Here is a 54,142-nt window from a genome sequence, read left to right as displayed (position 1 = left end):
CTGCGCGAGTCCGACCCGTTCGGGCTGCGCAACCGCGTCACGGCTCGCGACGACGGGACCCTGGACGAGCGCGGGCTGCGCGACAAGATCCTCGACGCGCTCGCCGCCGTCGAGGTGCCCGGCACGGCCGCGTGGGCGGCCATGGACACCCCGGCCCGCACGCGCTGGTGGGTGCGCCGGGTGGGCCGGTTCACCACCGTGGTCGCCGCGGTGCCCGGGCTCGGCGGGGCGCTCGCCAAACGGCTGCCCGTCTCGAGCGCGGTCGGGGCCGCAGCGCAGGGGCTGCTGCTGGTGGCCATCGCCGGTGAGCACGGCGTGCGGGACGAGGACGAGCTCGTCAACCTGCTCGGGGCGGTGCTGTTCCGCCGGGAGCTCGCCGTCGCGGCGGCGACCCGCGCCGAGGACGCCGAGGCCGACGCCCGGGCGGCCGAGATCACCGGCGGCCTGGGCGAGCCCTCGACCACGCCAACCCTCAGGCGGGTGGCGGGCGTCGTGTGGCGGCTGGGCCGGGCGCTGCTGGCGGTGGAGGACGAGCTCGACAAGCGCCCGCACGGCAACATCCTGCACGAGGGTCTCAGCATGCTCCCGGTCGTCGGGGCGGCGGGGAAGTACCTCGGCGAGTGGTCGGGGCTCAAGAAGGCCGCCCGCTCGGCCGAGAAGAGGCTCGCGGAGCGGGCCGGGTGACCGGGGCGCCTCAGGCGGGCGGCACCAGGTAGCGGTAGCGGTGGTGCTCGACGTAGCCGAGGCGGTCGTAGAGCGCCCTCGCGCCGTCGTTCTTCAGCGCCACCTGCAGCACCGCCCACCGGGCGCCGCGCTCGCGGCCCCACGCCCCGGCCGTGGTGAGCAGGGCGGTGGCGTGGCCGCGCCGCCGCGCGGCCGGCACGACCTCGAGCACGGAGATGTGCACGTGGTCGTCGACGACGGTGGCGCGCACCTGCCCGAGCAGCGCGCCGTCGCGGTCGCGCAGGGCGCCGAAGGCGGTGTTCGCCGCGCCCGCGAGCACCCGCTCCTGCGCCGGCGTGGGCGGGCCGCCGACGGCGAGCCGCCACCAGTCGGCGGCCGGGCGGTCCGGCAGCTCGATGCGCGCGCCGTCCGGCGGCTCGGGCGCGGCCTCGGGGACCGGTGCCACCAGCACCGACACCTCGGCGCCGCGGGCGTGCCCGACGTCGAGCCCCCAGCCCTCGGTGGCCACCGCCCGGTCCCACGGCGAGTCGACGGGCACGTGCACCCGCGGCGGCACCCCGTGCTCGCGGGCGAAGCGGCGCACCTCCTCGAGGGCCGCGGGGATGGGCAGGCCGGGGTCGCCGATCGCGAGGGCGGCGTTGGCCCGCCCGGTGTAGCCGCCCGCAGCGCGCAGCCGCCACTCGCCCAGCCGCCGCTCGACCAGCGCGGGCCACGCGTCCGCGCACAGCCCCTCCAGCCGGACCACCGCCGCGAGCGGGGCCCGACGCGGCCGCGGCGGCGGCACGGCACGGACGGCGACCACCGCCGAGCGCTCGACCCGGACCGGGCCGCGGCGGGTGCGCACGACCACGGCGTCGGCGCCCTCCGCGGCCAGCTCGCCGACCGCGTCGGTGTAGAGCGGCCGCCCCTCCCGCTCCCCGACGCGGTGGCGCACCACCACCCGCGCGCCGACCAGCTCGTCCGGGATCTCCACGCCCCCATCGTGCGCCGCATCGACGATGCGGCTCACACCTGCCCCGCCTCCCACGCGCCTCGCGGCGCGATACATACTGGGGGAAGTTCCCGTTCGCCCGCGTGGAGGACCACCCGTGACGTATGTGATCGCCGAGCCCTGCGTCGACCTGCTCGACAAGGCGTGCATCGAAGAGTGCCCGGTGGACTGCATCTACGAGGGCGGCCGGATGCTCTACATCCACCCCGACGAGTGCGTCGACTGCGGTGCCTGCGAGCCGGTCTGCCCCGTCGAGGCGATCTACTACGAGGACGACGTCCCGGAGCAGTGGGCCGCGTACACGAAGGCGAACGCCGACTTCTTCGAGGAGCTGGGGTCGCCGGGCGGCGCCTCCAAGGTGGGCAAGATCAACCGTGACGTCGGGCCGGCGCTGACCCTGCCGCCCCAGCAGCACGACGAGTGAGGTTCTCGCTCCCGGACTTCCCCTGGGACAGCCTCGCCGAGGACAAGGCGCTGGCTGCGGCGCACCCGGGCGGGATCGTCGACCTCTCGGTGGGCACGCCGGTGGACCCGGTGCCCGCCGTCGTTCGCGCGGCGCTCGCCGGTCCGGCCGCCGACGTGCCGGGTTACCCCACCACGCACGGGCCCGCCTCCCTGCGGGAGGCGATCGCGGGCTCCTTGGCGCGGCGCTACGGCGTCACCGTCGACCCGGTCGCGGTGCTGCCGACCATCGGGTCCAAGGAGCTGGTGGCCTGGCTGCCGACCCTGCTCGGGCTCGGGCCCGAGCACACGGTCGTGCTCCCCGAGCTGGCCTATCCCACCTACGAGGTGGGCGCCCGGCTCGCCGGAGCCCAGTACGTCCGCTCCGACTCCACCACCGCGCTGGGCCCGCGCCGGGTGGCGCTCGTGTGGCTGAACTCGCCGTCCAACCCGACGGGGCGGGTGCTGCCCGTCGAGCACCTGCGCAAGGTGGTCGACTGGGCGCGCGAGCGGGGGGCGGTGGTGGCCTCCGACGAGTGCTACCTGTCGCTGTCGGACTCCGCGGACGCGGTGTCCGTGCTGCACCCGGACGTGTGCGGCGGCTCCCACGAGGGCCTGCTCGCCGTGCACTCGATGTCGAAGACGTCCAACCTCGCCGGCTACCGGGCCGGGTTCATCACCGGTGACCCGCGGCTCGTGGCCGAGCTGCTCGAGGTGCGCAAGCACGCCGGGATGATCGTGCCCCGGCCGGTGCAGGCGGCGATGGAGGCGGCCGCGGCCGACGACGCCCACGTCGCCGAGCAGGTGCAGCGCTACGCGCGGCGCCGGGCCCGGCTGCGCGCGGCGCTGGAGGCCGCCGGGTACCGGATCGACCACTCCGAGGCGGGCCTGTACCTCTGGGCCACGGCGGACGAGCCGTGCCGCGTGACGGTGCGCCGCCTCGCCGAGGCCGGCATCCTCGTGGCGCCCGGCGACTTCTACGGGCCGAAGGGCGACCGGCACGTGCGCGTGGGCCTCACCGCCCCGGACGAGCGGATCGAGGCCGCCGCGGAGCGCCTGAAGTCCTGACCCACCCGGGGGCCTCCCTCCACCCGCAGCACGGCCACCTCCACGTGGCGTGGAGGTGGCCGTGCTGCAGCGGGGCCTCAGTTCTTGTGCAGCGCCTCGTTCAGCGCGATGCCCTCGCCGGTGCGCGGCAGCGCCTCGACCGCGCCCGTGACCGAATTGCGGCGCAGCAGCATCCCGCTGCGGCCGGACAGCGTGCGCGCGGCCACCGTGCTGCCGTCGGGCAGCGAGACCTTGGTGCCCGCGGTGACGTACAGGCCGGCCTCGACGACGCAGTCGTCGCCGAGGGAGATGCCGATCCCGGCGTTGGCGCCGATCAGGCACCGCTCGCCCACCGAGATCACCTCCTTGCCGCCGCCGGAGAGCGTGCCCATGATCGAGGCGCCGCCGCCGAGGTCGGACCCGTCGCCCACCACGACGCCCGCGGAGATGCGGCCCTCGACCATCGACGCGCCGAGCGTGCCCGCGTTGTAGTTCACGAAGCCCTCGTGCATCACCGTGGTGCCGGCGGCGAGGTGCGCCCCGAGCCGGACCCGGTCGGCGTCGGCGATGCGCACGCCCTCGGGCACCACGTAGTCGACCATCCGGGGGAACTTGTCGACGCCGTACACGGTGAGGGGGCCGCGGGCGCGCAGCCGGGCGCGGGTGAGCTCGAAGCCGGGAACGGGGCAGGGGCCTTGGCTCGTCCACACGACGTTGGCGAGCACGCCGAACACCCCGTCCAGGTTCGCCTCCCGAGGTGCGACCAGCCGGTGGCTCAGCAGGTGCAGCCGCAGGTAGGCGTCGCGGGAGTCGGTGGGCGGGTCGGCAAGCGAGGCGATCTCGGTGCGGACGACCTCGGTGCGCACGCCGCGGACGTCGTCGGTGCCCGCGAGCGGCTCCAGGTCCGCCGCGACGTCCGGTGCGTCCGGCCCGAGGGCGGGGGCGGGGTACCAGGTGTCCAGGACGGTGCCGTCGGCGGCGAGGGTGGCAAGGCCGGTGCCGGAGGCGCCTTCGGTGCGATGTGCGCTGCTCACGGCCCCACGCTAACCGCCGCCGAACCCGGCGCCGGACGGGGGCGGACCCGCGCAGTAGCGTCGGGGCGTGCGTTCGCTCGACCTCGCCGGTGACCCCGTCGACCTCTGCGCCGCCCTGGTCGACGTCCCCAGCGTCTCGGGGGAGGAGGGCACGCTCGCCACCGCGCTCGAGACCGCGCTGCGCGAGCAGGCCCCGCACCTGCGCGTCGTGCGGTCCGGCGACGCCGTGCTCGCGCGCACCGAGTTGGGCCGGGACAAGCGGGTGCTGCTCGCCGGGCACATCGACACCGTGCCGATCGCGGACAACGTCCCGAGCAGGCGCGACGGCGGCCTGCTCTACGGATGCGGCACGTCGGACATGAAGGCGGGCGACGCGGTCTTCGCCCACCTCGCCGCCGCGCTGCCCGATCCGCGCCACGACCTCACCTTCGTCTTCTACGACTGCGAGGAGGTCGAGGCGGACCGCAACGGCCTCGGGCGGATCGAGCGCGAGCACCGCGACTGGCTCTCCGCCGACCTCGCGATCCTCGGCGAGCCGACGAACGGGGCCGTGGAGGCGGGCTGCCAGGGCACGCTGCGGGTCGAGGTCGTGGTCCGCGGGAGGCGGGCCCACTCGGCGCGCTCGTGGCTCGGGGACAACGCCGTGCACAAGGCGGAGGCCGTGCTGCACCGGCTCGCGACGTACCGGGCGCGGGAGGTCGTGATCGACGGCTGCCGCTACCGCGAGGGCCTGCAGGCGGTGCGGATCGCGGGCGGGGTGGCGGGCAACGTCGTGCCCGACGAGTGCGTGGTCACGGTGAACTTCCGGTTCGCGCCCGACCGGGACGCGGCCGCGGCCGAGGCGCACGTCCGCGAGGTGTTCGACGGCTTCGAGGTCACCCTCACCGACCTCGCGCCCGGCGCGCTGCCCGGCCTCGGCGAGCCCGCGGCGCAGGAGTTCCTCGCCGCGACGGGCGTCGAGCCCACCGCCAAGCTCGGCTGGACGGACGTGGCGCGGTTCGCCGCGCTGGGCATCCCGGCGCTCAACTACGGCCCCGGCGACCCGAACCTCGCCCACACCCGCGACGAGCACGTGGACCCGCGCCGGATCGTCGAGGCGGTGGACGTCCTCCGCCGTTTCCTTTCCTGAAACCGGCTCTCATTACCCTTGCGCTCATGAGCGAGGACGGGGCCCGGCTCCCCGAGGACAGGCAACCCCCCGAGAAGCTGCGGGGCCCGGTCGTGCTGCGCCGGGAACGGCGCATCGAGGCCACGACCACCGACCAGCGGTTGCTCGACTCGCGCGGGCCGAGCGACTGGGTGCACACCGACCCGTGGCGGGTCATGCGCATCCAGGCCGAGTTCGTCGAGGGCTTCGGCATGCTCGCGGAGCTGCCGCGCGCGGTCGCGGTGTTCGGTTCGGCGCGCACGCCGCGCGACCACGCCGAGTACGAGCTGGGCCGGGCGCTCGGCGCGGCGCTGGCGGAGGCGGGGTTCGCGGTGGTCACCGGCGGTGGACCCGGCACGATGGAGGCGGCCAACCGGGGCTGCAACGAGGCGGGTGGGCTGTCGGTCGGCCTCGGCATCGAGCTGCCGTTCGAGCAGGGCCTCAACCGGTGGGTCGACCTGGGCATCAACTTCCGCTACTTCTTCGCCCGCAAGACCATGTTCGTGAAGTACTCGCAGGCCTTCGTGTGCCTGCCGGGCGGCTTCGGCACGCTGGACGAGCTGTTCGAGGCGCTCACGCTCGTGCAGACGAAGAAGGTCACCAAGTTCCCGGTGGTGCTGCTGGGCAGCGAGTACTGGGGCGGGCTCTACGACTGGATCGCGAACACCGTCCTGTCCGCCGGCAAGATCGGCGAGAAGGACCTCGCGCTGCTCCACCTCACCGACGACGTCGACGACGCGGTGAAGATCGTGCAGGAGGCCTGGCGGGCCTGGGAGGAGGCGCATTGAAGCCGCTGTCGGTCTGCGTGTACTGCGGGTCGATCGAGGGGCTCCCCGAGTCCTACCTGCGCCTCGCGGCCGACGTCGGCGGCCAGATCGCCGCCCGCGGCTGGCAGCTCGTGTCCGGCGGGGGCAGGGCGGCGATGATGGGCGCGCTCGGCGCGGCGGCCCGCGCGGGCGGTGCCCGCACCGTCGGCGTCATCCCGCAGGCCCTCGTCGAGCGGGAGTGGGCCGACCACGAATCCGACGAGCTGCTGGTCGTCGACACGATGCGCGAGCGCAAGGCGCTCATGGAGGCGCACGCCGACGCGTTCCTCGCCCTGCCCGGCGGCGTCGGGACCTGCGAGGAGCTGTTCGAGGTGTGGACGGCGGGCTACCTGGGCATGCACCGCAAGCCCGTGGTGGTGCTCGACCCCGACGGGCACTACGCCGGCCTGCTGGAGTGGGTGCGCGGGCTCGCCGAGCGCGGGTTCGTGCGCCCCGAGGCCATCGAGCGGCTCGTGGTGGCCACCGACGTGGCCGAGGCCCTCGACGCCTGCGCCAAGCCCGTGGACTCCTGACGTGCGCCGTCGCGCCCGCACGAGTCCGGGAAGGCGCGACCTCGACGACAAGACCGACAACCCCGAAGCGGGCGCGCGCGTGCCCGCGCGGGTACCCGTGACCCGGAACGCGACGGTGCCGCCGGCCTTCCCGAGCCGACATGCCGTATCCGCCCGCCCGCACGTGGTGCGTGCGCCCTCCCGCGAAGGAGTGATGCAGTGGACCCGGTCATCGAGGAGTGGTTCGCCCGGCGGACGTGGCAGGAACCGTCCTGGACCGTCGAGGAGCTGGTCGCCGCGAAGCGCGGGCGGCGCGTGTCGGTCGTGCTGCCCGCGCTCGACGAGGAGGCGACCGTCGGGGCGATCGTGGCCGCGATCGCCCCCCTGACCCGCGGCCCCGCCCCGCTCGTCGACGAGCTGGTCGTCGTCGACTCGGGGTCGACCGACCGCACGGTGGAGGTCGCCGCGGCCGCCGGGGCGCGGGTGGTGCTGCGCACCGACGTGCTGCCGGAGCTGCCGCCCGTGCCCGGCAAGGGCGAGGTGCTGTGGCGCTCGCTCGCGGCCACCAGCGGCGACCTGATCTGCTACCTCGACTCCGACCTGGTCGACTTCGACCCCGGCTTCGTGCCCGCGCTGCTCGGCCCGCTGCTCACCGAGCGCGGCGTGGCGCTGGTGAAGGGCTTCTACCGCCGCCCGCTGCGCCTGGAGACCACCGAGGCCGACACCGGCGGCGGGCGCGTCACGGAGCTGCTCGTGCGCCCGCTGCTCGCCGCGCTGCGCCCCGAGCTCGCGGGGATCGTGCAGCCGCTCGGCGGTGAGTACGCCGGCACGCGGGAGCTCTTCGAGTCGGTGCCGTTCGCGCCCGGGTACGGCGTGGAGATCGGGCTGCTGCTCGACACCTACGCCCGGCTCGGCCTGGAGGGGCTGGCCCAGGTCAACCTCGGGGTGCGCAAGCACCGCAACCGGTCGCTGCTGCAGCTCGGCGTGATGGCCCGCCAGATCCTCGCCGCCGCGCTCGCCCGCTGCGACGTGCCGGACGCCGGCGGCGACCTCACCCAGTTCGTGCAGGTCGAGGGGGAGTGGCTGCCGTCGTCCCACCCGGTGGGCGTGGCCGACCGCCCGCCGATCCGACAGGTGCTCGTGCGTTGATCTCGTTCCCGTGATGGGATCGGCGGGGTGGGGACCGCGCTGATCTACCTACTCGTCGTTGCGGCGGTCGGGGCCGCGCTGTTCGGGCTGGCCGCGATCCTCTTCGGGCGCGGTGAGGAACTGGCGCCCCTGCCGCCCGGTGCCACGCCCACCCGGCTGCCCGCCGGCGAGATCGACGGCGACGACGTGCGGGAGCTGCGCTTCCAGCAGACCCTGCGCGGCTACCGCATGGACGAGGTGGACTGGGTGCTCGACCGGCTCGCCGAGCAGCTCGACCGGGCGGGTGCGCAGCGGGACGGCCTGCTGGCGAGGGTGGCCGAGCTGGAGTCGGCCCTCGCGTCCGCCGCGCCGGGGGCCCGGTCGGACGGCGACTGATGGCCCGCGCCGAGTTCAGCGTGCCCGTCGAGGTGGCCGCGCCCGCCGAGCACGTGTGGCGCACCGTCACCGACTGGGGGCACCAGGGCGAGTGGATGCTCGCCACCCGCGTCCGGGTGATCGGCGGGGGCGACGGCAGGCGGCTCGGCGCGACGCTGGAGGCGGTCACCGGGGCGGGCCCGCTCGGCGTGACCGACCGGATGGAGATCGTCGAGTGGACCCCGCCGCGCCGCTGTGTGGTTCGTCACCTGGGGCGGGTGGTGCGCGGGGAGGGTGTGTTCGAGGTGCTCCCGCTGGGGGCGGAGCGGGCGCGGTTCGTGTGGACCGAGCTGCTCGACCTCCCGCTCGGCCGGCTGGGCGCGCTGGGCTGGCCGCTCGTGCGGCCCGCGTTCCGCGCGGGCGTGGAGCTGTCGCTGCGCCGCTTCAAGCGTCGGTGCGAGGCGGTATACCCCTCACCGTGACCGAACCCGCCCCCGACGGCCGTCCCCGCTGCGGCTGGGCCGGCTCCGCGCCGGAGTACATCGCCTACCACGACGAGGAGTGGGGGCGCCCGTTGCGCGGCGTCACCGCGATGTTCGAGCGGCTGGCCCTGGAGGGCTTCCAGTCCGGGCTGTCGTGGCTCGTCATCCTCCGCAAGCGGCCGGCGTTCCGCGCCGCCTTCTGCGGCTTCGACCCGGCGGCGGTCGCCGCGTTCGACGACTCCGACGTGCAGCGGCTGCTCGCCGATCCCGGGATCGTGCGCAACCGGGCGAAGATCGAGGCGACGATCCACAACGCGCGGTGCGTGCTGGAGCTGGACCAGCCGCTCGACGAGCTGCTCTGGTCGTTCGCCCCCGACCCCGCCGCGCGCACGCGGCCCGCCACGCTCGCCGACGTGCCGGCCACGAGCCCGGAGTCGGTGGCGATGGCGCGCGCCCTCAAACGGCGGGGCATGCGCTTCGTGGGGCCAACCACGTGTTATGCCTTGATGCAGGCGGCCGGGCTGGTCGACGACCACGTCGCCGACTGCTGGCGCGCGGCGACGAGTTGACTGCGGAGGGTGAACGACTCGGCCGGTTGATCGCTCCGGTTGCACCACCGTCGGCCGGATGAGGAAAGATGTTCCCAGCATCCTCGCCGCGCGCTACGCCCGCGCCGCGGCAACGAGATCCGCGATGCCAACGGCTCTGGCCACTAACGACGACGGAGGAGGCAGGAGATGGCGGCGATGAAGCCCCGGACCGGTGATGGTCCCCTGGAGGTGACCAAGGAGGGTCGGGGCATCGTGATGCGCGTCCCCCTTGAGGGTGGCGGCCGCCTGGTCGTCGAGATGTCGGCGGAGGAAGCCAGCGACCTCGGCGACGCTCTCAAGGCCGCCTCTGGCTGAGCGCGCACACGACCGGTTCCGATCCACGCGGCACCGGCGGGCGGTGGGTGCCGCCCGCCGGTGCCGTTCGTCTCTTCGTGTGCCGGGCCCCGGATCAGCGGGTGCTCTCCGCGGGCTCGCGCACGCTCTCGGCCCGCGTGCCGTCCGCCGGGCCGAGCGTCACGAGCTCGATCGAGACGTCCCCGCAGATGCACCGGCGATAGCGCACCCACCCCTCCGAGGTGCGGTGCGTCGACAGCACCGCCGCCTCGTCGCTGGGCCAACCGCACCGCGTGCACCGCATGCCCGCGTCTCCCCTCGGTAATAGGCGTAGATGTTTGGGAGCTTACCGGGCGGGGCTGTGGTAGTAATAGGCCAATGGACTTCATCGGTTACCGCAGCGACGCGCTCGGGGCCGCCGTCGACCTGGTGAACGCGGTCATCGAAGACCCCGACGGCCGGGCGCCCGACCAGCTGCGGGGCGTGCTGGTCGCGCACTCCTACCAGGCGATCGGCGCACCGGACAGCGTCGAGCCGGCGCTGCGGGCGTGGAGCCGACGGCTGCGCACCGTGTTCGACGCCACGACCGACGACGAGGCGGCGGCCGCGGTCAACGCCCTGCTCGCCGACGTCCGGATCGAGCCGCACCTCACCAACCACGACGGGCGCGGCTGGCACCTGCACTACACGCCGCCGGAGGCGGGCCTCGTCGACCGGATCCGCGCCACCACCGCGTTCGCGCTCGCGATGCTCGTGTCCGAGTACGGCGTGACCCGCCACGGGCGCTGTGCCGCCGAGGGCTGCGCGAAGGTGTTCGCCGACACCTCCCGCAACGCGGCGCGCCGCTACTGCTCGTCCGCGTGCGCCAACCGCTCCGCGGTGGCCGCGCACCGCGCCCGGATCAGGGCGCGCGCTCAGGCCGGGACGAGCGCCCGGTAGATCTCCACGGTCCGCGCGGCGGCCTGCTGCCAGCTGAACTCCCGCTCGGCCCTGGCCCGGCCCGCCTCACCCATCGCCGCGGCCCGGGCGGGGTCGGCGAGCAGCGTGTTGACCGCCTCGGCGAGCGCCGCCCGGAACCCGTCCACGTCGTGCTCGTCGTAGTGGGCGAGCAGCCCCGTCTCGCCGTCGGCGACGACCTCCGGGATGCCGCCGACGTCGGAGGCCACCACCGCGGTGCCGCAGGCCATCGCCTCGAGGTTGACGATGCCGAGCGGCTCGTAGACCGACGGGCAGACGAACACGGTGGCGGCGGAGAGGATCTGGCGCACGGCGGTGGTGGGCAGCATGCCGCGGATCCACACCACGCCGGAGCGGGCCGCGCTGAGCTCGGCGACCGCGGACTCGGTCTCCGCCGCGATCTGCGGGGTGTCGGGCGCGCCCGCGCACAGGACGATCTGCGCGTCGGGGTCGATGTGGTGGGCCGCCGCGATCAGGTGCGCGAGCCCTTTCTGCCGGGTGATCCGCCCGACGAACACCACGCTCGGCCGGTCCGGGTCGATGCCCGCGTCGCGCACGGCGTCCCGCGCCGGGTCCGGGTGGTAGAAGGCGGTGTCGATGCCGTTGTGCACGACGTGGACGCGGGCCGGGTCCAGCGCCGGGTAGCAGTCCAGCACGTCGCGGCGCATGCCCTCGCTGACCGCGATCACGGCGTCGGCCGCCTCGTACGCGGTGCGCTCCACCCACGACGACAGCCGGTACCCGCCGCCGAGCTGCTCGGCCTTCCACGGCCTGCGCGGCTCCAGCGAGTGCGCGGTGACCACGTGCGGCACCCCGTGCAGCACCTTGGCCAGGTGCCCGGCCATGTTCGCGTACCAGGTGTGGGAGTGGACGAGATCGACCCCGCCGAGCGCGGCCACCATCGACAGGTCCGTGCCGAGCGTCTGCAGCGCCGGGTTCGCGTCGGCCAGCGACTCCGGCGGCCGGTGGGCGTAGGTGTTCGGGGCGTCGCGCGGTGCGCCGAAGCAGTGCACGTCGACGTCCACCAGCTCGCGCAGCGCGGGCGCCAGGTGCTCGACGTGGACGCCGGCCCCGCCGTAGACGTCCGGGGGGTACTCGCGGGTGAGCAGGCCGATGCGCACGGGCGAACGGTAGGGCATATCCGCGTGTCACGGGGCGTGCATCGGGTGTCACCCGGCGTTCCGCTGGCCCGGTGCGGTTTCGTGGCACTAGGGTCGGCCACGTGACGACGCTGCCGGTAGGGCCGGCCCGGATCGGGGCGACGCCATGACGGGGGCTCGGATCTCCCCGGCCTCGCCCCGCGCGCTGGGGGCCAACGTCCTCGGGATGGTGCTCGCGGGCGGTGAGGGCAAGCGGCTGTGGCCGCTGACCGCCGACCGCGCGAAGCCGGCCGTGCCGTTCGGCGGCAACTACCGCCTCATCGACTTCGTGCTGTCCAACCTGGTCAACGCCGGCCTGGACCGCATCTGCGTGCTCACCCAGTACAAGTCGCACTCGCTGGACCGCCACATCTCGACGACCTGGCGGCTGTCCAGCGTGCTGGGGCAGTACATCACCACGGTCCCGGCGCAGCAGCGGCTCGGCCGGCGCTGGTACACCGGCAGCGCCGATGCGATCTACCAGAGCCTCAACCTGGTCTACGACGAGCAGCCCGACTACATCGCGGTGTTCGGCGCCGACCACGTCTACCGGATGGACCCGGGCCAGATGATCGCCCGGCACATCGAGAGCGGCGCCGGGGTCACCGTCGCGGGCATCCGGGTGCCGCGGGCCGAGGCGAAGGCCTTCGGCGTGATCAACTCCGACCCGAACGGCCGGATCATCGAGTTCCTGGAGAAGCCGTCCGACCCGCCGTCGGTGCCCGGCGACCCGGACGTCACCTTCGCCTCGATGGGCAACTACATCTTCACCACCGAGGTCCTGCTCGAGGCTCTGCGGGCCGACGCCGAGGACGGCGACTCCGACCACGACATGGGCGGCGACATCATCCCCCGGCTGGTCGCGCAGGGCGACGCGGCCGTCTACGACTTCGCCGACAACGTGGTGCCCGGCGCCACCGACCGCGACGCCGGCTACTGGCGCGACGTCGGCACGATCGACGCCTACTACGAGGCCCACACCGACCTCGTCTCGGTGCACCCGATCTTCAACCTGTACAACCAGCGCTGGCCGATCCGCACCGGCACGCCCCCGCTGCCGCCCGCGAAGTTCGTGGAGGGCGGCATCGCGCAGGACTCGATCGTCGGCGCGGGCACGATCATCTCCGGCGCCATCGTGCGCCGCTCGGTGATCAGCCACAACGTGCGCGTCGAGGCCGGGGCGGAGGTGTCCGACTCGGTGGTGCTGCCCGGCACCGCGATCGGCCGCGGCGCCATCGTCCGCGGGGCGATCCTCGACAAGAACGTGGTGGTGCCCGACGGCGCGCTGGTCGGCGTCGACCTCGGGCTCGACCGCGCGCGCTACACGGTCAGCCAGGGCGGCGTCGTCGTGCTGGGCAAGGGCACCACCGCGCTCTGATCAGGGCTTGCGCGCCCGCACGATCGCCGCGGCGGCGTGGGTGTGCACCCGGTGCGTCGCGACGATCGCGACGTCGGAGAACCCGGCGTCGGCGAGCGCGCGCTCGTACTCCTGCCCGGTCAGCGACCCGGCCACGCAGCCGGTCCACTGCTGCACGTCGGCGCGGGTGGCGGCGTCCACGTCCGGGTCGGCCACCACGTCCGACACCGCGAACCGCCCGCCCGGGCGGAGCACGCGTGCCGCCTCGCGCAGCACGACCGACTTGTCGGCGGCGAGGTTGATCACGCAGTTGGAGATGATCACGTCGACGCTCGCGTCGGGCAGCGGGACGTCCTCGAGGTAGCCGTGCAGGAACTCGACGTTGTCCACGCCCGCCTTCGCGGCGTTGCGGCGGGCCAGCTCGAGCATCTCGTCGGTCATGTCCAGCCCGATCGCCCGGCCGCCGGGGGCGACCCGGCGCGCGGAGATCAGCACGTCGGCGCCCGCGCCCGAGCCGAGGTCGAGGACGACCTCGCCGGCGCGCAGGTCGGCCACCGCGGTGGGGACGCCGCAGCCCAGCGACGCCGCCACCGCCTCGGGGGGTGCTCCCACCGCCTCGGCGCCGTCGTAGAGCCCGCCGCCGAACACCGGCTGCGCGGCGCCGCCGGGTCCGCAGCAGCCCGCCGCCTCGCCGGCCGGGCGGGTGGCCGCGGCGGCGTAGCGGGCGCGCACCGCCTCGCGGATCCGGTCGGGGCGCTCCGGTGTGGTCGCCGCGTCGCTCACGGGGACCCCCTTGTCTCGATGGATGTCGAAACAGCAGCTTGCTCACCATTTCGATGGCCGTCAAGGTAGAGGGATGTCGAATCAGGGGTGGTCGACCGAGGGGTGCTGCGAGCCCCTGGTACGCGAGCCGCTGACGGCGGACCGGGCGGCCGGCCTCGCGCGGGTGTTCAAGGCGCTGGGCGACCCGGCCCGCCTGCGGCTGCTGTCGCTGATCGCCTCGCACGAGGGCGGAGAGGCGTGCGTGTGCGAGCTGTCCGGGGTGTTCGACCTGTCCGGGCCGACGATCTCCCACCACCTGAAGGTCCTGCGCGAGGCGGGCCTGATCGCGGGCGAACGGCGCGGCACCTGGATCTACTACCGGGTGCTGCCCGACGCGCTCGCCGGACTCGCGGGCGTCCTCGACACCGGTCGGGCGTCCGTGCCCGCCGGGCGCTGAGCGCCGGTCAGAGGGCGGGCTTCAGGGCCGCGAGCAGCCCGTCGCCCAGGGGGAGGAGCACCGGCACCAGGCGTTCGTCCTCGCGGACCAGGCGGCCGACCTCGCGCAGCGCCGCCGTGCTCGCGTCGGTCGCGTCCGGGTCCACCACCCCGGCCCCGAGCGCCCCGGCGAACACCACGATCCCGCCGTCGCGCAGCAGGCGCACGGCCTCCTCGAGGTAGCGGGGGTAGTCGACCGGCCCGGCGTCGACGAACACGAGGTCGTAGCCGCCGTCGGTGAGCCGGGGCAGCACCTCGAGCGCCAGCCCGTTGATGAGCCTCAGGTTCGCAGGGCCGTAGCCCGCGGCGAGGAACACGCTACGCGCGGCGCGCTGGTGCTCCGGATCGATGTCGATCGAGGTGAGGGTGCCGCCCGCGGCCATGCCGCGCAGCAGCCACAGCCCGCTCACACCGGTGCCGGTGCCGATCTCCACCACCGCCCGCGCGCCGATCGTGGCCGCGAGGAACCGCAGGCAGGCGCCCGCGTCGGGCCCGACGGGGACGCATCCGGAGTCGGCGGCGTAGGCACGCGCTTGCGCGAGCACGTCGTCCTCGGCGAGGTAGGATTCGACGTGGTCGCGCAGCGCCCACAGATCGGTGGCGGCGTCCGGCACCCACATGAAGCGGAAGGCTACTTGGCTCGTTCTATCAGGCTCCTCTCAGCCGGTTCTCACCCCCGTTTCACCGCGATCGGGCACCGTATGAGCAACGGTCGGGGCGTCGGCCGTGGGGTTCCGGGAACAGAACGGCCCCGGAGTTCGTTGACCACAGGGGCACGACCCGCCGCAGGAGGTGCGACCCGACGATGAGCGAAGGCTCCGCCACCCTGCCGAGCAGCGCGCTGCTGCCCGGTGAGGAGGCCGCCGGCTGGACCCCGCCCAGCTGGGACGACGTGGTGCGCGAGCACGCGGACCGGGTGTACCGCCTCGCCTACCGGCTCACCGGCAACCCGCACGACGCCGAGGACCTCACCCAGGAGACGTTCGTCCGGGTGTTCCGCTCGCTGGCGTCCTACAAGCCCGGCACGTTCGAGGGCTGGCTGCACCGCATCACCACGAACCTGTTCCTGGACATGGTGCGGCGCCGGTCCCGCATCCGCATGGAGGCGCTGCCCGAGGACACCGACCGGCTCCCCGGTAGCGGGCCCCAGCCGGAACAGGTGTTCTCCGACACCCACCTCGACCCGCAGCTGCAGGAAGCGCTCGACGAGCTGCCGCCGGAGTTCCGCGCGGCGGTCGTGCTCTGCGATGTCGAGGGCCTCTCCTACGAAGAGATCGGTGCCACACTCGGGGTGAAGCTGGGTACCGTGAGGAGCAGGATCCATCGCGGCCGCGCCGCCCTGCGCAACGCCCTGGAGCGCCGCAGGGGCGCGGCGGCGGACGGAGCGCAGCTGGAGGAGGTACGCGGGTGAGTTCTGGGCGTTGGCGCATCTCGGTGACCACCCCGGACTGGGGATCCGATCACCTGTCGTCAGACGCCATCGTCGCCTACGTCGACGACGAGCTCGCCCCCGGCCCGCACATGCGGGCCACCCGACATCTCGCCCAGTGCCCGGAGTGCGCCGCCCAGGTCGTGGCGCAGGGACAGGCCCGCGCCGCGCTGCGCACCGCGGACTGTCCGAGCATGCCGTCCTCCCTGCTGTCGAGCCTCCGCTCGATCCCGCAGGACACCGACCTCCCCGCCCCTCCGGCCGGCCTCTCGGTCACCCCGGAGGGGCAGTTCGTGTCGCTGCTGCGCCCCGAGGCTGCTCCCGGCCACACCGAGGCCCCGCAGGGGGACCGCCACCACCGCAGGATGTGGCTGGGCACCGGCGTGGCCGTCACCGGCCTCGCCGCGGGCGCCATCGCGTTCGCCGTGCCCGCTGCCGTGAGCGGCTCCGCGGCGCCCGCGCCCGGCGAGCCCGACACCGTCCAGCGCCCGGTCCTCGGCGGCACCACCCCGATCGACGCCCGCGTGCAGCTCGCGCCCGCGCAGCAGCCCGCGGCCGCCACCAGCGCGCCGCCGTCCGTGGCGCCCACGACGCCCCCACCGCCGCCCGTGGCAGGCGGAGAGCCCCGCTGAGCTACAGGGACTTCACCGCCGCTGAGGCACGCTGACGGGGTCCGGTCCGTACCGCAGTCCAGGAGTCCGCCGAGGGATGAGCGATCCCAACACCCCTGTCGAGCCGAGCTCGCAGGAGCGAGGAGACGGCGCCGAGGCCCCTGGCGAGGCCCCCACGGGCGAGGCCGCTTGGCAGCCCACCGCCGAGGCACCCACCGCGTCGCCCCCGCGCCTCGCGCCGCGCCCGCTGGAGCGCCCCGAGGTCGATCCCGAGGCCGCGGCGGTGTTCGGCCGCCCCGAGGGAATCGAGGGCGGGTTCGCCGCCCGCCGCAACGGCTCCGGCAGCACCGCGCAGCGCACCACGCTCGTCGCGCCGCCGCCCGCGGCGCTCGCGAGCGCTTTCGGCCGACCGGACCCGTCCGCGCCGTCGCTGCAGCGCCCGTCCGAGAACGGGTCCTCGGGCGGCTCGGGACCGGAGAAGTTCTGGACCGACGGCGCCGAACGCGACCCGTGGCGCGATCCGGAGAGCGTCGTCGCGCTGGGCCCCCCGCCGGGCTCGGACACCCCGGCGAGCCCGCCCGCGCTGGGCGAAGGCGCCCGGCTCAGCGTCCGCGAGGTCCTGTTCGGCCGCCGGGTCGAGCCGCGGGCCCTCGCGGCGCTCGCGGCGATCGCGCTGCTCATCGGCGCCGCGGGCGGCGTGGTCGGCCGTTACACGGCGGAGGGGGCAGCGGGCCTCACCGACCCGGACCCCACGATCACCCAGACCGTCCCCGGCCGGGAGCGCCCGCCCGGCTCGGTGGCCGACATCGCCGCCCGCACGGTGCCCGCCGTGGTCTCGTTCGAGATCCGCGTGGGCGACGAGGGCGGCACGGGTTCCGGCGTGGTCATCGACCCGTCCGGCTACGTCCTCACGAACAACCACGTGGTGGCGCCCGCCGCCGAGGTCACCGGCGCCCAGATCGAGGCGGTCTTCCACGACGGCACGCGCACGTCCGCCCAGATCGTGGGGCGGGACCCGAAGACCGACCTCGCCGTCGTGAAGGTGGAGGTCGCCAACCCGGTGGTGGCGACGTTCGGCTCGTCGGCCGGCCTCGTCGTCGGCGACGGGGTGATCGCGATCGGGTCCCCGCTCGGCCTGGTCGGCACGGTCACCGAGGGCATCGTCAGCGCGATCGACCGCCCGGTCCGGCTCGACGGGGCGGGCACCGACACCAACGCCGTGATCGACGCCATCCAGACCGACGCCGCGATCAACCCGGGCAACTCGGGCGGTCCGCTCGTCGACTCCACCGGCGCCGTGGTCGGCATCAACACGGCCATCCGCAGCATCGGCATGGGCGAGGGCGGCTCGATCGGCCTCGGCTTCGCCATCCCGATCGACGACGCCCGCCGCATCGCCGAGGAGCTCATCCGCACCGGGCGGGTCACCCACGCCGAGCTCGGCGTCAACGCCCGTTCCGTCACCGACGGCACCACCGACGGCGCCCAGGTGCAGAACGTGCAGCAGGGCGGGGCGGCCGAGGCCGCGGGCATCATCGAGGGCGACGTGATCGTCCGGGTGGGCGACCGCGCCATCGCGGGCGCCGACGAGCTGGTCGTGGCCGTGCGGGAGCGCAACCCCGGCGAGGTGGTGGAGGTCGAGCTGGTCCGCGAGGGCCGCCCGCTCACGGTGTCCGTGGTCCTGGCGTCGGATTAGGCTTGCACCATGTTCGACAGCGTCGGCTGGGGCGAGATCCTCGTGTTGATCGTGGCCGGCCTGTTCATCCTCGGGCCGGAGCGGCTCCCGGCCGCGGCGGCGTGGACGGGTCGGGCCATCCGGCAGGTCCGCGAGTACGCCACCGGCGCCCGCGAGCAGCTGCGCGGGGAGCTGGGCCCCGAGTTCGACGAGCTGCGCAAGCCGCTCGAGGAGCTGCGCGGGCTGCGCAACTTCAACCCGCGCACCGCCGTGGCGCGCACCCTCTTCGAGGACGACCCCAAGCCGAACGGCTACACCCCGCCCAAGCCGACGCCGCCGAAGCCGGTCACGCCGGCGCCGCAGCCCGAGCGGCTGGCCAAGAACGAGGTTCCGCCGGTCGACCCGGACGCCACCTGATCGGGGCTCAGGGGCGGCGGGTGTGCCAGTCCGTCGCCTGTTGGAACGCGTGCGCCGCGGCCAGCACCAGGTTGTCCGCGTGGCGCGGCCCGACGATCTGCAGGCCCACCGGGAGCCCCTCGGCGAACCCGCACGGCACGCTCGCAGCGGGCTGCTGGGTCATGTTGAACGGGTAGGTGAACGGCGTCCACGTCGTCCACCGCTCGTGCGGCCAGCCCGGGGGCACCTCGCGCCCCGCCTCGAACGCCGGGATCGGCAGCGTGGGCGTGAGCAGCAGGTCGAAGCGGCGGTGGAACTCGCCCATGAGCGTGCCGAGGTCGTTGCGCACGGCCATCGCGCTCAGGTAGTCCAGCGCCGAGTACCGGGCGCCCTGCTCGCAGATCGCGACGAGGCCGGGGTCCATCAGCGCGCGCTGCTGCGGCCCGAGGTGCTCGGTGGACTTCGCCGCGCCGCTGAACCACAGCGTCTCGAACGCCTCGATCGGGTCGGTGAAGCCCGGGTCGGCCTCCTCGACGTGCGCGCCGAGGTCGGCGAACACCCGCGCCGCCGCCTGGAACGCCGCGGCGACCTCCGGGTGCACGTCGACGTAGCCGAGCGTGGTGCTCACGGCGATGCGCAGCCCGGCCACCCCGCGGTCGAGCTCGGCCGCCGCCGGGCTCGCGGGTGCGAGCGCCCACGGGTCGCGCGGGTCGGCGCCGGAGATGACGTCGAGCAGCAGGGCCGCGTCGGCGGCGGTGCGCGTCATCGGGCCGACGTGGGCGAGGGTGCCGAACGGGCTCGGCGGGTAGTGCGGCACCCGGCCGTAGGTGGGCTTGAGCGCGGTGGTGCCGGTGAACCCGGCCGGGATGCGCACGGAGCCGCCGCCGTCGGTGCCGAGGGAGAGCGGGCCCATGCCGCACAGGACGGCCGCCGCGCTACCGCCCGACGAGCCGCCCGGGGTGCGCGTCGGGTCCCACGGGTTGCGGGTGACGCCGGTGAGCGGGTTGTCCGTCACACCCTTCCAGCCCAGCTCCGGCGTGGTGGTCTTGCCCAGCAGCACGGCGCCGTGCTCGCGCACCCGCGCGACGTGCGGCCCGTCGACCTCCCACGGCCCCGCCGGGTCCACGGTGCGCGAGCCGCGCAGCGTGGGCCAGCCCTTCGTGAGCAGGATGTCCTTGATCGAGATCGGCACGCCGTCGAGCGACCCGGCCGGCTCGCCCCGCCGCCAGCGCTCCTCCGACTCCTTGGCCGAGCTCAGCGCGGCATCGGCGTCGACGAGGCAGAACGCGTTGACCTGGGGGTCGTGTCGGCGGATCCGCTGCAGCGCCGCCTCGGTGGCCTCGATCGGCGACAGCTCGCCGGCGCGATAGGCCGCGATCAGCTCGGTGGCCGTCAGTTCGGCGGCAGCCAGGTCGGCGGTCACGTCCCACCTCCGGTCGTCACGTAGCCCAGGGTCTTGTCCACGACGTTGCGCAGGGGCTCGCCCGCCACGTACCGGGCGAGGTTGTCGCGGAACACCTCCACCAGCTGCTCGCGCCAGCCGATCAGGTCGCCCGACATGTGCGGCGAGACGATCACGCCCGGCAGCGTCCACAGCGGCGAGTCGGCGGGGAGCGGCTCGGTGGCGAAGACGTCGAGCGCCGCACCGGCGAGCCTGCCCTCCTGCAGCGCCGCGACGAGGTCGGGCTCGACGACGAGCGCCCCGCGGCCGACGTTGATCACCCGCGCCGTCGGCGGCAGCAGGGCGATCGTCTCCGCGTCGAGCATGCCCCTCGTCGCGTCGGTGAGCGGCGCGGCGAGCACGAGCCACTCCGCGCTGGGCAGGAGGCGGGGCAGGTCGCCGAACTCGCGGCGGCCGACCAGCGTGACGTCCATCCCCACGGCGCCCAGCAGTTCCGCGATCGCGCGGCCGATCGGGCCGCCGCCGACGACCACGACCCGCCGGCCGGTGACCGGCTCGGTCTCGCGGTGGCGCCACTCGCGGCGCGCCTGCGCGGCGAGCGTGCCGGGCAGGTCCTTGGCCATCGCGATCACCAGCCCGAGCACGTACTCGGCCATGGGGCGGTCGAACACGCCGCGGGAGTTGGTCAGCGTGACGTCCGACTCGAGCAGGCCGGGGAAGGTCAGCCGGTCGACGCCTGCGCTCGCCGTGTGCACCCACTTCAGCGAGTCGTCGACCGCGTGCCACGCCTCGCGCACGGCGTCGGAGAGGAAGTCCCACACGAGCAGGACCTCCGTGCCGGGGAGCGCCTCGGCCAGGGAGGGGGCGTCGCGCGCGAAGCGCATGCCGTCGAGCTCGAGGCCCGGCGGCCGATCGTCACCGTGCAGCACCGTGATCGTCGGAACGGCGCGCTGACCAGCGGAAACGGGCAATTCGGTGGGACCTTCCCGAGCGGGGGGAGAGGATTGACACGCTAGGAACCGCTCGTACTATTGTCAACAATCCGCGGCGCCGCGGAAATCTCCCCCTCTGACGCCGGGAGCGGTCCTATGTCGAAGTTCCTCCGCATCAGCCTCGCCCGCCGTGGCGTCTCCTGCGTGGCTGAGCTCCTGGAGAAGGAGGCACCGCGCACCGCCGCAGCGGTGTGGCGAGCCCTCGAGGCCGGCCCGCTGGCCGGCGACGCCCAGCACGCCAAGTACGCGCGCAACGAGGTCTACACGATGGTGCCCCGGTTCGCGCAGATCGGACAGGAGAACCCGACCGTCACGCCGATCCCCGGCGACGTCGTGCTGTTCGACTTCCCGGGCGGCGTGCTCGACACGGCCTTCAAGGCCGACCAGGGGATCGACCAGGAAGAGGGCGCCATCGACCTCGCGATCTTCTACGGTCGCAACAACCTGCTGATCAACGGGGACGTCGGCTGGGTGCCGGGCAACGTCTACGCCAAGATCACCGAGGGGCTGGACGCGATGGCCGAGGCGTGCCACGACGTCTGGCGCTCGGGCAGCGTGGGCGAACGCCTGGTGTACGAGCGGCTCGGGTAGCCCGCGATGCCGACCGAGCTCTCCGTCGGGCTCGCCGAGCCGGACCGCCAGCAGGGGATCGGGGTGGTCGCCCCGTTCGACTTCGCGCTGGACCGCGAGCTGTGGCGGTGGGTGCCCGAGGACGTGTCGCTCTACCTCACCCGTCTGCCGTTCTTCACCACGCCGGTCACCGTCGAGATGGCGGTGGCCTGCGGTGACCGCCGCGCCGTGCGGCGGGCCACCCGCGACGTGCTCACCCCGGAACCCGACGTCGTGATCTACGCGTGCACGTCCGGCAGCTTCGTGTCGGGTGCGGCGGGCGAGGAGGTGCTGCGCCGCACGATGGAGGACGCGGGCGCCCCGGTCGCGCGCACCACGTCGGGGGCCCTGATCGACGCGCTGAAGGTGCTCGGCGTGACGCGGTTGGCCATCGCCACCCCGTACGTCGAGCCGGTCACCCGCCGCCTGGTGGCCTTCCTCGCCGAGCACGGGATCACCACCGTGTCCAGCGAGGGCCTCGGCCTGCTCGGCAACATCTGGCGGGTCTCGTACTCGCAGGTGATCGAGGTCGTGCGCGCGGCCGACAACCCGGCGGCCGAGGCGCTGTTCATCAGCTGCACCAACGTGCCCACCTACGACCTCATCGAGCCGCTGGAGCAGGCGCTCGGCAAGCCGGTGCTCACCGCCAACCAGGTCACGATGTGGGCGGCGCTGCGGGCCATGGGCCGCGACGCCGTGGGCAGGGGCAGCCTGCTCGCCACCCAGAACAACCACCTCACCCCAGGAGCCGCATGACCTCGCCGACCGTCGGGATCCTCTACCCGGGCTACTCCGCCGAGGACGATTACCCCCTCGCGGAGTCGCTGCTGGGCGGCCCGCGGCTGCCGCTGGTGCACACCCTCATGCGCGAGGACGCCCACCGGGTGGACGCGCTGCTCGACATCGGCGGCGACGACGTGCTGGCCGAGGGGGTGCGCTCGTTCGACCGCCCGCTGGACGCCGTGATCTGGGCCTGCACGAGCGGCAGCTTCGTGTTCGGCTGGGACGGCGCGAAGGCGCAGGTGGAGTCGCTCGCCGCGGTGGCGGGGGTCCCGGCGTCGAGCACGTCGTTCGCGTTCGTCGACGCGTGCGCGCGGCTGGGCGTGAAGCGGGTGGCGGTGGGTGCCACCTACCCCGACGACGTCGCCGAACGGTTCGTCGAGTTCCTCGGGGTCGCCGGCATCGAGGTGCTCTCGCTCTCGGCCAAGGGGATCATCACCGCGGCCGAGGTCGGTACGCTGCCGCGGGAGACCGTGCTGGAGTTCGCGGCCGCCGTCGACCAGCCTGACGCGCAGGCCGTGCTCCTGCCCGACACGGCGCTGCACACCATCGGGTTGCTCGACGCGCTGGAGGAGCGCGTCGGCAAGCCGGTGCTGACGGCCAACCAGGTGAGCATCTGGCAGGGGCTGCGCCTGGCGGGCGCCGACGCCCCACGGCCCGGCCTCGGGGCGCTCTTCGCCGGCTGAGGAGGAGCGAGGACGAGTGACCGAGCACCGCAGGAGCAAGGGAGCAGGCCGACGGGCCCGCCCGTCGCCCGACGCGGAGCCCAGGCACGTGCACGCCGACCTCAGCGAGCTGGAGCCGGTCGAGCGGCGGTCGACGGCCGCCATCGTCGCGGACCGGATCCGCACCGCGATCATGCGCGGCACCTTCCCCCCGGGAGCACAGCTCGGCGAGGTCGAGCTCGCGGCCGCCCTCGGCGTGAGCCGCGGGCCGCTGCGGGAGGCGATGCAGCGGCTCGTGGCCGAGGGGCTGCTGCGCAGCGAACGGCACCGCGGCCTGTTCGTCCGCGACCTGGACGCGGCCGACGTGCGCGACGTCTACACCGCGCGCGCCGCGATCGAGCGGGCTGCGGGCCTGCTGCTCATCGCGGGCGACCGGGCGGCGGCGGCCGAGCGGCTCACCGCTGCGCTGGACCGGATGGAGGCCGCGGCCGACGACCCGGTCGCGCTCGCCGACGCCGACCACGCCTTCCACGCCGAGTTCGTGGCGGCGTCGGGCAGCCCGCGCCTGCGCCGGATGGCCGACACGCTGCTCGTGGAGACCCGGATGTGCCTCGCCGCGCTGCAGGAGACCCTGCCGCCGGCCGCGGCGCTGATCAGCGAGCACCGCGAGCTGCGCGACGCCGTGCGCGCCGGGGATCCCGAGCGGATGACGGCGGTGCTGGAGGCGCACATGGCCGACGCGGTGGACCGCATCCTCGCCCCGGAGCCGACGGCCCCGCCGGTGCCCGCCTGAGGTCACGCGGCGTCCCTCCCTCCCGCCCGCCGCAGCAGCTGCTGCGACCGACGGACGCGCTCCCGCCCTCGGGGAGTGGGGGACGCGCCGGAGGGGTACATCGAGGCCGCGCGTGAGCCGCACGACGCCGTGACCCGCGCCCGACCCCTTGCCGGACCGGGCCGTGCGTGCTTCCATCGACACGCGCGGATTGTCGACAATTAGACAAACTCGAGGAGTTGGAATGGCCCGTTTGTCCCCGGCGCTCAAGCAGGCGACCCCGGTGCAGGTCGCCCGAGGCGAGGGCGTCTACGTCTACGACCTCGACGGCCGCCGCTACCTCGACTTCACGGCCGGGATCGGGGTCACGAGCACCGGGCACTGCCACCCGCGGGTCGTCGCGGCGGCCCAGGAGCAGGTGGCCACGCTCATCCACGGCCAGTACACGACCGTGATGCACCAGCCGCTGCTGCGGCTGGCCGAGCGGCTGGGCGACGTGCTGCCCGCCGAGCTGAACAGCGTGTTCTTCATGAACTCCGGCAGCGAGGCCGTCGAGGCGTCCGTGCGGCTCGCTCGCCACGCCACCGGTCGCCCGCTGGTCGTCGCGTTCGACGGCGGCTTCCACGGCCGCACGATGGGCGCCGCCGCGCTCACCACGTCCGGGGCGAAGATCCGCGCCGGCATCGGCCCGCTGATGGGCGGGGTCGCGTTCGCGCCGTTCCCGTACGCGTTCCGGTACGGCTGGAGCGAGGACGAGGCGGTCGCCTTCTGCCTGCGCGAGCTGGACCGGCTGCTCATCACCGCCGCCCCCGCCGCCGACGTCGCCGCGTTCATCATCGAGCCGGTGCTGGGCGAGGGCGGCTACGTCCCCACCCCGCCCGCGTTCCTCACCGGCCTGCGCGAGCGGGCCGACGCGCACGGCATCCTGCTGATCGTCGACGAGGTCCAGACCGGCTTCGGGCGCACCGGGAAGTTCTGGGGCCACCAGCACACCGAGGGCGTCACCCCCGACATCCTCATCACGGCGAAGGGGCTCGCCAGCGGCTTCCCGCTCTCGGGCATCGCGGCCCGGGAGGAGCTCATGGCCAAGGCATGGCCGGGCTCGCAGGGCGGCACCTACGGCGGCAACGCGGTGGCCTGCGCGGCCGCGCTCGCCACGCTCGACGTCATCGAGTCGGAGGGGCTCGTCGCCAACGCCGCCGAGCAGGGCCTGCGCCTGCGCGACGCCCTGCAGAAGGTGGCGGCCGACAACCCGGGCATCGCCGACGTGCGCGGGCTCGGCCTCATGGTCGGCAGCGAGTTCTGCACCCCCGACGGCGCCCCGGACCCCGCGGCCGCCACGCGGGCCCACGCCGCCGCGGCGGAGAAGGGCCTGCTGCTTCTGACCTGCGGCGCGCACGGCAACGTCGTGCGGATGATCCCGCCGCTGATCGTCACCGCCGAGCAGATCGACGAGGCCGCGGCCATCTGGGCGGAGGCGGTCCGCGCCTGACCCCACCAGCGTGGCCGCCATGTGTGCTGGCGGCCACGCCACCGGGGTGCGGGCCCGACGCCGGCCTGCGCGCGGAGCACGGCTTCGCCGCGCTCGTCGCGGTTGGTCCGCCGGGGCGAGACCACGACCACGCTCCTGCTCGACACCGGCCTCTCGCCCGACGGGGTGGTGGACTCCGACCGGCTGGGCGTCGACCTGGCCGAGGCGCAGGGGGATCGTGCTCGAGCCACGGCCACGTCGACCACGCAGGCGGCCTCGCCGGGCTGTCCGCGCGGCTGCGGCGCGGCATGCCGATGGTGCTGCACCCCGCCGCGTGGACGCGCGAGGCGGCCGGCCCCGCCGAACGGTGAGGTCTTCGACCTGCCCACGCTCCAGCAGGCGCGCCCTTCGGGTGAAGGCTTCGAGGTGGTCGAACGGCGCGCGCCGTCGTTCCTGGTCGACGGGTGCGTGCTGATCACCGGAGAGGTCGACCGCACCACCGAGTTCGGGCGCGGGACGCCGCCCCCGCGCACCAGGCGTGGATCGGCTCGGGCTGGGAGCACGACCCGCTGGTCGTCGACGACCAGGCGCTCGTCGGGCACGTCCGCGACCGCAGGCTCGTGGTGCTCACCGGCTGCGGGCACGCGGGCGCGGTCGACACCGTCCGGCACGCAAGGCGGCGCACCGGCGTCGACCGGCTGCACGCGCTGCTGCGGCCTCGCGTTCGAGCCCGTGGTCTCCGCCGACGATCGCCGCGCTCACCGAGCTCGCCCCGGCGATGGTGGTGCCCGCGCACCGCACCGGCCGGCGGGCGCAGCACGCGCTCTCCACCGCGCTGCAAGACGCGTGGCTGCCCGGCAGCAGCGGCAGCACCTACCGCAGCGCCGCCTGAGACCGCCGCCCGGCTACCGGCGCACGGGGGAGATGTTCAGGCTCATCCCGGCGAGGCCGCGGGAGCGCACCGTGAGCTTCTCCGCCACCTCGCGCAGGGCCTTCGCCGAGGCGCTCTCCGGCTCCGCGAGGACGATCGGGGTGCCCGCGTCGCCGCACTCGCGCAGCCGCGGCTCCAGCGGCACCTGGCCGAGCAGCGGCACCGGGGCGCCGACGGCGCGGGACAGGGAGTCGGACACCGTCTGGCCGCCGCCCGAGCCGAACACCTCCATGCGGGTGCCGTCCGGCAGCTCCATCCACGACATGTTCTCCACCACGCCCGCGAGGCGCTGACGCGTCTGCAGCGCGATCGAGCCCGCCCGCTCGGCCACCTCGGCGGCCGCGGTCTGCGGGGTGGTGACCACCAGCAGCTCCGCGTTCGGCACCAGCTGCGCGGTGGAGATCGCGATGTCGCCGGTGCCCGGGGGCAGGTCGAGCAGCAGCACGTCCAGGTCGCCCCAGAAGACGTCGGCGAGGAACTGCTGCAGCGCCCGGTGCAGCATCGGGCCGCGCCACACGACCGCGTCGTTGCCCGGGGTGAACATCCCGATCGAGATGACCTTCACCCCGTGCGCCTGCGGCGGCATGATCATGTCGTCGACCTTGGTGGGCCGATCGGCCGTGCCGAGCATCCGCGGCACCGAGTGGCCGTAGATGTCGGCGTCCACCACGCCCACCTTCAGGCCCTTCGCCGCCATCGCCGCGGCCAGGTTGACCGTGACCGACGACTTGCCGACGCCGCCCTTGCCCGAGGCGACGCAGTAGACGCGGGTGAGCGAGCCCGGCTGCGCGAACGGGATCACCGGGTCGGCCGCGTCCCCGCGCAGGCTGCGCCGCAGCTCGTGGCGCTGCTCGTCGCTCATCACGTCGAGCTCGACGTCGACGCCCGTGACGCCCTCGACCTTGGAGACGGCTTCGGTGACCCGCGCGGTGATCGTCGACCGCATGGGACAGCCGGCGACCGTGAGGTAGACGCCGATGCGCGCGTGCCCGTCCGGCGAGACCTCGACCCCCTTGACCATCCCCAGGTCGGTGATCGGCTTGTGGATCTCGGGGTCGTCGACGGTGGCGAGCGCGGCGCGCACGGCCTGCTCGAGGGCGGTGGGGCTCTCGGTGGTGGACATCAGAGGTTCCGCTGGACCTTCCATCGACGGCGCGACGCTGCTGGACGCGGCTTGCGCGCCCTTCGGGGTCCACTGTACGTCCGGCCCCGGAACGGCCGTGCTCTTGTCGGTCCGGCTCCGTACCATCGTCGACCGTGACGGACACCGCGGCCACCACCGCCCCCAACGGGGGACGACCGCGGTCGGCCCCGACCCGCGACCAGCTCGCCGCGTGGCGGGCGTTCCTGCGGGCCCACGCCTCGATCACCCGGGCCCTGGAGGCCGAGTTGGTGGCGGAGCAGGACCTCCCGCTGGCCTCCTACGACGTGCTCGTGCAGCTGGCCGAGGCCCCGGGCGGGCAGCTGCGGATGACCGAGCTCGCCGACGCCGTGCTGCTGTCCCGCTCGGGCCTCACCCGCCTCGTCGACCGCCTGGAGCGGAGCGGCCTCGTGGCCCGCGGCCCGGTGGAGCACGACGGGCGCGGCGTCGTCGCCCGGCTCACCGAGGCCGGGCTCGCCCGGCTGCGCACCGCCTCCCGCACGCACCTGCGCGGCATCGCCCACCACTTCGTCAGCCGGCTCGACGAGGCCGACCTCGGCCAGCTGGAGCGGATCAGCAACCGCCTCGTGCGCTGAGCAGGGTCACCGGGCCCCCTTGACCCGGCCGCGGGACCGGGTCCGCTCGACCGCCGGGTCCGGCGCGGCACCGAGCCGGTCGTAGAGCTTCTCGAGCTCCCCGCGCAGGTAGTCGCGGGTGACGACCTCGCCGAGCGCGATGCGCAGGGCGGCGAGCTCCCGGGCCAGGTACTCGGTGTCGGCCTTGGTCCGCTCGGCCCGGGCGCGGTCCTCCTCGAGGGAGATGCGGTCCCGGTCGTCCTGGCGGTTCTGGGCGAGCAGGATGAGCGGGGCCGCGTAGGCGGCCTGGGTGGAGAAGGCCAGGTTCAGCAGGATGAACGGGTAGGGGTCCCACGTGCCGAACCACGCGGTCAGGTTCAACGCGATCCACGCGACGACCACGACGGTCTGGATCGCGAGGTACCGGCCGGTGCCGAGGAACCGGGCGACCTTCTCCGACATCCGGGCGAACCAGTCCGGGTCGACGGCTAACCGGGTGCGCCCGGCCACCGGCTGGTCGAGGCGGCGCTGGGTGGTGATCTCAGGCATGGCTCACGTGCCTCCGCGTCACGTCGGCGGGCTCGCGGGCCCGGTGGCGGTCACTGCGCGCCCCGGTCGGACTGTGCGGGCTGGATGCCGTCGGAGTCCTCCGACAGGTGGTCGCGCCAGTCGGGCGGGAGCAGGTGGTCGAGCACGTCGTCCACGGTGACGGCGCCGAGCAGGTGGTCCGCGGCGTCCACCACGGGCCCCGCGACGAGGTTGTACGCCGCGAAGTAGCGGGTGACCTCACCCAGCGTCGCGTCCGGCGACAGCCGGGCGAGCTCGGTGTCGGCGACCCCGGCCACCAGCTCGAACGGCGCCGCCCGCAGCAGCGCCTGGGCGTGCGCGCAGCCCAGGTAGCGGCCCGTCGGGGTCTCGGTGGGCGGGCGGCACACGAACACCATGCTCGCGAGCGCGGGCGGGATGTCCGGGTTGCGGATGCGGGCGAGCGCCTCGGCGACGGTGGCGTCCGGGCGCAGGATGATCGGCTCGGGGGTCATGAGGCCACCCGCGGTGTCCGACGAGTAGCTCATGAGCCGCCGGACCGGCTCGGACTCCTCGGGTTGCATGAGGGCGAGCAGGGCGTCGGACTCGGCCTCGGGCAGCCCGTGCAGCAGGTCGGCCGCGTCGTCGGGCGACATGGCCTCGAGCACGTCGGCCGCCCGCTGCCGCGACAGGTGCGCGAGCAGCGTGCGCTGGTCGCTCTCGGACAGCTCCTCGAACACGTCGGCGAGCCGCTCGTCGTCGAGGCCGTCGATCACCTCGTGCTGCCGCTTCTCCGGCAGCTCCGACAGCGCGGCCGCGACGTCGGCGGGACGCATCGACTCGAACACCGCGAGCAACCCTTCGGTGCCCTGCCGGTCGGTGAGCGAGAGCCCGCTGACGGCCCGCCACGGCACCACCTGCACCGGTTCGCGCCGCCCGATGCGGTGCCTGCGCACCCGCACGGCGAGCCGCGCGACCACCCAGTCCCGGGTGCGGGTCGGCTCGATCGCGGCGTCGACGACCACGGCCTCCTCGCCGGTCTCGACGAGCCGCACCCGCGCGTCCAGCATCTGCCCGACGAGCAGGGCCTCGTTGGGCCGCTGGGAGAACCCGCGCAGGCTGACCGACCCCGTCGCGAGCGTGACGGCACCGGGGTCGATCGCGGTGACCCGCAGCATCGGCACGAAGATGCGCCGCCGCGTCGCGAGCTCCACGACGATGCCGAGCACCCGCGGCGGGTTCGTGTCGACCCGAAGTGCGGCCACGAGGTCGCGCACCTTGCCGATGCGCTCCCCGTCCGGTCCGAGCACGGGCAGACCGACCAGGCGCGCGACGAAGACCCGGTCGATACCCATGCGCGCAGCCTATTGCCCGAGGGCCGTTCGGCCCTCGCCGCGACGTCGGGCAGGCGTCACCCTGTCGCCGGAACGGGGCTGAGAGACCAGTCACCTCAGCGGTTGCGGACCGCGCACCGCGTGTCAGCATCCTGAGTCCGAGCCGCACTCGACGCCCGCACTCAACGAGGAGCCGCCGAAAGTGACCACCTCCCAGATCCGACCGCGCCGGTCCTGCCTCGCCGTTCCCGGGTCGAGCCAGAAGTTCATCGACAAGGCCCGCACCCTGAACGCCGACCAGGTCTTCCTCGACCTCGAGGACGCCTGCGCACCGCTGGCCAAGCCCGGCGCGCGCAAGACGATCGTGCAGGCGCTGAACGAGGGCGGCTGGGGCGACAAGATCCGCGTGGTCCGGGTCAACGACTGGACCACCGAGTGGACCTACCGCGATGTCACCGAGGTCGTCGAGGGGGCGGGCGCCAACCTCGACGCGATCATGCTGCCGAAGGTGCAGACGCCCGAGCAGATCGTCGCGCTCGACCTGCTGATCACGCAGATCGAGAAGGCCATGGGCTACGAGGTCGGGCGGATCGGCATCGAGGCGCAGATCGAGAACGCGCGCGGGCTCATCAACGTCAACGCGATCGCGACGGCGTCGCCGCGGGTCGAGACGATCATCTTCGGCCCGGCCGACTTCATGGCGTCGATCAACATGAAGTCGCTGGTGGTCGGAGAGCAGCCGCCCGGCTACGACGTGGGCGACGCCTACCACCACATCCTCATGAGCATCCTCATGGCGGCGCGGGCGCACGACAAGCAGGCCATCGACGGGCCGTACCTGCAGATCCGCGACGTCGAGGGCTTCAAGCGGGTGGCGGCCCGGTCGGCCGCGCTCGGCTTCGACGGCAAGTGGGTGCTGCACCCCGGCCAGATCGACGCCGCCAACGAGACGTTCTCCCCGCGCCAGGAGGACTACGACCACGCCGAGAACATCCTCGACGCCTACGAGTGGTACACGTCCGAGGCGGGCGGCAAGCGCGGCGCGGCCATGATCGGCGACGAGATGATCGACGAGGCCAGCCGCAAGATGGCCCTGGTCATCGCGGGCAAGGGGCGGGCCGCCGGCATGAAGCGCACCAGCCGCTGGACCCCGCCGGAGGAGTGACGCGCATCGCCCGCCCGCGTGTGCGTGCGTTCACAGCGGGCAACCACCGGACCGGGTAATACTGCCCGGTAACTCGCCCAGCGTCGGGAGGTTCCCATGGCCAAGCTCGCCCAGACCGCAGGCCTCACCGAGATCCAGCAGGAGATCCTGGCCACGGTCCGCACGTTCGTGGACAAGGAGATCCTCCCGCACGCGAACGCCCTCGAGCACGACGACGTCTACCCGCAGGACATCGTCGACGGGATGAAGGAGATGGGCCTGTTCGGGCTCACCATCCCGGAGGAGTACGGGGGCCTCGGCGAATCGCTGCTCACCTACGCCCTGGTCGTGGAGCAGATCGCCCGCGGCTGGATGAGCGTGTCCGGCGTGATCAACACCCACTTCATCGTGGCGTACATGATCAACAAGCACGGCACGCCGGAGCAGAAGCAGCGCTACCTGCCGCGGATGGCCACCGGCGAGGTCCGCGGGTCGTTCTCGATGTCCGAGCCCGACCTCGGCTCCGACGTCGCGGCCATCAAGACCAAGGCCGTGCAGGACGGCGACGAGTACGTCATCGACGGGGCCAAGATGTGGCTCACCAACGGCGGCACGTCCAACCTCACCGCCGTGCTGGTGCGCACCGACGAGGGCGCCCCGAAGCCGCACCAGAACCTCACGACGTTCCTCGTCGAGAAGCCCACGGGCTACGGCGAGGTCGCGCCCGGCCTGGTCGTCCCCGGCAAGATCGACAAGATGGGCTACAAGGGCGTGGACACCACCGAGTTGGTGTTCTCCGGCTTCCGCGTGCCCGGGGAGCAGATCCTCGGGGGCAAGCGCGGCGCCGGCTTCGCCCAGATGATGGACGGCGTCGAGGTCGGCCGGGTCAACGTCGCGGCGCGCGGCTGCGGCATCGCGCTGCGCGCGTTCGAGCTCGCGATCGAGTACGCGCAGCAGCGCACCACCTTCGGCAAGCCGATCGCCGAGCACCAGGCGATCGCGTTCAAGCTCGCGGAGATGGCCACCAAGGTGGAGGCCGCCCACCTGATGATGGTCAACGCGGCGCGGCTGAAGGACGCGGGCACGCGCAACGACGTCGAGGCCGGCATGGCCAAGCTGATGGCGAGCGAGTTCGCCGCCGAGGTCACCCAGGAGGCGTTCCGCATCCACGGCGGCTACGGCTACTCCAAGGAGTACGAGATCGAGCGCCTCATGCGCGAGGCGCCGTTCCTGCTCATCGGCGAAGGCACCTCGGAGATCCAGAAGACCATCATCAGCCGCGGCCTGCTCAAGGAGTACAAGCTCCGCTGAGCCGCCGCGGTCCCGCGGCCGGACTTCGCCACCCCACCCGCGCCGGGGCGCGGCGTTCCGTCCTTCATGTGATGATCGTCGGAATGGGCACTTCGGTGCTGGTCCTCGCGTTGACATGATGTGAGCTCCAGAGCACCAGGAGCCCTGTGACCGAGGAATGAGGAGGCCCCGTGACCACTCCGTTCGGTGGCCCCGCGCGCACCGCGCCCGGACTGCCCAACCTGCCGACGCCCCCCACCGGGTGGCCGGTCGGCTCCTACGCCACCTACGCGGAGGCGCAGCGCGCCGTCGACCACCTCGCCGATGCGGACTTCCCCGTCCGCGACGTGACCATCGTCGGTGTCGACCTCATGCTGGTCGAGCGCGTGATCGGGCGGCTCACCTGGGGCCGGGTCCTCGTCTCCGGCGCGGCGTCGGGGGCGTGGTTCGGCCTCTTCGTCGGCCTGCTCCTGAGCCTCGTGAGCCAGGGGGGTAACTCGTTCGGGCCTATCCTGCTCGGCCTCGGATTCGGTGTCGTTTTCGGCCTGATCTTCGCCGCCGTCACGTACGGCCTGTCGCGCGGCCGCCGCGACTTCCAGTCGGTGAGCCAGCTCGTGGCGGGCCGGTACGACGTGCTCTGCCAGCCGCGCAACGCCGAGAAGGCCCGGGAGATGCTGGCGAAGCTGGCCATGAGCGGGGGACCGGCTTAAGGGACGCTGAATCCACCTTCTCTTCTCCCCTAACCCTCGCTCCAGCGATTGCGGCCCCTTCCCGACGCGCATAGGTTCTGATCACCGGCCACAGGCCGTGATTGGGATCACACTCGCGGGCGACGGTGCCTCGTGCCGTCCCCCGCTTGTTCGGGACGGAGAGACGCATGGGGGAGCCGGTCCATTCGACGCTCCGGCGGCGACGGGCACGCCCGCTCGCCGCGGTGGCCTCCGGGCTCCTGGCCGCCGCCATGGTGGCCGGATGCAGCTCGGGCCCGGCCGGGCCGCCGGTGCTCAACTTCTACACACCCGCCGACAACGCCAGCGGCTACGCGGCGGGGGCCGAGGCCTGCACCCAGGCGGCCAACGGCCGCTACGTCATCCGGCAGCAGACGCTGCCGAAGGCCGCCGACGACCAGCGGCTGCAGCTCGCGCGGCGGCTGGTCGCGGGTGACCCCGAGGTCGACCTCATGGCCTTGGACGTGACCTGGACGGCGGAGTTCGCCGAGGCCGGCTGGATCGAGCCGTGGCCGGAGGAGGCCGCGGCGCAGGTGGAGGCCGGCACGCTCGAGGGGCCGCTCGAGACGGCCCGCTACCAGGGTCGCCTGTGGGCGGCGCCGCTGAACACCAACACCCAGCTGCTCTGGTACCGCAAGGACCTCGCCCCGCAGCCGCCGCAGACGTGGGACGAGATGATCGAGATGTCCGAGGCGCTGCACGAGCAGGGCCTGCCGTCCTACATCGAGGTGCAGGCGGCGCAGTACGAGGGCATCTCCGTCTGGTTCAACACCCTGCTCACGAGCGCCGGCGGGCAGCTCGTCTCCGAGGACGGTGAGGTGCTCGTCGACGACGGGGACGCCGCCCGCAAGGCCGCGTCGATCATGCAGCGGGTCGCCGCCTCGCCGGCGAGCGACCCGTCGCTGTCGGTCGCCCAGGAGAACGACGGCCGCCTGCAGATGGAGGCCGGCCTGGCCGCGTTCCAGGTCAACTACCCCTTCGTCAACGCCTCGATCAACACCCCGCCGCCGGACGGCGGGGGCGGCGGCACGTTCATCGACGAGCAGGGCCGCCCGACCAGCGAGGACACCGGCCGTCGCGTGGTCGACGTGTTCGCGTGGGCGCCCTACCCGCGGGTCGACCCGGACAAGCCCGCGACGGTCACCATCGGTGGCCTCAACATCGGCGTGAGCACCACCGGCGGCAACACCGACCTGGCGTTCGAGGCCGCCATCTGCCTGCGCAACCGCGAGAACCAGCTCGTCAACGCCACCCAGGGCGGCGTGCCGCCGACGCTGGCCGAGCTGTACGACGACCCGTCGTTCCAGGCCGAGTACCCGGCGTGGGAGGCGATCCGCACCTCGCTGGAGAACGCGAGCGTCCGGCCGGCGACGCCCGCCTACACGAGCATCTCCATCGTGCTCGCCGACCTGCTCAACCCGCCCGCGCAGATCGATCCCGACACGATCGTCGCGCGGATGGCGACCGAGGTCGAGCGGGCCGTGAACTCGGAAGGACTGGTGCCCTGATGACCGCCTCGAGCACGGCCCCCGCCGAGGTCGAGCCCTCGGCCCGGACACCCAAGCACCGCGGCAAGCCGCCGCTGTCCGAGGGGGCGCGCGCGGAACGCAAGCTCGCGTTCCTGCTGTGCGCCCCGGCCGTGATCATCATGGTCGCGGTCACGGCCTACCCGATCCTCTACGCGCTGTGGCTGTCCCTGCAGCGCTACGACCTGCGGTTCCCGGCCGACCGGGCATTCGCGGGCCTGTCGAACTACGTGGCCGTGCTGACGTCGAGCTACTGGTGGTCGGCGTTCGGCATCACGCTGCTGATCACCGTCATCTCGGTGGCGATCGAGTTCGTGCTCGGCCTCACGCTCGCGCTCGTCATGCACCGCACGATCGTCGGCCGCGGCCTCACCCGCACGGTGGTGCTGATCCCGTACGGGATCGTCACGGTGGTCGCGGCGTTCAGCTGGCAGTTCGCCTGGACGCCGGACACCGGCTACCTGGCCAACATGCTGCCGGAGGGCTCGGCACCGCTCACCGGGCAGGCGTCGGCGATCGTGCTGATCATCATCGCCGAGGTCTGGAAGACCACGCCCTTCATGGCGCTCCTGCTGCTGGCCGGCCTCGCGCTGGTGCCCGACGACCTGCTCAAGGCGGCCCAGGTCGACGGGGCAGGGGCGTGGCAGCGGCTCACGCAGATCATCCTGCCGATGATGAAGCCCGCGATCCTCGTGGCGCTGCTGTTCCGGACGCTCGACGCGTTCCGCATCTTCGACAACATCTACATCCTGACCGGCGGCTCGAACGGCACCGGCTCGGTCTCGATGCTCGGTTACAACAACCTGTTCCGGGCGTTCAACCTCGGCATCGGGTCGGCGATCAGCGTGCTGATCTTCATTTCGGTCGCGTTGATCGCGTTCATCTTCATCAAGCTGTTCGGCGCGGCCGCGCCGGGCTCGGAAGTCGAGGGGAGGCGCTGACATGGCCGTCGCCACCACGACGGGCGCCAAGAGCAAGTGGGCCATCGCCAACACGCTGGTGCTGCTCTACGCGCTCATCCCGGTGCTGTGGATCCTCAGCCTGTCGTTCAAGCCGGCGAGCTCCATCACCGACGGGAACTTCATCCCGCGGGAATGGACGCTCGAGAACTACGCCCAGGTGTTCGGCGTCTCGCTGTTCACCAGCGCGCTGATCAACTCGATCGGCATCGCGGTCATCGCCACCGTGCTGTCGGTCGTGATCGGCACGATGGCGGCGTACGCGATCGCCCGGCTGCGGTTCCCCGGCAAGGGTCTGCTGGTCGGCGTCTCGCTGCTCATCGCGATGTTCCCGCCGATCTCGCTGGTGAGCCCGCTGTTCGACATCGAGCGCGCGCTCGGGCTGTTCGACACCTGGCCGGGCCTGATCCTGCCCTACATCACGTTCTCGCTGCCGCTGGCGATCTACACCCTCTCGGCGTTCTTCCGCGAGATCCCGTGGGAGCTGGAGAAGGCCGCGAAGATGGACGGCGCCACGCCGCTGCAGGCGTTCCGATCGGTGATCGTGCCGCTGGCCGCCCCGGGCGTGTTCACCACGGCGATCCTGGTGTTCATCTTCTGCTGGAACGACTTCCTGTTCGCGATCTCGCTGACCTCCACCGAGCGTTCGCAGACGGCCACCGTGGCCATCGCGAACTTCACGGGCGCCAGCGAGTTCGCCGAGCCGACCGGTTCGATCGCGGCAGCCGCGGTGCTGCTCACGATTCCCATCATCATCTTCGTCCTGTTCTTCCAGCGGCGCATCGTCGCCGGCCTGACCTCCGGCGCAGTGAAGGGCTGAAAAAGTGGCTGACATCGTCCTGGACCACATCACCAAGCGGTACCCCGACGGTACGGTCGGCGTCGACGACGCGAACTTCGAGATCGCCGACGGCGAGTTCATCATCCTGGTCGGCCCGTCCGGCTGCGGGAAGTCGACGACGCTCAACATGATCGCCGGCCTGGAGGACATCACCGAGGGCGAGCTGCGCATCGGCGGCGAGCGGGTCAACGAGAAGGCGCCCAAGGACCGCGACATCGCGATGGTGTTCCAGTCCTACGCGCTCTACCCGCACATGACCGTGCGGGAGAACATGGCCTTCCCGCTCAAGCTCGCCAAGGTCGACAAGGCGGAGATCAACCGGAAGGTCGAGGAGGCCGCGAGGATCCTCGACCTCACGCAGCACCTCGACCGCAAGCCCGCCAACATGTCCGGCGGCCAGCGGCAGCGGGTGGCGATGGGGCGCGCGATCGTGCGCAACCCGAAGGCGTTCCTCATGGACGAGCCGCTGTCGAACCTCGACGCCAAGCTGCGCGTCCAGATGCGCACGATGGTCTCGAAGCTGCAGCAGCGGCTGCAGACCACCACGGTCTACGTCACCCACGACCAGACCGAGGCGATGACGCTCGGGGACCGCATCGTCGTGATGCGCGGCGGCAAGATCCAGCAGATCGGCTCGCCCCAGCACCTCTACGACGAGCCGGCCAACCTGTTCGTCGCCGGGTTCATCGGCTCGCCCGCGATGAACTTCCTGCCCGCGGCGCTGGAGGAGGGCGCGTTCCGCACCGGCCTCGGCGACCTCCCGCTCACCGACGAGCTGCGGCGCACCCTCGAGGCGGCCGACGCGCCGCGCAACCTGATCGTCGGCATCCGCCCCGAGCACTTCGAGGACGCCGCGCTGCTGGAGGAGCACCAGCGGTCGCGGGGCGCGGTCTTCAGCGCCGAGGTCGACGTGCTCGAGTCGATGGGCTCGGACAAGTTCGCCTACTTCTCGGTGGAGGGCGAGCAGGCGATGTCGGACGACCTCGCCGACCTCGCCGCCGACGCGGGCACCGCGGACGTGCCGGGCGGTGACGCGAGCACGCTGGTCACCCGCCTGTCGGCGACCTCGAGCGCCAGCGAGGGCCAGCGGCTCGAGGTCTGGGTGGACACCACCAAGATCCAGGTGTTCGACCCGGCGAGCGGCCGGAACCTGCGGACGGCCGCCCCGTCCCCGGTGGCGGCCGGGTAGCCGGGCGTCTTCAGGAAAGCCACATTCACGAAGCAGCGCTTCATGAATGTGGCTTTCCTGAAGGTGGGGCCGGGGGCGGTCAGCGGCGGCGCTTGTCGGAGCGCAGCCGCTCGATCACCTCGTCGTCCCAGCGGTGGGTGCGCATCAGCTGGTAGCGCTGGCCGGCGAGCTGCAGGTAGGCCTCGGCCTCGGTGCGGTCCCCGATCAGGTCGGCCTGGGCGAGCATCCGCACCACCGGCCGGTACTCCTCGGCGTACCAGCGGCGGGCCACCGTCTCCCGGTCGAGGAAGCGGCGCTCCTGCTGCATGAGCCGGAACCCCCACGCCTCCACGGTCTCGCTGAGCTCGGCGTACGACCACGGCGAGGTGACGAGGATCGTCGCGAGCGCGGGCCCCGGCAGCGGCACCCGGTCGAGGAACACCCGGCGCAGGTCCTTGCTGATGAGGTCGCCGCGCCGGGAGATGCCCGTGGCGTCGATCTTCGTGGTGACCTCGGTGACGTAGGCATCGATCGTGCGCAGGCCGAGCGCGTGCGCCACCGAGACCCGGTGGTGGCCGTCCCGGACGAAGTGCAGCTCGCCCACCCGGTAGACGCCGATCGGCGGGATGGACTCGCCGCGCCGGTGCGCGGTCGCCAGCCGCTCCCACCGCTCCCGGCTCCGGCCGGACCGCGGGCGGAACCAGCGGTCGAAGTCGCGGGTGCGGTCGACGCTGCCCACGATCGAGTCGAGCGGGATGACCTGCAGCCCGAGCCGCCGCTCGCCGGTGCGGCCGAGCGCGGCCACGACCTCGTCGAACGGCAGGATCTCCGACACGTCGTCCGGCTCGCGGCGCAGCCGCGCGGCGAGCCGTGCGAGGGTCGCCTTGCGGCGGGCGCGCAGGAAGTCGTGCTCCGCGTCGGTCCTCGGGAACCCGGTGTCGGCCATCGACTCAGATCTCCAGGACCTTGTGGCCCACGACGTTGACGACGCGGGTGTCGCCGATCCTGCGGTCCGGCACGGGCTCGCCGTAGGGGTGGATGTGGCCGTGCACGAGCAGGCGCGGGCGCAACGCCGTGACCACGTCGTGCAGGCACTCGAAGCCGTGGTGCGGCGGGTCGGAGCGGTCGCCGCAGTGGCGCGGCGGGGCGTGGGTGAGCAGGACGTCGACGGCCTTGCCGTCGGCCCGGACCCGCCGCCGCGCGGCCCGCACGAGCTTGCGCCCCCTGCGGGCCTGCTGCGCCTGCGTCCACTGGTTCGGACCGGGCCGGTAACGCACGCACCCACCCAGCCCGGCCACGCGCACCCCCGCGACGTCGACCACCTTGCCGTCGGCGTCGACGTACCCGGCGGGGCCCGGCCAGCGCGCGGGCAGCCCAGCGCGCAGCCACATCCCCGCCCGCTGCGAGTAGCCCGAGAGATCGGGGTCGTGGTTGCCGGGCACGAGCACGCCGGGGCGGTCGATCTGGTCGGACAGCTGCTCGAGGTAGTCGAAGGGCAGGTCACCGGCGGAGATGACGAGGTCGACGGCCAGCCGTTCGGCGCCGCCCGCGCAGAGCGCGGCGTCGACCTCGTCGCTCACGGCAAGCGCGCGGACCACGAGGTCAGCCTACGGGTTGCGCGACGTGACGCCGCGAATTTGCCAGGATGCGGGGTGTGACTCCGAGGCCAGGACCGATCGAGCGGAGCGGGGTGGCGCGCTCGTTCGACGCCCACGCGCGAACCTACGACAAGCTGGTCGGCGCCAACCCCGGCTACCACGAGCACCTGCGGCTGACGACGAAGCGGATGGGCCTGCCCGACCAGGGCAGGGGCCTGCGGCTGCTCGACGTCGGCTGCGGTACCGGCGCCTCCACCGCCGCGCTGTTGGACGCCGCCCCCGAGGCGGAGATCGTCGCCGTCGACGCGTCCCAGGAGATGCTCCACCAGGCCCAGCGCAAGAGCTGGCCGCGCACGGTGCGGTTCGTCCACGGCAATGCGGAGAACCTGGCGATGAGCGGCATCACCGGCCCGTTCGACGGGATCCTCGCCGCGTACCTGCTGCGCAACCTCGTGCACCAGGACGCGGCGCTGCGCCAGTTCCACCGGCTGCTGCGCCCCGGCGCGCCGCTCGCGCTCCACGAGTACTCGGTGCGCGACTCGCTGCGCGGCCGCATCGTGTGGACCGCGGTCTGCTGGGGCGTGATCATCCCGATGGCCCGCATCCGGGCCGGCTCCACCGACCTCTACCGCTACCTGTGGCGCAGCGCGATGCAGTTCGACGGCGTCCAGCAGCTGAGCAACCGCCTCGCCGCGGCGGGGTTCGAGGACATCCGGGTGCAAACCGTCCCGGGCTGGCAGCAGCACATCGTGCACACGTTCCTCGGCAGGCGCCCGGCCGACCCGACGCCGGTGGAGGAGGCCGAGGTCGACCCGGAGGCCGCCACCCCCGCCGAGGGCCTCGACCTGCCGAAGCCTTCCCCCTGACCCGCGAGTCGCGCCCTGGGTGCGCGCGAGTCGCGGTCTGCGTGTCGGCGAGTCGCGGCGTGGGTGCGGGCGAGTTGCGCTCTGGTCCTCGGCGAGTCGCGCGCTGGGGGCGCGTGAGCCGCGCTCCGGGCGTGGGCGTCCGGGCCCGCCGGACCGGTAGGCTGGGCCCGTGCACCGGCTGTACCCGATCACCCCGCCGCCCCGCTCCTAGCGGGGCCGTTCACCGCACCGCCCTGCTTCCGGGCGGATCTCCTCGGGCCTGATCGGCCCCGCTTCGGCGACCCTTTCCCTTCGTCGCAGGAGCGCGTACACCCGTGTCCACAGTCCGCACCACCCCGTCGTCCGGGGTGTCCTTCCTCGTCTGCGCAGGCGTCCTCTGGGGGACCGGCGGCCTCATCGGCCGCATGCTCGGTGACGCCACCGGCCTGTCCTCCCTCGCCGTGGCGACCTACCGGCTCGCCGTCGGCGGCCTGCTCCTCGTCGGGTACCTCCTGATCCGAGGCGCGGGGCTGCCGCGGTCCCGGGCTGCGTGGGCCCGCATCACCGCCGTCGGGTCGCTGGCCGCGCTGTTCCAGGTCGCGTACTTCACGGCCGTCTGGTTCACCTCGGTCAGCGTCGCGACGCTCGTGACGATCGGTTCGTCACCGCTGCTGGTGCTGCTCGTGCGCCCGCGCAGCGCCGACCGGCGCCGGCTCGTCGCCGTCGGGTTGGCGCTCACCGGGCTCGTGCTGCTCGTCGGCGTCCCGGCCGACGGCGGCCCGTCGACCGCCGCCGTCCTCGCCGGCACCGCGTGCGCGCTCGCCGCCGCGGGCGGATTCACGGCGATGTCGCTGCTCGGGGCGCGACCCGTCCCCGGTCTGGACGCCATGACCACCACCGGCGCCGGGTTCACGTTCGGCGGCGCGATGCTCGCCCCGCTGGCCTTCACCACGTCCGGCCTGGGCTTCGCGCCGACCGCGGAGTCGGTCGGGCTGCTCGTCGCGTTCGGCCTCGTGCCGACCGCGCTCGCCTACACGTGCTACTTCCGCGGGCTGCACGGCGCCACGGCGGGGGTCGGCGTGGTGATGGCGCTGCTGGAGCCCGTGACGTCGGCGGTGCTGTCGGCGGTGCTGCTCGGCGAGCGGCTGGGCGCGGCCGGGATCACCGGCGGGCTGCTGCTGTGCGTCGCCCTCGTCCTGACCGCCCGCGGTCAGGACCGGGAGCGCAGCTCGTAGCGGCGTTCGGCGTAGGCGATGTCGTCGCGCCACAGCCTCCGTGCGGCCCTGCGCATCAGCGGGCGCAGTGCGGCGGCGACGCGGCGCGCGTGCACGAAGCCCGGGCGGTCGGAATGCGCCACGACCGCCTCGATGACCGCCGTGCGCGGCAGGCCGTCCGGGCCGGGGCGCAGCGGCGTCGCGTGGGTCTCGACGACCGACCCGGCGCCCTCGCCGTCGACGATCTCCATCGTGATGGTGCGGGCGTCGGGGCAGGTGAACTCCGCGTGCACCGGCACACCCAGGTTCCGCCCGACCGTGAATGTCACCTCGACGAGAAAACGGTCCTCCGCTGGTGGGCAGTCCACCGGCGGGGCGGAGAGCACCCGCAGTGCGGTGAACGAGTAGGGGTGGAACCAGGCGCCGTGCCACGGGTCGAGCCGGTTGGCGATGACGTCCTCCGGCTCGCAGCGCCCGATCGTGGTGGCGACCGCGGGGATGCTGCGCTCGGCGGGCGGGCGTGGGCCGAGCACCGGCGCGTCGGTCGGGTCCTCGTCGTCGAGCCGCACCCAGGCCAGCACCCCGTCGTCGTAGGCGGGCAGGGGTCGCCAGCCGGGCCTGCCGTCGGGGCCGAGGGCGAGCCCGTGCCACCGGCACACGAGCCGGCCCCGGTCCACCGGGGCGTCGCAGAGCGGGGCACCGAGGTGCGGGCAGGCCCCCGGGCCGACGTGCAGCTCGCCCGCTTCGTCCCGCCACGCCACGAGCTCGCGACCGGCGACGACGCGGCCGAACGCCCGCCCCGGGCGCACCTCCCGGCTGCCTGCGATCACGAACCAGCCGCCGGTCGGGCGCTCGAGCGCGCGCCGGAGGGCGGCTGTGATGAGCCCCGGCTTGGCGTCGGTCCAGGACGGTTCCTGGTCGGCCCATGCCGGTCGCCGGAGTCTGCGCAGCGGCCCCGCTTTCACACGAGCAACATTAAGGGCTCTACAGCCACTGGTTGCGGCGGAACACCCGCATCAGCGAGAGGCAGCTGACGATGATGACCAGCCAGACCATCGGGTAGCCGAACTTCCAGTGCGTCTCGGGCATGTAGTCGAAGTTCATCCCGTAAATCCCGGCGATCATGGTCGGCACGGAGATGAGCGCGACGTAGGCCGAGATCTTGCGCATGTCGGTGTTCTGCCGCAGTGTGATCTTGGCGAGCGCGGCGTCGATCAACGAGCTGAGCAGCTCGTTGAAGCCCGCGATCCGCTCGGTGACGGTCACGAGGTGGTCGTCGACGTCCCGGAAGTACGACCGCACCTCGTGCGGCACGAGCGAGCTGTAGCCCTCGGTGAGCTTGCGCACCGGCGCCACCAGCGGGACCACGGCCCGCTTCAGCTCGAGCACCTCGCGCTTCATGACGTAGATCTGCTCGGAGTTCGGGCTCGAGCGCGGGGCGAAGACCTGGGTCTCCATCTCCTCGATGTCGTCCTCGATGGCCGAGGTGACCTCGAGGTAGCTGTCGACGACGTGGTCGGCGATGGCGTGCAGCACCGCGGCCGGGCCGAGCGCGAGCTGCTCGGGGTCGTCCTCGAGCTTGCGGCGGACCTGCCGCAGCGAGGAGTGGTCGCCGTGCCGGACCGTGATGACGAAGTCGGGGCCGAGGAACACCATGACCTCACCCGTCTCGACGATCTCGTGTTCGGCGCGCTCATCCGGCCGCCCGCGGTAGCAGACGGTCTTGAGCACCATGAACAGCATGTCGTCGTAGCGCTCCAGCTTGGGGCGCTGGTGGGCGTGCACGGCGTCCTCGACGGCCAGCTCGTGCAGGTCGAAGACCTCGGCGATCCCGGTGATCTGCTCCTCGGAGGGCTCGTGCAGACCGATCCAGACGAAGGCGTCGTCGCGCCGGCGCACCTCGGCGAGGGCGCGCTCGTGCGTCCAGTGCCCCGGCAGGCGCTTGCCGCCGGCGTACACGGCGCAGTCGACGACGTAGGCGGAGATCGGGACGCGCAGCTTGTTGGACAGCACCGTGTCACGGCGCTCGTGGCGGCTTGCGCGGATCGCAGGGCGGAGGGCGGACAGGGGCGGCACGGCATACCTCCGTGATCGATCGGGATTCGCCGAGCAGGGCTCGGCCGCACGCGTGGGAGATCGCGTTCCCGACCGGGAGACCGTCAGCCAGCCACCGAGTCGGGAACGCGGCGACTACTGCATCCGGGTGCCGTCGGCACCGCGCTCACCTCCTCGTCGGTGTGTGCAGGGCCATGTCCGCGCAGGGCCGACACGGCTGGTCCGCGGGCTAGATTACCCCCACTGTCCTGGTCATCGTCGATGGAGGCGGCAGCGTTGCAGTTCGGCCGGTATTTCGAGGAGTTCGAGGTCGGTGCGGTCTACAAGCACTGGCCGGGCAAAACGGTCACCGAGTACGACGACCACCTGTTCTGCCTCCTCACGATGAACCACCACCCCCTGCACATGGACGCCCACTACGCGGGGGAGACCACCGAGTTCGGCCGCAACGTCGTGGTCGGCAACTACATCTACTCGCTGCTGCTGGGCATGTCGGTGCCCGACGTGTCCGGCAAGGCCATCGCCAACCTGGAGGTCGAGTCGCTCAAGCACCTCAAGCCGACCTTCCACGGCGACACGATCTACGGCGAGACCGAGGTGCTGGACAAGACCGAGTCCAGGTCGAAGGACGACCGCGGCGTCGTCTACGTCGAGACCCGCGGCTACAAGCAGGACGGCACGGTCGTGTGCACGTTCCGGCGCAAGGTGATGGTGCCCAAGCGCTCCTACGGCGAGGCCAGGGGCGGGGAGCAGCCCGCGCGGCCCGAACCGAAGCTCTAAGCCGTCCCGGAGCCGCCTCGCGGCCGACTCCACCCACTTGAGGCGAACGTCACACGAGGTGGCGGTGCGTGGAGCACGCCCGCGGTCTGTGAAAGTCGCGCGGCGCGGCCCCGCACGATGCGCGGCGCCGCCGGCAGGCCCCGGACGGCCCTAGCTCGCGACCCCCTCGCACACCGCTGCGCCGCGGATCTCCTCCAGCCGCGTCTTGTGCGCGCACCCCCACGCGCCGAGGGGCCGCAGCGCCTCGATGAGGTCCTCGCCGGAGGGCGTGAGCGAGTACTCGACCTTGGGCGGCACGACGTCGTGCACCTCCCGGTGCACCACCTCGTCGCGCTCGAGCTCGCGCAGGTGCTGGGCAAGCACCTTCTCGCTGACGCCCGCGACGGCGCGGCGCAGCTCGCCGAACCGCTTCGGGCCGCCCCCGAGCGCCCAGAGGATGAGCACCTTCCACTTGCCGCCGACCACGTCGATGCTCGCGTCGAGGCCGGACACGAACACCTCGCACCTCTCCGGCATGTGCGCACCTTCCGGTAAGTGGTTACCCAAATGTGGGTACTTGTCTCATTCAGAATGTCGAACGACGATCTCACCCGTCATATTCCACGGCCGCCCGCAGTGCGCTGACGTGGGAGAAGCCGGGACGGTTGCATTTCTTCCGAGTGGGGGATCGTCGTGTCGCGCGCCATCTTCGCCCTCTTCCTCGTGGTGTTCGGATTCACCACGGGGGAGTTCGTCGTGGCCGGAATCCTGCCGGACGTCGCCGCAGGGCTCGGGGTGTCGGTCCCCGCGGCCGGCCTGCTCACCACCGCGTACGCGGTCGGGATGATCGTCGGCGGGCCGGTGGTCACGGCGCTGACGGCGCGCGCACCCCGCCGCCCGCTCGTGGTGGGGCTGGTCGCGGTGTCGGTGCTGGGCAACGCCTGCTCAGCGGTGGCGCCGAACCTCGGCGTGCTGCTGGTGGCGCGGTTCGCGTCCGGCCTGGTGGTGGCCACGTTCTTCGCCGTCGCGGTCGCGACCGCCGCCGCGGTCGCCCCGGCGGGCCGGCAGGCGTCCGCCGTGGCGCGGGTGACGCTGGGGATGAACCTCGGGCTGGTCCTCGGCACGCCGCTCGGCACGCTCGTCGGCCAGCAGGCCGGGTGGCGGGCGACGTTCGTGGCGGTCGCCGCGGTCACCCTGGCCGCGGTGCCCCTCGTGCTGCGGCACGTCCCGGCGGCGCGGGGGAGCGCCGGGCCCGTCCTCGCCGAGCTGCGCGTCCTCGCCGACCGCGACCTCCAGCTCGCGATCGCGCTGTCGGCGGTGGGCAACGTCGGGGCGGTCACGGTCTTCACCTACATCGCGCCGCTGCTGACCGGGGTCAGCGGGTTCCCGGCCGGGGCCGTGCCGTTCCTGCTGCTCACCTACGGCGTGGGCGCGGTGGCCGGGAACGTGGTCGGCGGCCGGCTCGCCGATCGCGCCCTCATGCCGTCGGTCACCGGGCTGCTCGGGGCGCTGGCCGCCGTTCTGGCGCTGTTCTGGCTGCTGAGCGGCGTGCCCGCGGCGGCGGCCGCGCTGACGTTCGTGGTCGGCGCGCTCGCGTTCGCGGTGATCCCCGGCATGCAGACGCGGGTCGTCGCCACGGCGGGCGCCGCCCCGACGTTCGCGGTGGCGGTCAACGCCTCCGGCTACCAGATCGCCGCGGCGTTCGCGGGCTGGCTGGGCGGGCGGGTCGTCGCCGGGCCGGGGACGGCGGCGATCCCGCTGGCCGGCGCGCTGCTGACGGCGGCGGGCCTGGTGCTCGCGCTCCACCTCGTGCGCCGCGATCGCGCTCAGCGGGGTAGCGCGTCCCACTCCCGCAGCGTCTCCAGCAGCTGCGGCACGAGCGGGAGCTCGAGGAGCGTGGCCGCGTCGACCCACCGGACGTCGAGCGCGTCGTCGCCCGGGGCGAGCGCGCCGCCCACGACGCGGCAGCGGTAGTCGGCGATCTCGTACACCCCGCGGCGGACCCGCCCGACAAGATCACCCGGTTGGACGACGAGGCCGGTCTCCTCGGCCATCTCGCGGATGAGCGCTGACGCGTCGTCCTCGCCCGGCTCGACCCGGCCCCCGGGGAGCGACCACAGCCCCCGACCAGGCTCGTTGGCCCGTTTGACGAGCAGGAGCCTGCCCGAGTCGTCGTAGGCGAGTCCCCCCACACAGGGGACGAATCGCTCACCCAATGTCATCAACGCTCACCATACGTCCCCGCGCGCCGGATACCCTGGACACGATCGGTGCGGTACAAATCAGGTGCAGGTCTCCGTCCCGTCCAGAACGGTGGTTGTGGTGAACGTCAAGAAGATCGTCGGGTTGCTCGCGATCGCGCTGCTCCTCTTCTTCGTCTTCACGCAGCCGGACAACGCAGCCGGATCCGTCACGAGCATCGGCGCCACGCTCAGGGACGGCGCGGAGTCCGTCATCCGCTTCGTCACCCAGCTCGTCTAGCACGATGCTCGCGCCTCGCGAGATCGACGAGTACCTGCTCCCCACGGAGCGCCGGGTGATCCGCGTGCGGCAGCACTGGGCCGTCATGATGAATCACGTCAGCTCGACGTCGTTGTTCCTGCTGGCGCTGGTCATCGGCGAGCGGATGCTGCCCGACAGCGTGCTCATCGACAACATCGCCTGGTACCTGGCGCTGGTGGCGGTGCTGCGCTTCACGGTGTTGACGATCCTGTGGTGGATCGAGCGCATCGTCATCACCGACAAGCGCGTGATGCTGGCGCAGGGGATCATCACCCACAACGTGGGCATGATGCCGCTGAGCAAGGTCACCGACCTGACGTTCCAGCGCACCCTGGGCGGGCGCATGTTCGGCTACGGCACGATCGTCGTCGAGTCGGCGGGTCAGATCCAGGCGCTCAACCGGATCGACTACCTGCCCCGGCCCGAGGAGATCTACGAGGCGCTCTCCGAGCTGGTCTTCGGCGAGAAGGGCCGCACCCGCGCGAGCGGCATGCTGGCCCGGCCGCGCTGGCGCCGCTGACCGGTCCGGTTAACCTCAGGCGTGCCCCGCCGTCCCCGGATCGACCTCCACACCCACTCCACCGCCTCTGACGGAACCGACCGCCCGGCCGAACTCGTCGCCGTGGCGGCGGCCGCGGACGTCGACGTCCTGGCGATCACCGACCACGACACGACGGCGGGCTGGGCGGAGGCGGCGGAGGCGCTGCCGCCGGGCATGCGGCTGCTGCGCGGCGCGGAGTTCTCGTGCGTGAGCCCCACCGGCCGCGGTGACCGGCCGGTCGCGGTGCACCTGCTCGGCTACCAGTTCGACCCCGAGCACCCGGCGATCGTGGCCGAGCAGACGCGGCTGCGGGCCGAGCGCGAGCACCGGCTGCGCCGCATGACCGAGAAGATGGCGGCCGACGGCTACCCGGTCGACCCGGACGCGGTGCTCGCGCTGCTGCCCGAGGGGGCGAGCGCCGGGCGGCCGCACCTCGCGCGGGCGCTGGTCGCCGCGGGCGTGGTCGGCTCGGTCGGCGAGGCCTTCGAGACCCTGCTCTACAACGGCAGCCCGTACTTCGTGCCGAAGACCGACACGCCGGTGCGCAAGGCCATCGAGATGGTGCGCGCCGCGGGCGGGTTCGCGGTGTTCGCCCACCCGCTGGCCCGCAAGCGCGGGCGCGTGGTCGAGCCGTCGGTCATCGCCGAGCTGGCGGAGGCCGGCCTCGCGGGCGTGGAGGTCGACCACCCCGACCACGCGGCGGAGGACCGCGCACTCCTGCGGCGGGTCGCGGCCGAGACCGGGCTGGTCGTGACCGGGTCGAGCGACTACCACGGCACCAACAAGACCACCCCCATCGCGGCCGAGACCACCGCTCCCGAGGCGCTCGAGCGGCTGCTGGAGGTGACCACCGGTGTCGAGGTGCTCACCGGCTGAGGGTTAACGTGCGGGTGTGGACGGTGCGCAGCTGGGTTTCGACTTCACCACCACCCGGCTGGTGCGGGTCACCCCGTCCAAGCTCGGCACGTGGGAGGACTGCCCCCGCCGCTACCGGCTGACGTACCTGGACCGGCCCGCCCCGGCGCGGGGTGGCGCCCGCGCGGGCAACACGCTCGGCGCCGTGGTGCACCTCGCCCTGCGCGCCCTGTTCGACCTCCCGCCCGCCGAGCGCACGCCGCAGGCGGCGGCGCGGCTCGTGGACCGGTACTGGAGCAGCGAGGGGTTCCGCGACGCCGACCAGGCCGCCGAGTACCGCGAGCGCGCCCGCGGCTGGCTCGCCGAGTACGCCGCCGAGTTGGAGCCGGACGCCGAACCGGTCGCCCTGGAGCGGTGGGTGTCCGTGGCCACCGACCGGATCGTCGCCGAGGGCCGGGTGGACCGGATCGACCGGCGGGGCGCCGAGCTGGTGGTCGTGGACTACAAGACCGGCAAGCGCACGCCCACCCCCGCCGACGCCGCCGCGTCGCAGGCGCTCGCGCTGTACGCGGTGGCGGTGGAGCGCACGCTCCGCCGCACCTGTGTGCAGGTGGAGCTGCACCACCTGCCCAGCGGCACCGTCGCCGCGTGGCGCCACGACGCGGCCTCCCTGCGGGAGCACGTCGCGCGCGCGGAGGCGGGTGCGACGGCGCTCGACGCCGCCGCCGAGGAGCTCGTCGCGGGCGGGGACCCGGACGCCCTGTTCCCGCCCCGCCCCGCCCCGCGGTGCGGCAGCTGCGACGTGCGCAGGCACTGCCCCGAGGGACGGGCCGCCGCGCCGGAGGAGGTGCCGTGGGCCGGCCTGGCGCCCTGAGCCGCGGGCGGGAGGGCCGGGCGACCCGGCTGCTGCGCGGGTTGTCCGGGGTGCTGGCGGGCGGGCTCGTCGTGCTCGCCGCCGGGCTGGTCGTGGCCGCGGTCGTCGCGTCTCAGCGCGGCGTGCCGGGGCCGGACGCGGCGACGATCGCCGGGCACGCGTTCGCTGCGGTCGTCGCGGTGCTGGTCCAGTGGTGGGCCGACCGGTCGACCGGTGCGGCCGCGGCCGCGGCGTCGGTCGGGGTGGTGGCGCTCACCGCGGTGGTGCTTCTCGTCCGGTGGCTCGTCTGAAGGCCAGCAGTCCGGCCCGGATGGTCGCGAGGCCCGCGGTGGTGGCCGCGTCGGCGCCGGGCAGGTGCGGGATCCCGTAGAGCCGCTTGGCCCAGTCGGGGAGAAGCCCGATCGCGACCGCGGCCACGAACGTCCACGCGGGTCGCGCGGGCGTCAGCAGCGCGACCCGCCACGGCAGCGGGGCGAGCAGCAGCCGGGAGAACGCCCGCACGGCGACGGGGCTCGCCACCAGCTCCGGCCGAACCGCCGCGAAGTACTCCTCGACGCCCGCCCGGTCGCCCGGCAGGTCGGTGGCGCCCAGGAGCTCGCCCGCGCGCACCTGCTCGGCCAGGAAGCGGTCCTCCTCGGCCGCGTCGATCAGGCCCAGCCGCCGCACCGCGGAGGCGAACGAGCTGACCTCGGTGACGTGCACCCAGCGCAGCAGGTCGGGGTCGTCGGCGGAGTAGGGCCTGCCGGTGACCGGGTCGACGCCCCGCACCCGCCGGTGGATCCCCCGTACCCGGGCGGCGGCCTTCTCGGCCGTGGCGAGGTCGCCGAACGCGAGCGTCGTGACGTAGCCCGCGGTGCGCTGCAACCGCGGCCAGAACTCCGCGGGGAACGAGGAGTGCTGGTCGACCCCCGCCATCGCCCGCGGGTGCAGGGCCTGCAGGAACAGCGCGCTGATGCCGCCGATGAGGGCCGCCGGGTCGCCGATGACGCGCCGGGTGGCGCTGCCGGGCGGGAAGAGCCACTCGCGGGCGACGGGGGAGGGCGGTGCGGTGCTCACCCGACCAGGATCACCCCGGGGAGCGGGTTTTCCCAGTGCTCCGCGTGATCAGAACGGGCGCAGGGCGACGACATCGCCGCCGCGCTGCTCCAGCAGCACGTCACCGATCGTCGCGGGCACCACGGGGCCGGGCGGGCGGGCGACCGGGATCGTGAACAGCACGGTGCCGCTGACCGGTTCGAGCACCCGCAGCCCCTCCGGTACCGGCACGACCAGCGCGTCGGCGTAGGGGGCGGCGGGGCCGAGCGCGTCCGGCACGGTCCACAGCGGGACGAGGTCGCGCTCGTCGAGGGCGATCGTGCGGGAGCCGGTCCACCAGGTGACGCGGCCGTCGGAGGTCGTCGTCGGGGCCGCCCCGCCGGGCGGGTCGGTCAGGTCGGACTCCGGCGCGTCGAGCGGGTGCTCGCCGGTCAGCTGCCCAGCGTGGTCGTAGACCAGCAGCCGCGGCGGGCCGGGCACGGCGACGGCCACCCGGTCGGCGGCCACCGCCACCACGACCGCCCCACGCCCCGGCAGGGGCACCGAGAAGTCGACGGCGGGCTTCTCGAAGCCGTCCTCGCCGTCGGTGGCGACGAGGGTGAGCCGGTCGCTCGCCTCGTCGGGGCAGCGCTCGACGATGCCGAGCCGGTCGCTGCCGAGCGCGGTGGACGCGTGCGCGCATCCCGGCCGCGGCTGCTCGTCGACCTGCACGGGCACCGGCACGGCGCCGTACTCGAGCGTCTTGACCAGGTCGCTGCGCATGACCTCGAGGTAGTCGGTGCCGGTCGCGACGACCGACGAGCCGGAGGCGAGCAGCCGCGTGCCCGGGTGCACGTCGGGGTTGCTGGCGCCGGCCCGCTCGCCGGTGCCCGGCCGCAGCGCGGTGAGCTCGCTGCACCACTCCGAGTCCTCGGCGTAGAGCGCGAGCACGCGGCCGCGGCCGTCGTCGGCGCGGGGGAACCCGGCGGCGACCGCGCACAGCGGCCGGTTGCGCTCGTAGCGCCAGCGCTCCTCGCCGGTGACCGCGTCGCGGCCCACGACGAGCCCGCCGTCGGCCGTGACGACCGCGGGCCCGGCCACCACCGGCGCGACCGTGGCCCCGCTCGGGGCGCGCCACGCCTCGGTGAGCGCCGTGGGGACCTGGGTGGCGGCGGGCGGGGGCGCGATCGGCTCGGCGGCCGGTTGCGACGTCGTGTTCGCGGCGTCCCCGGTGGCCCACAGGACCACCGCGGTGCCGATCAGCGCGACGGTGAGCGCCACCGCGGCGACCACGTCGCTGCGGCGGCGTCGTTCCGGCCGCAGCCGCGGTGGGCGCGGCGGCCGTTCGGGGGTGCCGGGCGCCATCGCGGTCGCCCCACGTGCGGTGCTCAGCTGGCGGCCGCGTCCGGCGCCTGCGACTCGTCGCCGACGCCGTCGACGCCCTGCCGGCGGCGCGCGCCGCCGCGGCGCCTGCGCCGCCTGCGCGCGCCCTCGGCGCGGGAGGTGCCGTTCTGCTCGGCGTCCGGCCCGGTCTGCGGCGCGGCGGCGGCCACGTCGGGCTGGTCGGGCTGGTCGGGCTGGCCGTCGGCGGTGGACCCCTCGGCGGTGACGCCCGGCCCGCTCACGGGCACGCCGGCCCGGATGCGGGTGCGCACCCGCGCGCGGCGTCGCCGCGGCACCACCACATCGTCGTCGGCCCGGCGCCCGCCCGGCCGGGAGCGCTTGCGCCGCCCGCCGTGGTCGCCCTCGCTGTCGACGTACTCGGCGTCCAGCCCGGCCCGGATCCGCTTCGACCGCGGCAGCCTGCCGGTGGCGTTGGTGGGGATGCCCAGGTCGCTGTAGAGGTGGTCGGACGTGGAGTACGTCTCGACCGGCTCGTCGATGCCGAGGCCGAGCTCGTCGCTCACCAGCTTCCAGCGCGGCACCTCGTCCCAGTCGACGAGGGTGATCGCCACGCCCTCGCGCCCGGCGCGACCCGTGCGACCGATCCGGTGCACGTAGGTCTTGGCGTCCTCGGGGCACTGGTAGTTGATGACGTGGGTGACGCCGCTGACGTCGATGCCGCGGGCGGCGACGTCGGTGGCCACCAGCACGTCGACCTTCTCCGAGCGGAACGCCCGCAGCGCCTGCTCGCGGGCGCCCTGGCCCAGGTCGCCGTGGACCGCGGCGACGGCGAAGCCGCGCTCGTTCAGGTCGTCGGCGATGCGCTGCACCGTGCGCTTGGTGCGGGCGAAGATCATGGTCAGGCCGCGGTCCTCGGCCTGCAGCACCCGCGACAGCAGCTCGACCTTGTCCATCGCGTGGGCGCGGTAGACCAGCTGGCGGGTGCGCTCGTGGATCGAGCCCTGGTCGGCCTCCTCCGCCCGGATGTGCGTCGGGCGGTTCAGGAAGGTGCGCGACAGCTGGATGATCGGGCCCGGCATGGTGGCCGAGAACAGCATCGTCTGGCGCTGGTCGGGCAGCATCCGCAGGATGCGTTCGACGTCGGGCAGGAAGCCCAGGTCGAGCATCTCGTCGGCCTCGTCCAGCACCAGCACGCTGACGCGGCCGAGCACCAGGTGGCGCTGCTCGGCCAGGTCGAGCAGGCGGCCGGGCGTGCCGACCACCACGTCGACGCCCTTGCGCAGGGCGGCGAGCTGCGGCTCGTAGGCCCGCCCGCCGTAGATGGCCGTGACGCGGACGCCCAGGTTCCTGCCCGCGTCGGAGATGTCCTTGGCCACCTGCACGCACAGCTCGCGCGTGGGCACCACGACCAGCGCCTGCGGGACGTCCTTGGACCGGTCGGCGGCCTCGCCGTCGACGCCGGCAGCAGGCCGCTCGGCGGGCGGCACGATGCGCTGCAGCAGCGGCACGCCGAAGCCGAGGGTCTTGCCGGTGCCGGTGCGCGCCTGGCCGATGACGTCCTCGCCGGCGAGCGCCAGCGGCAGCGTGAGTTCCTGGATCGCGAACGTGCGCACGATGCCGGCGTCGGCGAGCGCGTCGACGATCTCGCGCCGGACGCCGAGCTCGGCGAACGTGGGTGAGTCGGGCCGGACCGGAGCGCCGGCCTGAAGCGGGTGCGCCTCCACGACCTCGTCGGTCGGGTCGGCGGCTTGGGGATTCTCGATGGAGGTGTCGCTCTCGACGGACAGGTTGATCGCCTCTCTCCGCGCACAGGAGCCCGAGGCCGGCTCTTCGACCACCGGCGCGTGAGCGCTCGGGTGGGAGAGCTGACGAGGCGCTGCACGCACCATGTCGTTGCGGAGCCGGCGCGCACACGCACCGGCGACGCTCGTAGGCGCGCGCCCCGTGTGGGCGCTGCGCTGAGCCCATGCTACCGGTTCGCGGGTTGGCGCGGGTCACCGCGGGCCGTCCGGCGCGGGTGTCGCGCCCGGCGTTCCCGTGGCCGGGGCCGCCTCGAACCGATCATCGTGACATCGGTCACGCCGTTCCGCGGGGCATTAGGCTCGGAGCATGGTGACTGCGCGGGCGGTGGACGAGGCCGTGGCCGATCGGGCCACCGTGGACCTGCTCGGCGTGCTGGCCTACGGGGAGCTGTCGGCGTTCGACCGCCTGGCCGAGGACGCGCGGCAGGCGCCCACCCTCGCCGGTCGGGCCGCCCTCTCGGCGATGGCCGCCGCCGAGATCGGGCACTTCCGGCTGCTCGAGGAGCACCTGAAGGGGCTCGGCGTCAGCGTGGAGGACGCCATGCGGCCGTTCGTGGCGCAGATCGACGCCTACCACGCGTCCACCGCGCCCCGCAGCTGGCTGGAGTCGCTGGTCAAGGCCTACCTCGGCGACGGGCTCGCCGCCGACTTCTACCGCGAGATCGCCGGGTGGCTGCCCGGCCCCACCGGGGAGCTCGTCCAGCAGGTGCTCGCCGACACCGGCCACAGCGCGTTCGCCGAGCGGGAGGTGCGCGCGGCGTGCGAGGCCAGCAGGCAGGTGCACGACCGGCTCGCGCTGTGGGGCCGCAGGTTGCTGGGCGAGGCGGTCACCCAGGCCCAGCACATCGTGGCCGAGCGCGACGAGCTCGCGGAGTTCATCGTGACCGGCTCCGGCGACGGGATCGCCGCGCTGCTCAAGCGCCTGCAGCACAACCACGCGAAGCGGATGGCCAAGCTCGGTCTGAACTAGTCCGGCCCGGACCGGCTCGTGGCGTTCGCCGAGGGCGGAGCGCCCGCCGCCCGCTCCCGCCCCCGCGCTCGGCTAGCCTTGGCCGCGCACTTCAAGCTCGGACGACGTGACCAGGAGGTCCACCGGTGGAGGTCAAGATCGGCATCGCGGAGAGCGCGCGCGAGCTCGTGGTGTCCAGCGACCAGACGCCGGACGAGGTCCAGGCCCTGGTCGACGACGCGCTCAAGGACGGGGCCGGCATGCTGCGCCTCGTCGACGACAAGGGGCGGCGCTACATCGTCCCCTCGGCGAGGATCGCGTACGTGGAGATCGCCCCGGCCGCGGCGGGCCGCGTCGGTTTCGTGATCACCTGAGGCGCGCGGACCCTCGGTGAGGTGTTCTCAGTAGCGGCCCTGGTGTTCCTGTTGGGTCAGGACCAGGGCCGCTTGGGTGATGGCGCCGATGCGGCTGGGGCTGAGGGTGACGCGTTGCAGGGCCCGCCACCGGGTCTTCAACATGGCCATGGCTCGTTCACCGAGGCCGCGTAGGCAGGTGTGGAGCAGGTTGTAGGCCTGCTGGCTGGGG

62 protein-coding genes and 1 pseudogene (1 of these 63 cut by a window edge) are annotated in these 54,142 nt (G+C 73.7%); 42 read left to right on the top strand and 21 right to left on the bottom strand.

Annotated elements, in window-relative coordinates; translation table 11 throughout:
* Positions 1 to 684, top strand: partial view of a hypothetical protein gene (locus VKZ81_RS06400; protein ID WP_324240485.1) — the 3' portion only. Its footprint begins 81 nt before the window's first position; 684 of the gene's 765 nt are visible here — the last part of the coding sequence; the start codon falls outside the window, past its left edge; the stop codon is at positions 682 to 684.
* 10 nt (positions 685 to 694) lie between these two features.
* On the opposite strand, the gene VKZ81_RS06395 is transcribed toward VKZ81_RS06400, so the two are convergent.
* Positions 695 to 1,657, bottom strand: a complete 963-nt coding sequence (locus VKZ81_RS06395) for a GNAT family N-acetyltransferase (protein WP_324240484.1) — start codon at positions 1,655 to 1,657, stop codon at positions 695 to 697.
* A 115-nt stretch (positions 1,658 to 1,772) separates the two neighbouring features.
* Here VKZ81_RS06395 and fdxA point away from each other — a divergent pair, with 115 nt between their 5' ends.
* Entirely contained in the window at positions 1,773 to 2,099 is a 327-nt protein-coding gene (fdxA, locus tag VKZ81_RS06390; protein ID WP_324240483.1) for a ferredoxin, read from the top strand.
* Positions 2,096 to 3,184: a succinyldiaminopimelate transaminase gene (gene dapC / locus VKZ81_RS06385; protein WP_324240482.1), complete on the top strand. Its 1,089-nt coding sequence runs from the start codon at positions 2,096 to 2,098 to the stop codon at positions 3,182 to 3,184. The genes fdxA and dapC overlap by 4 nt, the downstream gene beginning before the upstream one ends.
* Positions 3,185 to 3,261: 77 nt before the next feature.
* Here the strand turns inward: dapC and dapD are convergent, their stop codons facing one another.
* Positions 3,262 to 4,197 (bottom strand): 2,3,4,5-tetrahydropyridine-2,6-dicarboxylate N-succinyltransferase, encoded by a 936-nt coding sequence (gene dapD / locus VKZ81_RS06380; RefSeq protein WP_324240481.1) that lies wholly within the window; start codon positions 4,195 to 4,197, stop codon positions 3,262 to 3,264.
* A 67-nt stretch (positions 4,198 to 4,264) separates the two neighbouring features.
* Here dapD and dapE point away from each other — a divergent pair, with 67 nt between their 5' ends.
* The 8 genes from dapE (at position 4,265) to VKZ81_RS06340 (ending at position 9,552) form a co-directional block, all read left to right on the top strand.
* Entirely contained in the window at positions 4,265 to 5,326 is a 1,062-nt protein-coding gene (gene dapE, locus VKZ81_RS06375) for a succinyl-diaminopimelate desuccinylase (RefSeq protein WP_324240480.1), read from the top strand.
* 26 nt (positions 5,327 to 5,352) lie between these two features.
* Positions 5,353 to 6,132 (top strand): LOG family protein, encoded by a 780-nt coding sequence (locus tag VKZ81_RS06370; protein WP_324240479.1) that lies wholly within the window; start codon positions 5,353 to 5,355, stop codon positions 6,130 to 6,132.
* On the top strand, positions 6,129 to 6,683 hold the full coding sequence (locus VKZ81_RS06365; protein WP_324240478.1) for an LOG family protein: 555 nt from the start codon (positions 6,129 to 6,131) through the stop codon (positions 6,681 to 6,683). Before VKZ81_RS06370 ends, VKZ81_RS06365 begins: the two co-directional genes overlap by 4 nt.
* 198 nt (positions 6,684 to 6,881) lie before the next feature.
* Complete coding sequence (locus VKZ81_RS06360) at positions 6,882 to 7,811, top strand: glucosyl-3-phosphoglycerate synthase (protein ID WP_324240477.1); 930 nt, start codon at positions 6,882 to 6,884, stop codon at positions 7,809 to 7,811.
* A 27-nt stretch (positions 7,812 to 7,838) separates the two neighbouring features.
* Entirely contained in the window at positions 7,839 to 8,186 is a 348-nt protein-coding gene (locus VKZ81_RS06355; RefSeq protein WP_324240476.1) for a DivIVA domain-containing protein, read from the top strand.
* Complete coding sequence (locus VKZ81_RS06350) at positions 8,186 to 8,647, top strand: SRPBCC family protein (protein WP_324240475.1); 462 nt, start codon at positions 8,186 to 8,188, stop codon at positions 8,645 to 8,647. The genes VKZ81_RS06355 and VKZ81_RS06350 overlap by 1 nt, the downstream gene beginning before the upstream one ends.
* A complete protein-coding gene (locus VKZ81_RS06345; protein ID WP_324240474.1) occupies positions 8,644 to 9,216 on the top strand; it encodes a DNA-3-methyladenine glycosylase I in 573 nt (190 codons plus the stop codon). Before VKZ81_RS06350 ends, VKZ81_RS06345 begins: the two co-directional genes overlap by 4 nt.
* 168 nt (positions 9,217 to 9,384) lie before the next feature.
* The gene (locus VKZ81_RS06340; RefSeq protein ID WP_084211001.1) at positions 9,385 to 9,552 is read left to right on the top strand and encodes a DUF3117 domain-containing protein; all 168 of its coding nucleotides are present in this window, start codon (positions 9,385 to 9,387) and stop codon (positions 9,550 to 9,552) included.
* Positions 9,553 to 9,646: 94 nt separating this feature from the next.
* Here VKZ81_RS06340 and VKZ81_RS06335 read toward each other — a convergent pair whose 3' ends face one another.
* Positions 9,647 to 9,835, bottom strand: a complete 189-nt coding sequence (locus VKZ81_RS06335; protein WP_324240473.1) for a hypothetical protein — start codon at positions 9,833 to 9,835, stop codon at positions 9,647 to 9,649.
* 74 nt (positions 9,836 to 9,909) lie between these two features.
* On the opposite strand from VKZ81_RS06335, the gene VKZ81_RS06330 reads away from it, so the two are divergent.
* Positions 9,910 to 10,470 (top strand): CGNR zinc finger domain-containing protein, encoded by a 561-nt coding sequence (locus VKZ81_RS06330; RefSeq protein ID WP_324240472.1) that lies wholly within the window; start codon positions 9,910 to 9,912, stop codon positions 10,468 to 10,470.
* Here the strand turns inward: VKZ81_RS06330 and glgA are convergent.
* Entirely contained in the window at positions 10,446 to 11,609 is a 1,164-nt protein-coding gene (gene glgA / locus VKZ81_RS06325) for a glycogen synthase (RefSeq protein ID WP_324240471.1), read from the bottom strand. The two genes, VKZ81_RS06330 and glgA, sit on opposite strands and share 25 nt — an antisense overlap.
* Positions 11,610 to 11,754: 145 nt before the next feature.
* Here glgA and glgC point away from each other — a divergent pair, with 145 nt between their 5' ends.
* Positions 11,755 to 13,005 carry a glucose-1-phosphate adenylyltransferase gene (gene glgC / locus VKZ81_RS06320; RefSeq protein WP_324240470.1) on the top strand — a complete coding sequence of 417 codons (1,251 nt, stop codon included), beginning with the start codon at positions 11,755 to 11,757 and terminating at the stop codon, positions 13,003 to 13,005.
* Here glgC and arsM read toward each other — a convergent pair whose 3' ends face one another.
* The gene (arsM, locus tag VKZ81_RS06315; protein WP_324240469.1) at positions 13,006 to 13,767 is read right to left on the bottom strand and encodes an arsenite methyltransferase; all 762 of its coding nucleotides are present in this window, start codon (positions 13,765 to 13,767) and stop codon (positions 13,006 to 13,008) included.
* 73 nt (positions 13,768 to 13,840) lie between these two features.
* On the opposite strand from arsM, the gene VKZ81_RS06310 reads away from it, so the two are divergent.
* On the top strand, positions 13,841 to 14,203 hold the full coding sequence (locus VKZ81_RS06310) for an ArsR/SmtB family transcription factor (RefSeq protein ID WP_324240468.1): 363 nt from the start codon (positions 13,841 to 13,843) through the stop codon (positions 14,201 to 14,203).
* Positions 14,204 to 14,210: 7 nt separating this feature from the next.
* Here the strand turns inward: VKZ81_RS06310 and VKZ81_RS06305 are convergent, their stop codons facing one another.
* Positions 14,211 to 14,861 carry an O-methyltransferase gene (locus tag VKZ81_RS06305; RefSeq protein ID WP_324240467.1) on the bottom strand — a complete coding sequence of 217 codons (651 nt, stop codon included), beginning with the start codon at positions 14,859 to 14,861 and terminating at the stop codon, positions 14,211 to 14,213.
* A 185-nt stretch (positions 14,862 to 15,046) separates the two neighbouring features.
* Between VKZ81_RS06305 and sigE the strand changes: the two genes are divergently transcribed.
* The 4 genes from sigE to tatB all read left to right on the top strand — a co-directional run bounded on the left by sigE (position 15,047) and on the right by tatB (position 18,373).
* A complete protein-coding gene (gene sigE / locus VKZ81_RS06300; RefSeq protein WP_324240466.1) occupies positions 15,047 to 15,652 on the top strand; it encodes an RNA polymerase sigma factor SigE in 606 nt (201 codons plus the stop codon).
* On the top strand, positions 15,649 to 16,302 hold the full coding sequence (locus VKZ81_RS06295; protein ID WP_324240465.1) for an anti-sigma factor family protein: 654 nt from the start codon (positions 15,649 to 15,651) through the stop codon (positions 16,300 to 16,302). The genes sigE and VKZ81_RS06295 overlap by 4 nt, the downstream gene beginning before the upstream one ends.
* Before the next feature lie 76 nt (positions 16,303 to 16,378).
* A complete protein-coding gene (locus VKZ81_RS06290) occupies positions 16,379 to 17,977 on the top strand; it encodes a S1C family serine protease (protein WP_324240464.1) in 1,599 nt (532 codons plus the stop codon).
* A 9-nt stretch (positions 17,978 to 17,986) separates the two neighbouring features.
* A complete protein-coding gene (gene tatB, locus VKZ81_RS06285) occupies positions 17,987 to 18,373 on the top strand; it encodes a Sec-independent protein translocase protein TatB (RefSeq protein WP_324240463.1) in 387 nt (128 codons plus the stop codon).
* 7 nt (positions 18,374 to 18,380) lie between these two features.
* Here tatB and VKZ81_RS06280 read toward each other — a convergent pair whose 3' ends face one another.
* Complete coding sequence (locus VKZ81_RS06280) at positions 18,381 to 19,775, bottom strand: amidase (RefSeq protein ID WP_324240462.1); 1,395 nt, start codon at positions 19,773 to 19,775, stop codon at positions 18,381 to 18,383.
* Positions 19,772 to 20,638: a D-2-hydroxyacid dehydrogenase gene (locus VKZ81_RS06275; RefSeq protein WP_324240493.1), complete on the bottom strand. Its 867-nt coding sequence runs from the start codon at positions 20,636 to 20,638 to the stop codon at positions 19,772 to 19,774. Before VKZ81_RS06275 ends, VKZ81_RS06280 begins: the two co-directional genes overlap by 4 nt.
* A gap of 204 nt (positions 20,639 to 20,842) precedes the next feature.
* Here VKZ81_RS06275 and VKZ81_RS06270 point away from each other — a divergent pair, with 204 nt between their 5' ends.
* The 5 genes from VKZ81_RS06270 to VKZ81_RS06250 all read left to right on the top strand — a co-directional run bounded on the left by VKZ81_RS06270 (position 20,843) and on the right by VKZ81_RS06250 (position 25,064).
* On the top strand, positions 20,843 to 21,337 hold the full coding sequence (locus VKZ81_RS06270; protein ID WP_324240461.1) for a DUF3830 family protein: 495 nt from the start codon (positions 20,843 to 20,845) through the stop codon (positions 21,335 to 21,337).
* 6 nt (positions 21,338 to 21,343) lie between these two features.
* On the top strand, positions 21,344 to 22,111 hold the full coding sequence (locus VKZ81_RS06265; RefSeq protein WP_324240460.1) for a maleate cis-trans isomerase family protein: 768 nt from the start codon (positions 21,344 to 21,346) through the stop codon (positions 22,109 to 22,111).
* Positions 22,108 to 22,821: a maleate cis-trans isomerase family protein gene (locus VKZ81_RS06260; RefSeq protein WP_324240459.1), complete on the top strand. Its 714-nt coding sequence runs from the start codon at positions 22,108 to 22,110 to the stop codon at positions 22,819 to 22,821. The genes VKZ81_RS06265 and VKZ81_RS06260 overlap by 4 nt, the downstream gene beginning before the upstream one ends.
* A gap of 88 nt (positions 22,822 to 22,909) precedes the next feature.
* Positions 22,910 to 23,593 (top strand): GntR family transcriptional regulator, encoded by a 684-nt coding sequence (locus tag VKZ81_RS06255; RefSeq protein WP_324240492.1) that lies wholly within the window; start codon positions 22,910 to 22,912, stop codon positions 23,591 to 23,593.
* 223 nt (positions 23,594 to 23,816) lie between these two features.
* Complete coding sequence (locus VKZ81_RS06250) at positions 23,817 to 25,064, top strand: aspartate aminotransferase family protein (RefSeq protein ID WP_324240458.1); 1,248 nt, start codon at positions 23,817 to 23,819, stop codon at positions 25,062 to 25,064.
* A gap of 884 nt (positions 25,065 to 25,948) precedes the next feature.
* Here the strand turns inward: VKZ81_RS06250 and VKZ81_RS06245 are convergent.
* Positions 25,949 to 27,097 (bottom strand): Mrp/NBP35 family ATP-binding protein, encoded by a 1,149-nt coding sequence (locus VKZ81_RS06245; protein WP_324240457.1) that lies wholly within the window; start codon positions 27,095 to 27,097, stop codon positions 25,949 to 25,951.
* A gap of 134 nt (positions 27,098 to 27,231) precedes the next feature.
* On the opposite strand from VKZ81_RS06245, the gene VKZ81_RS06240 reads away from it, so the two are divergent.
* Entirely contained in the window at positions 27,232 to 27,711 is a 480-nt protein-coding gene (locus VKZ81_RS06240; protein ID WP_324240456.1) for a MarR family winged helix-turn-helix transcriptional regulator, read from the top strand.
* Between the two features lie 6 nt (positions 27,712 to 27,717).
* Here the strand turns inward: VKZ81_RS06240 and VKZ81_RS06235 are convergent, their stop codons facing one another.
* Complete coding sequence (locus tag VKZ81_RS06235) at positions 27,718 to 28,239, bottom strand: DUF1003 domain-containing protein (RefSeq protein ID WP_324240455.1); 522 nt, start codon at positions 28,237 to 28,239, stop codon at positions 27,718 to 27,720.
* A 50-nt stretch (positions 28,240 to 28,289) separates the two neighbouring features.
* Positions 28,290 to 29,570: a magnesium transporter MgtE N-terminal domain-containing protein gene (locus VKZ81_RS06230; protein ID WP_324240454.1), complete on the bottom strand. Its 1,281-nt coding sequence runs from the start codon at positions 29,568 to 29,570 to the stop codon at positions 28,290 to 28,292.
* Positions 29,571 to 29,751: 181 nt separating this feature from the next.
* Between VKZ81_RS06230 and VKZ81_RS06225 the strand changes: the two genes are divergently transcribed.
* The 7 genes from VKZ81_RS06225 (at position 29,752) to VKZ81_RS06195 (ending at position 37,226) form a co-directional block, all read left to right on the top strand.
* Positions 29,752 to 30,714 (top strand): HpcH/HpaI aldolase/citrate lyase family protein, encoded by a 963-nt coding sequence (locus VKZ81_RS06225; RefSeq protein WP_324240453.1) that lies wholly within the window; start codon positions 29,752 to 29,754, stop codon positions 30,712 to 30,714.
* 96 nt (positions 30,715 to 30,810) lie between these two features.
* Complete coding sequence (locus VKZ81_RS06220) at positions 30,811 to 32,004, top strand: acyl-CoA dehydrogenase family protein (RefSeq protein WP_324240452.1); 1,194 nt, start codon at positions 30,811 to 30,813, stop codon at positions 32,002 to 32,004.
* Between the two features lie 170 nt (positions 32,005 to 32,174).
* Entirely contained in the window at positions 32,175 to 32,693 is a 519-nt protein-coding gene (locus VKZ81_RS06215) for a YflT domain-containing protein (protein ID WP_324240451.1), read from the top strand.
* 167 nt (positions 32,694 to 32,860) lie between these two features.
* Positions 32,861 to 34,219, top strand: coding sequence for an ABC transporter substrate-binding protein (locus tag VKZ81_RS06210; protein ID WP_324240450.1), 1,359 nt, complete (start codon positions 32,861 to 32,863; stop codon positions 34,217 to 34,219).
* Positions 34,219 to 35,178: a carbohydrate ABC transporter permease gene (locus VKZ81_RS06205; protein WP_324240449.1), complete on the top strand. Its 960-nt coding sequence runs from the start codon at positions 34,219 to 34,221 to the stop codon at positions 35,176 to 35,178. Before VKZ81_RS06210 ends, VKZ81_RS06205 begins: the two co-directional genes overlap by 1 nt.
* A 1-nt stretch (position 35,179) precedes the next feature.
* On the top strand, positions 35,180 to 36,016 hold the full coding sequence (locus tag VKZ81_RS06200) for a carbohydrate ABC transporter permease (RefSeq protein ID WP_324240448.1): 837 nt from the start codon (positions 35,180 to 35,182) through the stop codon (positions 36,014 to 36,016).
* A gap of 4 nt (positions 36,017 to 36,020) precedes the next feature.
* Positions 36,021 to 37,226, top strand: coding sequence for an ABC transporter ATP-binding protein (locus VKZ81_RS06195; RefSeq protein WP_324240447.1), 1,206 nt, complete (start codon positions 36,021 to 36,023; stop codon positions 37,224 to 37,226).
* Between the two features lie 79 nt (positions 37,227 to 37,305).
* On the opposite strand, the gene VKZ81_RS06190 is transcribed toward VKZ81_RS06195, so the two are convergent.
* Both VKZ81_RS06190 and VKZ81_RS06185 read right to left on the bottom strand, forming a co-directional pair.
* Positions 37,306 to 38,151 carry a chromosome partitioning protein ParB gene (locus tag VKZ81_RS06190; protein WP_324240446.1) on the bottom strand — a complete coding sequence of 282 codons (846 nt, stop codon included), beginning with the start codon at positions 38,149 to 38,151 and terminating at the stop codon, positions 37,306 to 37,308.
* Positions 38,152 to 38,155: 4 nt separating this feature from the next.
* Entirely contained in the window at positions 38,156 to 38,803 is a 648-nt protein-coding gene (locus tag VKZ81_RS06185; RefSeq protein WP_324240445.1) for a metallophosphoesterase family protein, read from the bottom strand.
* 47 nt (positions 38,804 to 38,850) lie between these two features.
* Here VKZ81_RS06185 and VKZ81_RS06180 point away from each other — a divergent pair, with 47 nt between their 5' ends.
* A complete protein-coding gene (locus tag VKZ81_RS06180) occupies positions 38,851 to 39,669 on the top strand; it encodes a class I SAM-dependent methyltransferase (RefSeq protein WP_324240444.1) in 819 nt (272 codons plus the stop codon).
* Positions 39,670 to 39,983: 314 nt separating this feature from the next.
* Positions 39,984 to 40,883, top strand: a complete 900-nt coding sequence (locus tag VKZ81_RS06175) for a DMT family transporter (RefSeq protein ID WP_324240443.1) — start codon at positions 39,984 to 39,986, stop codon at positions 40,881 to 40,883.
* Here the strand turns inward: VKZ81_RS06175 and VKZ81_RS06170 are convergent.
* Both VKZ81_RS06170 and corA read right to left on the bottom strand, forming a co-directional pair.
* Positions 40,859 to 41,827, bottom strand: a complete 969-nt coding sequence (locus VKZ81_RS06170; protein WP_324240442.1) for a DUF5914 domain-containing protein — start codon at positions 41,825 to 41,827, stop codon at positions 40,859 to 40,861. The genes VKZ81_RS06175 and VKZ81_RS06170 overlap by 25 nt on opposite strands.
* A 19-nt stretch (positions 41,828 to 41,846) precedes the next feature.
* Positions 41,847 to 42,938: a magnesium/cobalt transporter CorA gene (gene corA, locus VKZ81_RS06165; RefSeq protein WP_414709334.1), complete on the bottom strand. Its 1,092-nt coding sequence runs from the start codon at positions 42,936 to 42,938 to the stop codon at positions 41,847 to 41,849.
* Positions 42,939 to 43,193: 255 nt separating this feature from the next.
* Here corA and VKZ81_RS06160 point away from each other — a divergent pair, with 255 nt between their 5' ends.
* Positions 43,194 to 43,697 carry a MaoC family dehydratase gene (locus tag VKZ81_RS06160; RefSeq protein ID WP_324240490.1) on the top strand — a complete coding sequence of 168 codons (504 nt, stop codon included), beginning with the start codon at positions 43,194 to 43,196 and terminating at the stop codon, positions 43,695 to 43,697.
* A 150-nt stretch (positions 43,698 to 43,847) separates the two neighbouring features.
* Here the strand turns inward: VKZ81_RS06160 and VKZ81_RS06155 are convergent, their stop codons facing one another.
* Positions 43,848 to 44,213 carry a winged helix-turn-helix transcriptional regulator gene (locus VKZ81_RS06155; protein WP_324240441.1) on the bottom strand — a complete coding sequence of 122 codons (366 nt, stop codon included), beginning with the start codon at positions 44,211 to 44,213 and terminating at the stop codon, positions 43,848 to 43,850.
* A gap of 156 nt (positions 44,214 to 44,369) precedes the next feature.
* On the opposite strand from VKZ81_RS06155, the pseudogene VKZ81_RS06150 reads away from it, so the two are divergent.
* Positions 44,370 to 45,305 (top strand): annotated as a pseudogene (locus tag VKZ81_RS06150) (MFS transporter); the annotation flags it as partial.
* A 197-nt stretch (positions 45,306 to 45,502) separates the two neighbouring features.
* On the opposite strand, the gene VKZ81_RS06145 reads toward VKZ81_RS06150, so the two are convergent.
* A complete protein-coding gene (locus VKZ81_RS06145; RefSeq protein WP_324240440.1) occupies positions 45,503 to 45,898 on the bottom strand; it encodes an NUDIX hydrolase in 396 nt (131 codons plus the stop codon).
* Positions 45,899 to 45,998: 100 nt separating this feature from the next.
* On the opposite strand from VKZ81_RS06145, the gene VKZ81_RS06140 reads away from it, so the two are divergent.
* From VKZ81_RS06140 to VKZ81_RS06120, 5 genes are read left to right on the top strand one after another with little or no spacing between them, the layout of a single operon-like run.
* A complete protein-coding gene (locus tag VKZ81_RS06140) occupies positions 45,999 to 46,157 on the top strand; it encodes a hypothetical protein (RefSeq protein WP_324240494.1) in 159 nt (52 codons plus the stop codon).
* A 4-nt stretch (positions 46,158 to 46,161) separates the two neighbouring features.
* Positions 46,162 to 46,698: a PH domain-containing protein gene (locus VKZ81_RS06135; RefSeq protein ID WP_324240439.1), complete on the top strand. Its 537-nt coding sequence runs from the start codon at positions 46,162 to 46,164 to the stop codon at positions 46,696 to 46,698.
* Positions 46,699 to 46,719: 21 nt separating this feature from the next.
* The gene (locus VKZ81_RS06130) at positions 46,720 to 47,595 is read left to right on the top strand and encodes a PHP domain-containing protein (protein WP_324240438.1); all 876 of its coding nucleotides are present in this window, start codon (positions 46,720 to 46,722) and stop codon (positions 47,593 to 47,595) included.
* 16 nt (positions 47,596 to 47,611) lie between these two features.
* Positions 47,612 to 48,448 carry a RecB family exonuclease gene (locus VKZ81_RS06125; protein WP_324240437.1) on the top strand — a complete coding sequence of 279 codons (837 nt, stop codon included), beginning with the start codon at positions 47,612 to 47,614 and terminating at the stop codon, positions 48,446 to 48,448.
* The gene (locus tag VKZ81_RS06120) at positions 48,427 to 48,738 is read left to right on the top strand and encodes a hypothetical protein (protein ID WP_324240436.1); all 312 of its coding nucleotides are present in this window, start codon (positions 48,427 to 48,429) and stop codon (positions 48,736 to 48,738) included. Before VKZ81_RS06125 ends, VKZ81_RS06120 begins: the two co-directional genes overlap by 22 nt.
* On the opposite strand, the gene VKZ81_RS06115 is transcribed toward VKZ81_RS06120, so the two are convergent.
* Genes VKZ81_RS06115 through VKZ81_RS06105 form a run of 3 tightly spaced genes read right to left on the bottom strand, consistent with a single transcriptional unit; the run spans position 48,701 to position 52,695 of the window.
* Complete coding sequence (locus VKZ81_RS06115; protein WP_324240435.1) at positions 48,701 to 49,504, bottom strand: oxygenase MpaB family protein; 804 nt, start codon at positions 49,502 to 49,504, stop codon at positions 48,701 to 48,703. The two genes, VKZ81_RS06120 and VKZ81_RS06115, sit on opposite strands and share 38 nt — an antisense overlap.
* 48 nt (positions 49,505 to 49,552) lie before the next feature.
* Entirely contained in the window at positions 49,553 to 50,827 is a 1,275-nt protein-coding gene (locus VKZ81_RS06110) for an Rv3212 family protein (protein ID WP_324240434.1), read from the bottom strand.
* Positions 50,828 to 50,850: 23 nt separating this feature from the next.
* Complete coding sequence (locus VKZ81_RS06105) at positions 50,851 to 52,695, bottom strand: DEAD/DEAH box helicase (RefSeq protein WP_414709333.1); 1,845 nt, start codon at positions 52,693 to 52,695, stop codon at positions 50,851 to 50,853.
* A 220-nt stretch (positions 52,696 to 52,915) separates the two neighbouring features.
* On the opposite strand from VKZ81_RS06105, the gene VKZ81_RS06100 reads away from it, so the two are divergent.
* Both VKZ81_RS06100 and VKZ81_RS06095 read left to right on the top strand, forming a co-directional pair.
* Positions 52,916 to 53,578 (top strand): ferritin-like fold-containing protein, encoded by a 663-nt coding sequence (locus VKZ81_RS06100; protein ID WP_324240433.1) that lies wholly within the window; start codon positions 52,916 to 52,918, stop codon positions 53,576 to 53,578.
* A gap of 125 nt (positions 53,579 to 53,703) precedes the next feature.
* Entirely contained in the window at positions 53,704 to 53,931 is a 228-nt protein-coding gene (locus VKZ81_RS06095; RefSeq protein WP_324240432.1) for a DUF3107 domain-containing protein, read from the top strand.
* A gap of 27 nt (positions 53,932 to 53,958) precedes the next feature.
* Here the strand turns inward: VKZ81_RS06095 and VKZ81_RS06090 are convergent.
* Positions 53,959 to 54,142 (bottom strand): transposase family protein (locus VKZ81_RS06090; protein ID WP_324240431.1); only part of this gene is annotated, 184 nt, incomplete at its 5' end.

Source organism: Pseudonocardia sp. (assembly GCF_035305885.1).
GTDB lineage: Bacteria > Actinomycetota > Actinomycetes > Mycobacteriales > Pseudonocardiaceae > Pseudonocardia.
This window is presented reverse-complemented; position numbering and strand designations above follow the sequence as displayed.

What these genes read in the sequence shown, in the direction of transcription:
- VKZ81_RS06370 (WP_324240479.1), top strand. Translation starts at nt 5,353, where the DNA reads ATGAGCGAGGACGGGGCCCGGCTCCCCGAGGACAGGCAACCCCCCGAG.
- VKZ81_RS06350 (WP_324240475.1), top strand. Translation starts at nt 8,186, where the DNA reads ATGGCCCGCGCCGAGTTCAGCGTGCCCGTCGAGGTGGCCGCGCCCGCC.
- VKZ81_RS06340 (WP_084211001.1), top strand. Translation starts at nt 9,385, where the DNA reads ATGGCGGCGATGAAGCCCCGGACCGGTGATGGTCCCCTGGAGGTGACC.
- VKZ81_RS06335 (WP_324240473.1), bottom strand. Translation starts at nt 9,835, where the DNA reads ATGCGGTGCACGCGGTGCGGTTGGCCCAGCGACGAGGCGGCGGTGCTG.
- VKZ81_RS06330 (WP_324240472.1), top strand. Translation starts at nt 9,910, where the DNA reads ATGGACTTCATCGGTTACCGCAGCGACGCGCTCGGGGCCGCCGTCGAC.
- glgC (WP_324240470.1), top strand. Translation starts at nt 11,755, where the DNA reads ATGACGGGGGCTCGGATCTCCCCGGCCTCGCCCCGCGCGCTGGGGGCC.
- VKZ81_RS06310 (WP_324240468.1), top strand. Translation starts at nt 13,841, where the DNA reads ATGTCGAATCAGGGGTGGTCGACCGAGGGGTGCTGCGAGCCCCTGGTA.
- VKZ81_RS06305 (WP_324240467.1), bottom strand. Translation starts at nt 14,861, where the DNA reads ATGTGGGTGCCGGACGCCGCCACCGATCTGTGGGCGCTGCGCGACCAC.
- sigE (WP_324240466.1), top strand. Translation starts at nt 15,047, where the DNA reads ATGAGCGAAGGCTCCGCCACCCTGCCGAGCAGCGCGCTGCTGCCCGGT.
- VKZ81_RS06290 (WP_324240464.1), top strand. Translation starts at nt 16,379, where the DNA reads ATGAGCGATCCCAACACCCCTGTCGAGCCGAGCTCGCAGGAGCGAGGA.
- tatB (WP_324240463.1), top strand. Translation starts at nt 17,987, where the DNA reads ATGTTCGACAGCGTCGGCTGGGGCGAGATCCTCGTGTTGATCGTGGCC.
- VKZ81_RS06275 (WP_324240493.1), bottom strand. Translation starts at nt 20,638, where the DNA reads ATGCGCTTCGCGCGCGACGCCCCCTCCCTGGCCGAGGCGCTCCCCGGC.
- VKZ81_RS06270 (WP_324240461.1), top strand. Translation starts at nt 20,843, where the DNA reads ATGTCGAAGTTCCTCCGCATCAGCCTCGCCCGCCGTGGCGTCTCCTGC.
- VKZ81_RS06265 (WP_324240460.1), top strand. Translation starts at nt 21,344, where the DNA reads ATGCCGACCGAGCTCTCCGTCGGGCTCGCCGAGCCGGACCGCCAGCAG.
- VKZ81_RS06260 (WP_324240459.1), top strand. Translation starts at nt 22,108, where the DNA reads ATGACCTCGCCGACCGTCGGGATCCTCTACCCGGGCTACTCCGCCGAG.
- VKZ81_RS06250 (WP_324240458.1), top strand. Translation starts at nt 23,817, where the DNA reads ATGGCCCGTTTGTCCCCGGCGCTCAAGCAGGCGACCCCGGTGCAGGTC.
- VKZ81_RS06245 (WP_324240457.1), bottom strand. Translation starts at nt 27,097, where the DNA reads ATGTCCACCACCGAGAGCCCCACCGCCCTCGAGCAGGCCGTGCGCGCC.
- VKZ81_RS06235 (WP_324240455.1), bottom strand. Translation starts at nt 28,239, where the DNA reads ATGCCTGAGATCACCACCCAGCGCCGCCTCGACCAGCCGGTGGCCGGG.
- VKZ81_RS06230 (WP_324240454.1), bottom strand. Translation starts at nt 29,570, where the DNA reads ATGGGTATCGACCGGGTCTTCGTCGCGCGCCTGGTCGGTCTGCCCGTG.
- VKZ81_RS06220 (WP_324240452.1), top strand. Translation starts at nt 30,811, where the DNA reads ATGGCCAAGCTCGCCCAGACCGCAGGCCTCACCGAGATCCAGCAGGAG.
- VKZ81_RS06210 (WP_324240450.1), top strand. Translation starts at nt 32,861, where the DNA reads ATGGGGGAGCCGGTCCATTCGACGCTCCGGCGGCGACGGGCACGCCCG.
- VKZ81_RS06205 (WP_324240449.1), top strand. Translation starts at nt 34,219, where the DNA reads ATGACCGCCTCGAGCACGGCCCCCGCCGAGGTCGAGCCCTCGGCCCGG.
- VKZ81_RS06200 (WP_324240448.1), top strand. Translation starts at nt 35,180, where the DNA reads ATGGCCGTCGCCACCACGACGGGCGCCAAGAGCAAGTGGGCCATCGCC.
- VKZ81_RS06190 (WP_324240446.1), bottom strand. Translation starts at nt 38,151, where the DNA reads ATGGCCGACACCGGGTTCCCGAGGACCGACGCGGAGCACGACTTCCTG.
- VKZ81_RS06180 (WP_324240444.1), top strand. Translation starts at nt 38,851, where the DNA reads ATGCGGGGTGTGACTCCGAGGCCAGGACCGATCGAGCGGAGCGGGGTG.
- VKZ81_RS06155 (WP_324240441.1), bottom strand. Translation starts at nt 44,213, where the DNA reads ATGCCGGAGAGGTGCGAGGTGTTCGTGTCCGGCCTCGACGCGAGCATC.
- VKZ81_RS06145 (WP_324240440.1), bottom strand. Translation starts at nt 45,898, where the DNA reads ATGACATTGGGTGAGCGATTCGTCCCCTGTGTGGGGGGACTCGCCTAC.
- VKZ81_RS06135 (WP_324240439.1), top strand. Translation starts at nt 46,162, where the DNA reads ATGCTCGCGCCTCGCGAGATCGACGAGTACCTGCTCCCCACGGAGCGC.
- VKZ81_RS06110 (WP_324240434.1), bottom strand. Translation starts at nt 50,827, where the DNA reads ATGGCGCCCGGCACCCCCGAACGGCCGCCGCGCCCACCGCGGCTGCGG.
- VKZ81_RS06105 (WP_414709333.1), bottom strand. Translation starts at nt 52,695, where the DNA reads ATGGTGCGTGCAGCGCCTCGTCAGCTCTCCCACCCGAGCGCTCACGCG.
- VKZ81_RS06100 (WP_324240433.1), top strand. Translation starts at nt 52,916, where the DNA reads ATGGTGACTGCGCGGGCGGTGGACGAGGCCGTGGCCGATCGGGCCACC.